57 protein-coding genes, 3 pseudogenes and 1 riboswitch (1 of these 61 only partly in view) are annotated in these 56340 nt (G+C 58.5%); of the genes and pseudogenes, 30 read left to right on the top strand and 30 right to left on the bottom strand.

Annotation, left to right across the window (positions count from 1 at the left end; all coding sequences use genetic code 11):
• Positions 1–151: 151 nt before the first annotated feature.
• The 5 genes and pseudogenes from AC1DLT_RS01635 (at position 152) to AC1DLT_RS01655 (ending at position 6125) form a co-directional block, all read left to right on the top strand.
• Entirely contained in the window at positions 152–2338 is a 2187-nt protein-coding gene (locus AC1DLT_RS01635; RefSeq protein WP_477485666.1) for a PAS domain-containing sensor histidine kinase, read from the top strand.
• A complete protein-coding gene (locus AC1DLT_RS01640) occupies positions 2335–2745 on the top strand; it encodes a response regulator (protein ID WP_477485667.1) in 411 nt (136 codons plus the stop codon). Before AC1DLT_RS01635 ends, AC1DLT_RS01640 begins: the two co-directional genes overlap by 4 nt.
• 264 nt (positions 2746–3009) lie before the next feature.
• Positions 3010–3229: pseudogene (locus AC1DLT_RS01645) on the top strand (hypothetical protein).
• Positions 3226–3423 carry a hypothetical protein gene (locus AC1DLT_RS01650; protein WP_477485668.1) on the top strand — a complete coding sequence of 66 codons (198 nt, stop codon included), beginning with the start codon at positions 3226–3228 and terminating at the stop codon, positions 3421–3423. The pseudogene AC1DLT_RS01645 and the gene AC1DLT_RS01650 overlap by 4 nt, the downstream one beginning before the upstream one ends.
• 818 nt (positions 3424–4241) lie before the next feature.
• Positions 4242–6125 carry a methyl-accepting chemotaxis protein gene (locus AC1DLT_RS01655; RefSeq protein WP_477485669.1) on the top strand — a complete coding sequence of 628 codons (1884 nt, stop codon included), beginning with the start codon at positions 4242–4244 and terminating at the stop codon, positions 6123–6125.
• A gap of 199 nt (positions 6126–6324) precedes the next feature.
• Here the strand turns inward: AC1DLT_RS01655 and AC1DLT_RS01660 are convergent, their stop codons facing one another.
• Entirely contained in the window at positions 6325–6561 is a 237-nt protein-coding gene (locus tag AC1DLT_RS01660; protein ID WP_477485670.1) for a DUF6894 family protein, read from the bottom strand.
• 895 nt (positions 6562–7456) lie between these two features.
• Between AC1DLT_RS01660 and AC1DLT_RS01665 the strand changes: the two genes are divergently transcribed.
• Positions 7457–7780: a YciI family protein gene (locus tag AC1DLT_RS01665; RefSeq protein ID WP_477485671.1), complete on the top strand. Its 324-nt coding sequence runs from the start codon at positions 7457–7459 to the stop codon at positions 7778–7780.
• A 169-nt stretch (positions 7781–7949) separates the two neighbouring features.
• Here the strand turns inward: AC1DLT_RS01665 and AC1DLT_RS01670 are convergent, their stop codons facing one another.
• Positions 7950–8075 carry a hypothetical protein gene (locus tag AC1DLT_RS01670; RefSeq protein WP_477485672.1) on the bottom strand — a complete coding sequence of 42 codons (126 nt, stop codon included), beginning with the start codon at positions 8073–8075 and terminating at the stop codon, positions 7950–7952.
• Positions 8076–8087: 12 nt separating this feature from the next.
• Here AC1DLT_RS01670 and AC1DLT_RS01675 point away from each other — a divergent pair, with 12 nt between their 5' ends.
• Positions 8088–8312 (top strand): DUF6894 family protein, encoded by a 225-nt coding sequence (locus AC1DLT_RS01675; RefSeq protein WP_477485988.1) that lies wholly within the window; start codon positions 8088–8090, stop codon positions 8310–8312.
• A 75-nt stretch (positions 8313–8387) separates the two neighbouring features.
• Here AC1DLT_RS01675 and AC1DLT_RS01680 read toward each other — a convergent pair whose 3' ends face one another.
• A complete protein-coding gene (locus AC1DLT_RS01680) occupies positions 8388–9947 on the bottom strand; it encodes a winged helix-turn-helix domain-containing tetratricopeptide repeat protein (RefSeq protein WP_477485673.1) in 1560 nt (519 codons plus the stop codon).
• 110 nt (positions 9948–10057) lie between these two features.
• Here AC1DLT_RS01680 and AC1DLT_RS01685 point away from each other — a divergent pair, with 110 nt between their 5' ends.
• Positions 10058–10519, top strand: a complete 462-nt coding sequence (locus AC1DLT_RS01685; protein WP_477485674.1) for a cupin domain-containing protein — start codon at positions 10058–10060, stop codon at positions 10517–10519.
• Positions 10520–11019: 500 nt separating this feature from the next.
• Here AC1DLT_RS01685 and AC1DLT_RS01690 read toward each other — a convergent pair whose 3' ends face one another.
• The 3 genes and pseudogenes from AC1DLT_RS01690 to AC1DLT_RS01700 form a co-directional block, all read right to left on the bottom strand.
• Positions 11020–11358, bottom strand: a complete 339-nt coding sequence (locus tag AC1DLT_RS01690; RefSeq protein ID WP_477485675.1) for a glycoside hydrolase family 15 protein — start codon at positions 11356–11358, stop codon at positions 11020–11022.
• Between the two features lie 23 nt (positions 11359–11381).
• Positions 11382–11699: a trehalase-like domain-containing protein gene (locus AC1DLT_RS01695; protein WP_477485676.1), complete on the bottom strand. Its 318-nt coding sequence runs from the start codon at positions 11697–11699 to the stop codon at positions 11382–11384.
• An 8-nt stretch (positions 11700–11707) separates the two neighbouring features.
• Positions 11708–12648, bottom strand: a pseudogene (locus tag AC1DLT_RS01700) (SDR family oxidoreductase).
• Between AC1DLT_RS01700 and AC1DLT_RS01705 the strand changes: the two are divergent.
• From AC1DLT_RS01705 to AC1DLT_RS01720, 4 genes and pseudogenes are all read left to right on the top strand, one after another.
• Positions 12620–13101: pseudogene (locus AC1DLT_RS01705) on the top strand (CobW C-terminal domain-containing protein); the annotation flags it as partial. The pseudogenes AC1DLT_RS01700 and AC1DLT_RS01705 sit on opposite strands and share 29 nt — an antisense overlap.
• A gap of 42 nt (positions 13102–13143) precedes the next feature.
• A riboswitch (cobalamin riboswitch) is annotated at positions 13144–13338 on the top strand.
• A 108-nt stretch (positions 13339–13446) separates the two neighbouring features.
• A complete protein-coding gene (locus tag AC1DLT_RS01710; RefSeq protein WP_477485677.1) occupies positions 13447–15741 on the top strand; it encodes an ABC transporter substrate-binding protein in 2295 nt (764 codons plus the stop codon).
• 6 nt (positions 15742–15747) lie between these two features.
• Positions 15748–16662 (top strand): ABC transporter permease, encoded by a 915-nt coding sequence (locus AC1DLT_RS01715; RefSeq protein ID WP_477485678.1) that lies wholly within the window; start codon positions 15748–15750, stop codon positions 16660–16662.
• Positions 16613–17440: an ABC transporter permease gene (locus AC1DLT_RS01720; protein ID WP_477485679.1), complete on the top strand. Its 828-nt coding sequence runs from the start codon at positions 16613–16615 to the stop codon at positions 17438–17440. Before AC1DLT_RS01715 ends, AC1DLT_RS01720 begins: the two co-directional genes overlap by 50 nt.
• Before the next feature lie 79 nt (positions 17441–17519).
• Here AC1DLT_RS01720 and AC1DLT_RS01725 read toward each other — a convergent pair whose 3' ends face one another.
• Together AC1DLT_RS01725 and nikR are read right to left on the bottom strand one after the other, a co-directional pair.
• Positions 17520–18122 carry a HupE/UreJ family protein gene (locus AC1DLT_RS01725; protein ID WP_477485680.1) on the bottom strand — a complete coding sequence of 201 codons (603 nt, stop codon included), beginning with the start codon at positions 18120–18122 and terminating at the stop codon, positions 17520–17522.
• Between the two features lie 135 nt (positions 18123–18257).
• Positions 18258–18662, bottom strand: coding sequence for a nickel-responsive transcriptional regulator NikR (gene nikR / locus AC1DLT_RS01730; protein WP_477485681.1), 405 nt, complete (start codon positions 18660–18662; stop codon positions 18258–18260).
• A 98-nt stretch (positions 18663–18760) separates the two neighbouring features.
• On the opposite strand from nikR, the gene AC1DLT_RS01735 reads away from it, so the two are divergent.
• A complete protein-coding gene (locus AC1DLT_RS01735; RefSeq protein ID WP_477485682.1) occupies positions 18761–19396 on the top strand; it encodes a hypothetical protein in 636 nt (211 codons plus the stop codon).
• On the opposite strand, the gene AC1DLT_RS01740 is transcribed toward AC1DLT_RS01735, so the two are convergent.
• The 3 genes from AC1DLT_RS01740 to AC1DLT_RS01750 all read right to left on the bottom strand — a co-directional run bounded on the left by AC1DLT_RS01740 (position 19393) and on the right by AC1DLT_RS01750 (position 22147).
• Entirely contained in the window at positions 19393–21012 is a 1620-nt protein-coding gene (locus AC1DLT_RS01740; protein WP_477485683.1) for a copper resistance CopC/CopD family protein, read from the bottom strand. The genes AC1DLT_RS01735 and AC1DLT_RS01740 overlap by 4 nt on opposite strands.
• 67 nt (positions 21013–21079) lie before the next feature.
• Positions 21080–21598: a YcnI family copper-binding membrane protein gene (locus tag AC1DLT_RS01745; RefSeq protein ID WP_477485684.1), complete on the bottom strand. Its 519-nt coding sequence runs from the start codon at positions 21596–21598 to the stop codon at positions 21080–21082.
• A 198-nt stretch (positions 21599–21796) separates the two neighbouring features.
• Positions 21797–22147 (bottom strand): hypothetical protein, encoded by a 351-nt coding sequence (locus AC1DLT_RS01750; protein WP_477485685.1) that lies wholly within the window; start codon positions 22145–22147, stop codon positions 21797–21799.
• 224 nt (positions 22148–22371) lie between these two features.
• Between AC1DLT_RS01750 and AC1DLT_RS01755 the strand changes: the two genes are divergently transcribed.
• From AC1DLT_RS01755 to AC1DLT_RS01815, 13 genes are all read left to right on the top strand, one after another.
• A complete protein-coding gene (locus tag AC1DLT_RS01755) occupies positions 22372–22773 on the top strand; it encodes a hypothetical protein (RefSeq protein WP_477485686.1) in 402 nt (133 codons plus the stop codon).
• Between the two features lie 95 nt (positions 22774–22868).
• Positions 22869–23546: a Crp/Fnr family transcriptional regulator gene (locus tag AC1DLT_RS01760; protein ID WP_477485687.1), complete on the top strand. Its 678-nt coding sequence runs from the start codon at positions 22869–22871 to the stop codon at positions 23544–23546.
• A 38-nt stretch (positions 23547–23584) separates the two neighbouring features.
• On the top strand, positions 23585–25006 hold the full coding sequence (locus tag AC1DLT_RS01765; protein WP_477485688.1) for a PepSY-associated TM helix domain-containing protein: 1422 nt from the start codon (positions 23585–23587) through the stop codon (positions 25004–25006).
• A 56-nt stretch (positions 25007–25062) separates the two neighbouring features.
• A complete protein-coding gene (locus tag AC1DLT_RS01770) occupies positions 25063–26166 on the top strand; it encodes an ABC transporter substrate-binding protein (protein WP_477485689.1) in 1104 nt (367 codons plus the stop codon).
• Positions 26163–27230, top strand: coding sequence for a FecCD family ABC transporter permease (locus tag AC1DLT_RS01775; protein ID WP_477485690.1), 1068 nt, complete (start codon positions 26163–26165; stop codon positions 27228–27230). The genes AC1DLT_RS01770 and AC1DLT_RS01775 overlap by 4 nt, the downstream gene beginning before the upstream one ends.
• A complete protein-coding gene (locus AC1DLT_RS01780; RefSeq protein ID WP_477485691.1) occupies positions 27227–28006 on the top strand; it encodes an ABC transporter ATP-binding protein in 780 nt (259 codons plus the stop codon). The genes AC1DLT_RS01775 and AC1DLT_RS01780 overlap by 4 nt, the downstream gene beginning before the upstream one ends.
• Complete coding sequence (locus tag AC1DLT_RS01785) at positions 28003–28383, top strand: DUF1636 family protein (protein ID WP_477485692.1); 381 nt, start codon at positions 28003–28005, stop codon at positions 28381–28383. Before AC1DLT_RS01780 ends, AC1DLT_RS01785 begins: the two co-directional genes overlap by 4 nt.
• Positions 28384–28395: 12 nt before the next feature.
• Positions 28396–29316: a copper uptake system-associated protein gene (locus tag AC1DLT_RS01790; protein ID WP_477485693.1), complete on the top strand. Its 921-nt coding sequence runs from the start codon at positions 28396–28398 to the stop codon at positions 29314–29316.
• A complete protein-coding gene (locus tag AC1DLT_RS01795; protein ID WP_477485694.1) occupies positions 29313–29909 on the top strand; it encodes an SCO family protein in 597 nt (198 codons plus the stop codon). Before AC1DLT_RS01790 ends, AC1DLT_RS01795 begins: the two co-directional genes overlap by 4 nt.
• Positions 29910–29963: 54 nt before the next feature.
• On the top strand, positions 29964–30683 hold the full coding sequence (locus AC1DLT_RS01800) for a DJ-1/PfpI family protein (RefSeq protein WP_477485695.1): 720 nt from the start codon (positions 29964–29966) through the stop codon (positions 30681–30683).
• 134 nt (positions 30684–30817) lie between these two features.
• Positions 30818–31318 (top strand): copper chaperone PCu(A)C, encoded by a 501-nt coding sequence (locus tag AC1DLT_RS01805; protein ID WP_477485696.1) that lies wholly within the window; start codon positions 30818–30820, stop codon positions 31316–31318.
• Between the two features lie 64 nt (positions 31319–31382).
• Positions 31383–32000, top strand: a complete 618-nt coding sequence (locus AC1DLT_RS01810; protein ID WP_477485697.1) for an SCO family protein — start codon at positions 31383–31385, stop codon at positions 31998–32000.
• A 109-nt stretch (positions 32001–32109) separates the two neighbouring features.
• Entirely contained in the window at positions 32110–32547 is a 438-nt protein-coding gene (locus AC1DLT_RS01815; protein ID WP_477485698.1) for a c-type cytochrome, read from the top strand.
• A gap of 271 nt (positions 32548–32818) precedes the next feature.
• Here AC1DLT_RS01815 and AC1DLT_RS01820 read toward each other — a convergent pair whose 3' ends face one another.
• From AC1DLT_RS01820 to AC1DLT_RS01830, 3 genes are all read right to left on the bottom strand, one after another.
• A complete protein-coding gene (locus AC1DLT_RS01820; protein WP_477485699.1) occupies positions 32819–33592 on the bottom strand; it encodes an amino acid ABC transporter ATP-binding protein in 774 nt (257 codons plus the stop codon).
• A 104-nt stretch (positions 33593–33696) separates the two neighbouring features.
• Positions 33697–34047 carry a RidA family protein gene (locus AC1DLT_RS01825; protein ID WP_477485700.1) on the bottom strand — a complete coding sequence of 117 codons (351 nt, stop codon included), beginning with the start codon at positions 34045–34047 and terminating at the stop codon, positions 33697–33699.
• Positions 34044–35174 (bottom strand): NAD(P)/FAD-dependent oxidoreductase, encoded by a 1131-nt coding sequence (locus tag AC1DLT_RS01830; RefSeq protein ID WP_477485701.1) that lies wholly within the window; start codon positions 35172–35174, stop codon positions 34044–34046. The genes AC1DLT_RS01825 and AC1DLT_RS01830 overlap by 4 nt, the downstream gene beginning before the upstream one ends.
• Before the next feature lie 283 nt (positions 35175–35457).
• On the opposite strand from AC1DLT_RS01830, the gene AC1DLT_RS01835 reads away from it, so the two are divergent.
• Entirely contained in the window at positions 35458–36474 is a 1017-nt protein-coding gene (locus AC1DLT_RS01835; RefSeq protein ID WP_477485702.1) for an ornithine cyclodeaminase family protein, read from the top strand.
• 8 nt (positions 36475–36482) lie between these two features.
• Entirely contained in the window at positions 36483–37631 is a 1149-nt protein-coding gene (locus AC1DLT_RS01840; protein ID WP_477485703.1) for an aminotransferase class V-fold PLP-dependent enzyme, read from the top strand.
• Positions 37632–37650: 19 nt separating this feature from the next.
• Here AC1DLT_RS01840 and AC1DLT_RS01845 read toward each other — a convergent pair whose 3' ends face one another.
• The 13 genes from AC1DLT_RS01845 to AC1DLT_RS01905 all read right to left on the bottom strand — a co-directional run bounded on the left by AC1DLT_RS01845 (position 37651) and on the right by AC1DLT_RS01905 (position 51874).
• Complete coding sequence (locus AC1DLT_RS01845; protein ID WP_477485704.1) at positions 37651–38601, bottom strand: LysR family transcriptional regulator; 951 nt, start codon at positions 38599–38601, stop codon at positions 37651–37653.
• A 39-nt stretch (positions 38602–38640) separates the two neighbouring features.
• Complete coding sequence (locus AC1DLT_RS01850) at positions 38641–39327, bottom strand: ABC transporter permease (protein WP_130759845.1); 687 nt, start codon at positions 39325–39327, stop codon at positions 38641–38643.
• Position 39328: 1 nt separating this feature from the next.
• Entirely contained in the window at positions 39329–40039 is a 711-nt protein-coding gene (locus tag AC1DLT_RS01855) for an ABC transporter permease (protein ID WP_477485705.1), read from the bottom strand.
• Between the two features lie 80 nt (positions 40040–40119).
• Entirely contained in the window at positions 40120–40905 is a 786-nt protein-coding gene (locus tag AC1DLT_RS01860; protein ID WP_477485706.1) for a transporter substrate-binding domain-containing protein, read from the bottom strand.
• A 33-nt stretch (positions 40906–40938) separates the two neighbouring features.
• Complete coding sequence (locus tag AC1DLT_RS01865) at positions 40939–42285, bottom strand: amidase (protein WP_477485707.1); 1347 nt, start codon at positions 42283–42285, stop codon at positions 40939–40941.
• 281 nt (positions 42286–42566) lie between these two features.
• Complete coding sequence (locus tag AC1DLT_RS01870; RefSeq protein WP_477485708.1) at positions 42567–43793, bottom strand: MFS transporter; 1227 nt, start codon at positions 43791–43793, stop codon at positions 42567–42569.
• 54 nt (positions 43794–43847) lie between these two features.
• On the bottom strand, positions 43848–45326 hold the full coding sequence (locus tag AC1DLT_RS01875; RefSeq protein ID WP_245494141.1) for a lyase family protein: 1479 nt from the start codon (positions 45324–45326) through the stop codon (positions 43848–43850).
• A gap of 2 nt (positions 45327–45328) precedes the next feature.
• Entirely contained in the window at positions 45329–46726 is a 1398-nt protein-coding gene (locus tag AC1DLT_RS01880) for a M20/M25/M40 family metallo-hydrolase (protein ID WP_477485709.1), read from the bottom strand.
• 40 nt (positions 46727–46766) lie between these two features.
• Positions 46767–47981, bottom strand: coding sequence for a trans-sulfuration enzyme family protein (locus AC1DLT_RS01885; protein WP_477485710.1), 1215 nt, complete (start codon positions 47979–47981; stop codon positions 46767–46769).
• A 162-nt stretch (positions 47982–48143) separates the two neighbouring features.
• Positions 48144–48920 carry an amino acid ABC transporter ATP-binding protein gene (locus AC1DLT_RS01890; RefSeq protein ID WP_477485711.1) on the bottom strand — a complete coding sequence of 259 codons (777 nt, stop codon included), beginning with the start codon at positions 48918–48920 and terminating at the stop codon, positions 48144–48146.
• Between the two features lie 3 nt (positions 48921–48923).
• Complete coding sequence (locus tag AC1DLT_RS01895) at positions 48924–49814, bottom strand: amino acid ABC transporter permease (RefSeq protein ID WP_477485712.1); 891 nt, start codon at positions 49812–49814, stop codon at positions 48924–48926.
• 25 nt (positions 49815–49839) lie between these two features.
• Positions 49840–50736 (bottom strand): ABC transporter substrate-binding protein, encoded by an 897-nt coding sequence (locus AC1DLT_RS01900; protein WP_477485713.1) that lies wholly within the window; start codon positions 50734–50736, stop codon positions 49840–49842.
• Positions 50737–50962: 226 nt separating this feature from the next.
• Entirely contained in the window at positions 50963–51874 is a 912-nt protein-coding gene (locus AC1DLT_RS01905; protein WP_477485714.1) for a LysR family transcriptional regulator, read from the bottom strand.
• A gap of 88 nt (positions 51875–51962) precedes the next feature.
• Between AC1DLT_RS01905 and AC1DLT_RS01910 the strand changes: the two genes are divergently transcribed.
• Complete coding sequence (locus AC1DLT_RS01910) at positions 51963–52766, top strand: phytanoyl-CoA dioxygenase family protein (protein ID WP_477485715.1); 804 nt, start codon at positions 51963–51965, stop codon at positions 52764–52766.
• A gap of 115 nt (positions 52767–52881) precedes the next feature.
• Here the strand turns inward: AC1DLT_RS01910 and AC1DLT_RS01915 are convergent, their stop codons facing one another.
• Positions 52882–53757, bottom strand: coding sequence for a LysR substrate-binding domain-containing protein (locus AC1DLT_RS01915; RefSeq protein ID WP_477485716.1), 876 nt, complete (start codon positions 53755–53757; stop codon positions 52882–52884).
• A gap of 265 nt (positions 53758–54022) precedes the next feature.
• Between AC1DLT_RS01915 and AC1DLT_RS01920 the strand changes: the two genes are divergently transcribed.
• Complete coding sequence (locus tag AC1DLT_RS01920) at positions 54023–55000, top strand: asparaginase (protein WP_477485717.1); 978 nt, start codon at positions 54023–54025, stop codon at positions 54998–55000.
• Positions 55001–55242: 242 nt separating this feature from the next.
• On the opposite strand, the gene AC1DLT_RS01925 is transcribed toward AC1DLT_RS01920, so the two are convergent.
• Both AC1DLT_RS01925 and AC1DLT_RS01930 read right to left on the bottom strand, forming a co-directional pair.
• A complete protein-coding gene (locus AC1DLT_RS01925) occupies positions 55243–55557 on the bottom strand; it encodes a hypothetical protein (RefSeq protein WP_477485718.1) in 315 nt (104 codons plus the stop codon).
• 188 nt (positions 55558–55745) lie between these two features.
• Positions 55746–56340, bottom strand: the 3' portion of a protein-coding gene (locus AC1DLT_RS01930) for a metallophosphoesterase (protein WP_477485719.1). It continues 1559 nt past the right edge of the window; 595 of the gene's 2154 nt are visible here — the last part of the coding sequence; its start codon lies beyond the right edge, outside the window — the gene reads right to left on this strand; the stop codon is at positions 55746–55748.

Here is a 56340-nt window from a genome sequence, read left to right on the forward strand (position 1 = left end):
CTACAGGCATTTGCCCATCGCTTCCAGAATGGTGCGGCTCTCATGGAACGAACCGCCGTTTCGGTCGTTTCATTGAGTTATCTGATCTGCGCCTTGCGCGAAAGATCGGGGGTGCGGGGTCGCCCGAAGAGTAGCAGGTGCAGGAACGCGGATGTCGAATGTCGAAGAATTTCCCATCACCGCTAGAAAGCTGAGCGAATATGACGCGTTGGTGGCGGCAGCGCCCAGCGTTCTTGATGCCATACCGGGGGCAGTTTATCTTTGTGACCATGAAGGCTGGCTCATCCGCTACAACGCGGAGGCGGCAGAGCTTTGGGGGCGGGCACCGTCGCTCGAGGAAACTCCAGAGCGTTTCTGCGGTTCACACCGCCTTTTCCTCCCCGATGGGACGCCACTCCCACACGAAGTCTGCCCGATGGCAACGGCCGTTTTCACCGGCGCGCCAGCTCGCAACGCTGAGGTAATTATCGAGAGGCCCGATGGTTCGCGCTTCCTCGCCCTCGTCAACATCCGCGCCCTGAAAGACCACGAGGGAAAGGTTCAGGGAGCAATAAACTGCTTCCAGGACATTTCCGCGCACAGGGCAGCAGAAGAGGAAGTCCGTCGGAAAGGCGCTGATCTGGATGACTTTTTCGAAAACAGCGCCATCGGCCTCCACATCGTCAGTGGCGACGGTATCATTCAGCGTGCGAACAAGGCGGAACTAGCCCTTCTGGGATACGGGTCCGAAGAATATATCGGCCGCCACATAGCGGAGTTTCACGCCGATGCGCCCGTTATTGGAGACATCCTCCATAGGCTATCCTGCGGCGACAAGCTCGATCGGTACCCTGCGCGGCTGCGCGCCAAGGACGGCTCCATCAAACATGTGCTGATTACGTCCAACAGCCGTTTCCAAGATGGGAAGTTCGTTAACACGCGTTGCTTCACGACCGATGTGACAGAGCTTTTCGAATCCGAGACCGCGCGTCGCGAAAGCGAGGAGCGACTGGCGGCCACCTATGAGGCGGCCACAATCGGCATTGCAGAGGCAGATGCGCAAGGGCGCCTGCTCCGCGTCAACGACGCGCTCTGCGGGATGCTGGGACGCTCCCGTGAAGAGCTGCTCACCATGACCTTCTTCGATTATACTCAGGAGGAGGATCGGGAGGAAGATGCGGCTCACTACACGCGTCAGCTACAGGGAGATCTGGACACCTATTTCATTCGGAAACGGGCGATCCGCCCCGATGGCACTATGGTTTACCTTGACGTCCATAGTTCGTCGGTGAGGGACGAGGCCGGCGGCTTTCGTTATGGCGTGCGCGTCCTGCAGGATGTGACCGCGGCCAAGCAGATGGAAGACCAGATACGCGCCAGCGAACAGCACATGCGTGATCTGCTGGAGGCGCTGCCGGCGGCCGTTTACACGAGTGACGCGGCAGGACATATCACCTTCTACAACAAGGCAGCCGTGGAGATGTCCGGCCGCACGCCTTCACCCGGCGACGTGTGGTGCGTCACCTGGCGCCTCTACAATGTGGACGGCAGCTTTTTGCCGCACGACCAGTGCCCTATGGCAGTGGCGCTGAGAGAAGATCGTCCAGTTCGAGGCGCGGAGGCGGTCGCCGAGCGGCCCGATGGTAGCCGCGTTCCCTTTATTCCCTACCCCACGCCCCTTCATGACGCCGATGGCAATCTGATCGGCGCGATAAACATGCTGGTCGATATCAGTGAGCGCAAGAAGGCCGAGAACGAGCAGAAGATCCTCATCGATGAGCTCAATCATCGGGTAAAGAACACACTCGCCACCGTTCAATCGCTGGCGGGGCAGACGGCACGACATGCTGACGGTCTGCAGGACTTCGTAGATAGATTCGAGGCAAGGCTGCTTGCCCTGTCCCGCGGTCACGATCTGCTGACCAGGCACTACTGGAAGGATGCGCCTCTGGATTTGCTTGCTCAGGAAGTATTGGGACCAATGGCCAGTGATGCCGCGGGCCGGATCAAGATGAACGGCCCTCCGGTCGTTCTCAATCCACGCACCGCCCTGAGCCTGACGATGACACTCAATGAACTTGCCACCAATGCCATCAAATATGGAGCGTTGTCATCGGAAGTGGGTACTTTATCAGTTAACTGGCACCTACTGGGAGAGGCGGAGAACCAACCGAGGCTGGTCCTTGATTGGCTGGAAGTCGGCGGGCCGCCGGTGAGCCCCCCGACGCGTCGCGGCATCGGCAGCCGCCTGATGGAACGTTGTATCGAGCGCGATTTAGCAGGTGAGTTTGACCTCGCCTTTGAGCCGGCTGGTGTCGCCTGCCGAATATCGGTCCCTGTCGAGGCGGTGAAGGCATGAGCAACTATTCCGGACTGAAGGTACTCGTTGTAGAGGACGAGGGTTTCGTGGCCCTTATGATCGAGGACATGCTTGAAGATCTTGGCTGCGAGATCGTGGCGTCCGCAGCACGACTAGCGGAAGCACGTGCACTGGCTGCCACAGCGACGATCGATCTGGCGATTTTGGACGTCAACCTGGCTGGTCATCCCAGCTTCCCCGTTGCAGAAATACTGCGCGAGCGCGGCATACCGTTCTTATTCAGCACCGGCTATGGGCAGAGCGGCTTATCTCACGACTTCGCTGACCAGCCGCTGATCGGAAAACCTTTTTCGATAAAAGAGCTACACGAAACGATCGCTCTGGTCCTGGGGTCGGCTAGCACTTGGCTAGAGAAACCTGGCGGCGCTCGTGAATTGAGGTCTTGAGGGATCCATCAGACATGGAAGTGAACGGATCTCCAGCAAATCTATTGACGTCCGCTGCGAATCCTCAACCGACCATCCATGCTGAAAGAAGAATACGCTCACGTGCGAAGAACGGCAGCCGTCTTGCTTACCCTTTAACGTGAGCCGGCATCCGGGCCCGATGGGCTCTCCACCACCGGCCGAGCCTCATGTAGGTAGGTGCTTTGCAACTCACGATCTGCCATTGCAACTTGACTTTCGCCCGGAGGGTGACAATGCTGCTTCATGACTCCCGACCGCTTCAACCAATGCCTGCGTCACATCCGCTGGACGCCAATCAACCTGGCGTCGGCGTTGCAATGCGGCCTGTCGTGGATCGAAGCCCTGGAAGTTGGCAACGAAGAGGTTCCCTCTGGTCTCGCTGCCTGGCTCGAAACGCTCGCCCAGGCGCATGAAGCTCTTCCACCACCAACCCACCTACCGGCGTCAGAGGGCAACCCTATGACGGCGAAAGGGGGACCTCGCTTCGACATCCGAAAGGACGGCCGGGCGACGTGGGAGATATTCGACACCACGACCGGAAGAACCGTGTTCATCGGCGGAAAACCGTATTTCGACCTCCCGCAAGACAGCGCCGATACCTTGGCCGACTTCATGAATTCGGTCGGTATGGTGCCCGATGGGGACACGCTGCATTGACCTCGACGAGCGACTTCATTTCAGAGCTTATCAGAGCCGCCAACCGGACAAGCTCAACGAGCTTCAGATCGTAGCGGCTGCCATTCCCTTTGGGAACGCTGCTGGTGCTCGGGTTCAACGTGCCTTGCTGGATGCAGCAGGCATGATCCGTGACCTGCATATCGTGCTGGATACAGGGACGGAAATTCAGATCGGCCGAGACCCGATATATTGAGAGATCTCGTCCGGCACCGCAAACCCAACTTATTCTGATTTGAGGAACAGGGCTCCCAACTATCTCGCTTACCGCCATTATGACCAGATGTGGGGGAACGGTTCCCGATCTGGCCGGTTAGGTCAGCATAAGGAGGCCGGGAAAGCTCACGTCGCTGAGGACCATTGGGCGGCCGAGAACTTTTCCGGGAGAACGGACGCAGCGCGACCGCGCTCTACTCCCGACATGGAGCCCTGCCAGTCAGTCCTGCTGGTGGGGCTTTTCTATGCTTGCTTCACCCTGGAAGCCCATTGCGATAACCCGCCGGAACAAAAAAAGCCCCGCAGCCGGTTAAGGCTCCGGGACTCTAGGTCCGCCATGAATTGCGCGGATGGAAGTAGCGAGACAGTCTTGAAATCGACTGGCTTGCGTCTCAAGAGGCCATTATCGCTCAGGTATTTCCCGGAGCCGGCAGCGCCTGCCTTTGATTGCGCAGGGTCCGGCGGGCGGAATTCCGAAGGGTTGGGAAACCAAGCATTACATATAAGCAAAGCATTAAATTGTTTTTGTTAGAAAACTCCTTGTCAGTCCGCCACGGGGTCGGGCTTCCAACGGGGGTCCTTGAATGCGTCGTCCAAGCATAAAGTCGAGCCTGCTCCTGATTTTCAGCGGAATAGCGCTCCTTTTCGCCATAGTCGCATATCTTGCGATCGATGGCCTTAGCAAGACAAACGGCTCCACCGAAGAAATCGCCACGAATTGGTTGCCGAGCGTACAGGCATCCCGGACGATCAATCTTAACATGGCGAATTTGCGCCTCGCTTACCGCGATCACATCATCACCCAGGTGGAAGCGGAAAAGAAAACGCGCGAAGAGGCTATTGCAGTCGCCGAGGATACGGTTCGCAAATCGATAGATGCCTATCTTCCGTTGGCATCCTCGGAGCGTGAGCGCCAGCTGATCGCCGGAATAAAAGAGAATGTCGAGAGCTACATCGCCAGCAAACCGCAGCTTCTCGCGCTTTCCCGCGCGAACAAGACCGAAGAGGCCGGACAATATCTCGGCGGGAAGATGCGTACCTATTCAGACAAGCTGAAAGAATTGACGACGGCTCTGGTGGAATTGAATGTTAGCGGCAGCAAAGGGGCCGCAGACGCGAGCCGAACGACCTACGCGTCTGTCAAATTCTATCTGTTTGCCGCAATTGGTTTTGCAGGCTTGCTCGTTGTCGGCGCTATTACATTCGTGCTGACAGGCATTGCCAATCCCATTACCCAGATTACAATCTCCATGAGGCGACTGGCCGAGGGCGAGACCGGTTCCACGATCCCGTTCGCCGGCCGTGCCGATGAAATCGGTTCAATGGCGGGAGCGGTAGAGATTTTCCGCCAGGCCGCCATCGCAAACAAGCGAATGGAGATGGAAGCGGAAGAAAGCCGGAAGCAGGCGGAGGCCGATCGCATCGCAGCCCAGCAACAGGCGGAATCGGATGCCCGTGAGCGGTTGCTGGTTGCCACATCGGGTCTCGCGGCCGGTTTGAGGCGGCTCGCTGCAGGCGATCTTGCCTTTCAGCTCGACGAGGCGTTCGCTCCCGACTTCGAGGCTCTGCGCCACGACTTCAACCAATCCGTCACCCAACTTGCCGGAGCGTTGACGTCGATTTCCAGCAGCATCACCACGATTGACGATGGCACCCAGGAAATCTCGTCGGGAGCCAGTGATCTTTCAAAGCGTACCGAACAGCAGGCGGCCTCGCTTGAAGAGACGGCTGCCGCACTTGAAGAGATCACCGCAAACGTATCGAATTCCAGCAAGCGGACTGAAGAGACCCGCGCGGTCGCCACGGAGGCAAACCGAAGCGCCGCGATGTCTGCGGAGGTCGTTTCTCATGCCGAAGAGGCGATGGGACGCATCGAGACTTCGTCGCAACAGATTTCTAACATCATCGGTGTGATCGATGAAATCGCATTCCAGACCAACCTTCTTGCCCTGAACGCAGGCGTGGAAGCGGCCAGGGCTGGTGAGGCCGGCAAGGGCTTCGCAGTCGTTGCCCAGGAGGTGCGAGAACTTGCACAGCGTTCGGCCAGCGCGGCTAAGGAGATCAAGGGCCTCATCCAGAACTCCTCCAAGGAGGTGGAGAGTGGAGTCAAGCTTGTGCGGGATACAGGCCAGGCTCTCAAGACCATCGTCAGCTTCATCACCCAGATCAACCAGCATATGGATGCGATCGCAACCTCTTCCAAAGAACAGTCGGTCGGCCTGAGCGAAGTCAACGTTGCAGTCAATCAAATGGACCAGACCACGCAGCAGAATGCGGCCATGGTGGAGCAATCGACCGCTGCCTCCGCCTCACTCGCTCAGGAAGCCCAGAAGCTGCGCGAGCTTGTCAGGCAGTTCAAGCTCGCCGATGCCGTTCCGAACCGGTCCGGAGCTCTTCGCTCGACACAGGGAGCAATGGCTCAACCTGCCGCCGGTGCAACCCTTCACCGCGCTTTGGCGCGACGGTAATATCCCTAGCTTGGCCGGCGTCTAATTTGGCCGTGGTGCCGCCTTGAAAGGATGAACGGGAGACCCGCGATTCAATCCACGCGCGACGTGGAATGTGGGCGGCTGCTCCCGTTCCGCATTCACTACGCTTGTGTGTGCTGCTTGCGGATCCGTACTAGATTGAAATCGGATGCTGGATTCCATCTGGAAATGCCCAACGTCATTTAAACTTAATAACAGAACTAAAAGGCACCGTTCCAATGACCTCACCACTTTCAGTGGTGATCTCGAAGGTTTGGCCGTCGACGATTTCGCCCCTGGCAACCTGGTCTGCGACAATCTCACGAGCGCCCCTGACCGCCTCTTCATAAGCCATCTCGTAGGAAGGGAACTCGGCGCCCTCGGGATCCTCCTCAAGGACATCGTGCTGGCGAACATGGAAATAGTATCTCGTCATGCGTTCTCCCCGCACCTGAGAAACCCGAACTCCGTCGCAAACAAGCTGTTCCCATCGCAGAAGCACGCTTAGCCGCCCAGAAGACGGGTCAAGTCAATCAAAGACCAAGATGCCGAGGCGACGGCGATCACTATCAGGGTTAGCACAGCTGCGTTTTTTTGCTTCATAATTGAGCAGCTAGGGCGGGTAAGATCAAAGGCGATGGGTCCGAAGTCCAAGCTGTCATTCAGCTAAGTGGAGCACAGGCAACCCGGCGCGCAGGCGAGTCAGCAGGTGCTGTTCAGTCATTCGTCCAATCCCAGCTTGGTATTTGGAGTAAGTCGATCGGATGCCAGCTTGTCCATTATCCAAGACAGGACCATCGTCGAGCAAATCTGGATTGTTGGTGATCGCAGCGATCGTCCGCTCGATCAGCAGTCGTCTTCCTTCGTCATCCGGAACGAGACCGGAGGCGCAGTCCAAGAGAGGTTGGAGCTCTGGACCTAACGCAGGCAAAGGTCGTCGGGAAGACAGCGCGGCGGCACCTCGTAGCATGCGGCACGCGGGAGCATTTGGTAACCCTCGGCCGTCCCCGGTTGGTGGCGATGAACGTAACATAGTAGTTTGCGCCAGGAATCTATCTAGCCATGGGATCGACCCGATAAGGCCCATACTCGAGCGGCCGGCGTCTTCTCGCCCACAACATCCATGCCGAGCTCTTGATCGCAATGACAACGATTCATCGGCTTGGCGCCTGGGCGGTCTTGCTGTCCGCTCCCCGGTTAGGCTGCGGATACTGATTGCAAAAGACAATCAGTTGGTATACATACTGATTGCATTTTGCAATTGGATGCGTGATTGCAGAGCCCGACGGACATCGCTCAAGCATCCGTCAAACCTTCGAAAGGAGCACTCGATGCCTAAGTTTATCACAATCGGCTACGGCGATCGCGATGACTACGATCGCACACCGCAGCATATCAGGGACGCTGCCCATGCGCAGGACGCGAAATTGCGCTTGGAGGGTGCACTGATAGGGGTCGCGGGGACACCGGTACAGGTGCGCAATCCAGAGGCGGTGCACATCGAGACCCTCGATGGGCCGTTCATGGCGTCAACCTTGCCAGTCGCCGGCTTCGCCGTAATCGAAGCGGCTGATCTGGCTGAAGCTATCGAAAAGGTCTCAGGCGTCCCTTGCGCTGTGGCGCATGGCGTCGTCGAGGTTTGGCCGCTCGATTAGAAGGAATCTTTTAAACGGGGACATAAAAATCCCGCCTCGTTAGTAGTCCGGCGGCTGGTCCCATGCGCCCTCCGGAGCACCTAGAGCGGGGGGCTGCTCGTGGCGCCACGACCGCAGCAACGCCTTCACATGGGCAGCCACCCTCGGACTAGCGCCCTTCTTTAGAACGTTATTGAAGCGGATAAAGATTGATCATCTGCTGACGGTCCCAGGCGCGGGTGGCTGAGAGATCACGTTTCGCTCTTGCCTGCACAGGAGCGACAGCCAGACGGCCCGGTACTTCTTCAACCTTCATGATGGCATCTCGATTCCCGACACCGTCGGGTCCGAGCATCCTGACCTTCAGAGCGTCCGCGGCGAAGCCGTCGCTGAGTGCCTCAAGGGGCTCATGCTGACCGAGACCGATGTTTCAGCATGGATCATGAAGGTGACGGACGAGGACGGTTTCACTGTTATCGTTCTCTCCTTTTCGGCCGCCGTTCAGGTCGTCGACCACGCAAGCCTCGCCGCAGCCAGGGCCGCCGCATCATAAGATTGTCAGAACCGGACAGAAGACCTTCAAGTACCTCCCAAATTTGTTTGGTCGCCGCCGCCCACCGGCCGGCGCCTATTCCGGCAACCCGGCGTCCCGCAAGGCGCCCCCAAGAGCCGATGCCAGTGCTGGCGCGCAGTTCACGCCGGCAAACTGACGGCTGTAGCGAAATGACGGCTGAAGCTGGAGCACGCGGGCGGCGGCCGCTCTCGCCTCATCCATGCGGCCAAGTTTTGCCAGCGCGGCGGCCAGTTGCGCGTGAGTGATGCTATGTGCAGGATTGGCCTGGACCGACTTGTAAGCGGCACGACAGCCGTCCTCGTAGCGGCCGCGCAATAGATAGCTCATCGCCTGGGCGTCAAACGCAGCCCAAGCCCAAGAATCAAAAGGGCTTAGCCTTAACCCTCGCTCGCTCCACTCTATCGCGCGCTCGGCCTCACCGCTCCAGCCAAGGATGACGCTGCCGAGGATGTAGCTCAGCGCTGATGATGGACTGATCGCCAGTGCTGCTTCCAAGGATGCAAAAGCCGCGGGTCGATCATGAGCATCCATGCCGATCGAAAATCCTGCCCAGGTCAGAGCGAGTGCATCGTCTTGCCCATAGGTAATAGCCAATCGGGCATGGTGGATGGAAGCGGTGCGGTCGACCTCCTGAAGGCCGGCGCGGAGAAACAAACAATGATAACACATCGCGGCATTTCCGTGCGCCAGCGCATAGGTGGGATCGAGTGCGATGGCGCGCTTAAGAAGACCAAGAGCTCTCGTCACTTGCGCCGGCATGCCTGAATCGACGTCAGGCTGGGCCTGGAGCACAAGATCATAGGCATCAAGGCTTTCGGGACGTTTCCGCCTGACGCGTTCAATCTCTGCTTTTCGCACGCTGGGTGCGATCGCACCCACTGTTGACAGCGCGATCTCGTCCTGAAGCGCAAAAATATCTTCGTAGCTACGGTCATAGCGCTCGGCCCACACATGTCCGCCGTTCGATGCATCGATCATTTGCACGATCACCCGCACACTGCCGCCTACCCGTCGCACGCTACCTTCTAGGACATAGCGCACGCCAAGTTCCCGGCCGACCTGCTTCACGTCCACCGCATATCCCTTGTAAATGAAGGTCGAGTTGCGCGCGATTACAAACAGCCACTTAATGCGTGCGAGGCCGGCGATAATGTCATCGACCATTCCGTCAGCAAAATACTCTTGCTCTGGATCGTCGCTCAGGTTTGAGAAAGGTAGAACAGCGACCGAAGGTTTTTCCGGGAGCGATAGAATCGATGCGGCGCGGCCGATACCCGGCGCATTGTGAACACTTCTGAGAACCCGAGGTCCGACATACCGATAGCCACGCCGTGGGATCGTCTCGATCCACCGCTCGGCGTTTGCTTCCGCAAGCACCCGTCGCAAGGCCGCAATTTGAACACTCAGGTTATTATCGGCGACCGCCAATCCGCCCCAACCCGCCGCGATCAGCGCGTCTTTTGACACGGGTGCTCTTGCGTTCTCGATCAGCCGGCGCAGCAGTGCGACGGCGCGACTCCCAAGCATTGTCGGCTCGTCTCCTCGATAAAGAATGCCGGCCGCTGGGTCGAGGCGGAACGGGCCAAACTGGTAGATGTCGCTCCCACTTATCATTCAATATTTTTAGCAGATTTTTAGGGGAAGGGTTCACGACTTTCTCAAATGAACCGGCGATCCTGAAGAGGATGTCTCTGGAAGCAGGCATCTAATCGATGGAGGTACAAATGAGCAACAACGCCGTCATCCGGATGCCCGGTGAGAAAAACGGAGTGCTATTGCGTGGTCACCCCATGCTGTTTCTCGTCACCGGCGAGGATACCAAGCACACGAGCATGTTTGAGTGGACGATTCCTCCAGGGTTCGCTACCGGCCTGCACGTTCACCGGGTTCAGGAGGAGACCTTCTACTTGCTTGAGGGCGAGTGTCAGTGGCATATCGGCGACAGAGTGGTTCGCGCGACACCCGGAACTTACATTTTTATTCCGCCACGCGTGCCACACAACATCACCAATGTCAGCCTGAAACCCGCTCGCGTGCTGATGACAGTCTCACCGCCCGGCCATGAGCATTATTTCCAAGAGCTTGCTCAACTTGCCGCAGATGGTGCCCCGGATCCAGAAGCGCTCGCCAGCCTGCGAAACCGTTTCGACACCGATCAGCTTTCAACCCTTACCACAGCCACGTAGGCTCGATCAGGCGGCGCCCCAGTGGCCATCGTTGAGAGCGGCCCTGGGTGCACTGGAAAAGCCACTGGCGACACCGCCGTAGCATTGCCGGCGCATAGTCAGGTGCGCACGCCGCCCCACTTGTGTCGTCACTCCGCTCGTGCCCCAACACCGTCCTCGCCGCGGGATGCGGTGGATGGGGACGCGCGGGTCCTTATCCATATTGTCGATCCTGAAAGAAAATACCACGTGCAAACCCGGCACTGCAGAACATCTTTGACCTTACCGAAGCCGAGACCGGGTCGCGGCGGCTCATGGGCACTGGAGTGAACCTTCCTGAAAACGGGAGGGCTCTCGGAATTTCTCCTAAATCGGTGAAGACGCTCGTCTGCGGTGCCTCGCTTATGCTTAGGCAGCTCGTCCCAGTCGGCAAGAGAGAGCCGACACGGCGCCCTCGTGATAAGGATCTCTTGACGAAGGCTGCCCCGGCGGGCCGAGCCAAATCGAGTTGCCAGAGCGACTCAGGAAGAGACCTTGTGTGGCTTGCTGGGCGCGGTCTTCTGGGCGCGTTGCTGCGCCGGGCCTCCAACACTGACAAGATCGTGCGCCGTGTTGATGAGACCGATGTGCGAGAGGGCCTGAGGGAAATTGCCGAGCAGCCGGCCAGCGACCGTGTCATATTCCTCCGCCAGCAAGCCCAGGTCGTTTCGAAGGTCGAGCATGTTGCGGCCCAGAAGCGGTAAATCGGTATGCAGTTCAACGGCGTGAGGGCCGGCGACAGCGCTGAGCCCGTAATCCTTACGGCGTACCCAGGGGATCGCCTGACCATTTTCGAACCTCAGGACCAGCTCCATTTCCATTTCGACGGTTCCGGAGACACCGGTCACAATGCGATCACGTCAAGCGAGCGATCCCGCTCCCCGACCGGCATGAAATCCGTAAGTGTAATAGTACCAGTAGGCGTCTCGAACCGCGTTTCAAGGATTGCAGTGTCAGGAAGGTAGCGCCGGCTCACTTTCGCTCCCTTCCCTACCGGCGTAATTTGCCAGCGGCCGTTTTCGGGGGTTCCGAGAAGCGCTGCAAAGCAAGCAGGTGAGTCAAACCTGGGCAAGCATAGCCAATCGATTGACCCATCCTTGCCCACAAGTGCTGCAGACAGCATGTTGCCGATCAGCCCATAATCCTCGATGCGCCTGACCATGGCCGCGATCACCCGCCATGCGCAAAGGAGGGGTAGTCAGTCATGCCGCCATCGACGAAGACGGTCGTCCCGGCGACGTAGCTGGCGGCGTCTGACGCGAGCAGAATGGCCATAACCGCGACGTTCTCTGGCTCACCTATTCGCTGCAGCGGGATCTTCGTCAGCAAATCTCGATATCCATCGGCATCCTCCCAGACTGGCCTGTTGATCGGCGTGCGAATTGCCCCAGGCGCTAAGCAAAGCACACGCACACCATGCGGCGCCGCTTCCTGCGCCAGGGATTTTGACATCATTGATATTCCCGCCTTGCTGGCCGTGTAAGCACTGTAGCCGGTCCAGCCGATGACCTCATGGACACTGGTCGTATTGAGCACGACGCCCGACCTCTGCGCGACCATGCGCTTGAGCGCTTATGCGCGCAAAAATAGGTCCCCTTCAGGTTGACATCGATGATTTTGCACCACGCCTCGACATCACTTTGCCACCCAAGCGAAAAGCGACCGTCAATGCCGGCGTTGTTCACAATCACATCAATCCCGCCCCACGCATCGTCCATGACGCGGAACATTGCATCGACTGCACTGGCGTCGCTTATGTCGGCCATCAGCCCGAGAGCTTGACCTCCGGCGGCGGTGAACTCATCAACGAGCATCTCGGTTTGTTCGGGGTTGACCAGATAGTTGACTGCAACTCGGGCGCCTTCCGCGGCGAAGGCCTTCGAGATTGCGGCTCCCAGACCGGAATTGCCTCCCGTCACGAGAACGCGTTTGTTTGTGAGGCCGAGGTTCACTGTGATTTCCACTGGAAATGAATGACCGCGCCAGCTGGCGCTGCGATCGGGTAACGTCGAAGCTGGACGCTTGTTCCTGGCATGCCTGCACGCGTTCCGGATTAACAGAAATCCCATCGCTCGACTGGGCAAGGAGTTGCATGGTTTCAAGGACCACATTCCGGAGACGGACGAGTACGGAATTCGCTCCTTTGTTTACCGTGCAAAGAAGCCCTTCGATCCCGCGCTACTTCAGGCGTTCATCGATAAGCCGTGGCCTGGCGTGGTCCGTGCGAAAGGTTTCTTTTGGCTTGCAACGCGACCTCACTATGTCGGCGAAATCAGTCAGGCAGGAGCCTTGTCCGCACCAGCAAGATGGGCCTTTGGTGGACATCCGTTCCCAAGGGTCAATGGCCACAGGAACCGGGCTTCCTCAAAATGATGGCCCCCTATCTGGATCCGGTCTGGGGCGATCGCCGCCAGGAAATTGTCTTTATCGGCGCCGACCCTGTGGATGAGGCGAAAATTCGAGCGGAATTGGACTTTTGCTTGATCGACAGCGAGGTCTTCACACCTCAACTCTGGCACAACCTGCTGGACCCATTCCCAAGTTGGGATCGCCAGGCAACATAAGCGAAAGCTTGAGACCAGTCGATTGACAGTCGACCATGACAGTGTAGGGTCATCGCGTCGTGGTTCTTCCGCCGAAGGGCGGAAGCTAAGAGGGAATCCGGTGTGATACCGGAGCTGTCCCGCAACTGTGAGCGGTGAGCCGTTCGTCCATCAAGTCACTGGCAGAAATGCCGGGAAGACGGGCGATAAAGGCTTTGACCCGCGAGCCAGGAGACCTGCCTGACAGAGAGAAATTCCGTGGTCGGGGTGTGCCACAGGAATGAAGGTGCATTGGGCCTCCGGTAATTTCCGGATCCTGGCGTGCCGTCATTTTTGCTGCCTCCTCGCGTTTTTGAGATCGAGGCAGTGGACCAGAACAACATTCCATCCGGCGCGCCGAGGCGGGCGATCCTGCTGATCGTGAAATCCGCCTTTGCTGCGTCTCCCCATCTGGAAATGCGGCGGCTGGCCGGTCTCGTGGCGCAATCCCGGCCCGGTACCGTGGTTCGCTTTGCCTTCACCGAGCAGGGCACGCCATCCCTGCGCGAGGCGCTTTCCGCCCTGCTCGACGTGGATGTCGACAGCCTCACCATCGTCCCTCTCGTCCTGCCGATGGAGCCGAGTTTCCATATCTGGCTGACCAAGTCGCTGAAACGCTGGAGGGCGTCGGACGAACAGCCCTGGCCGGCGCTTTCGATTTCCAGAGACGTCTCTTCCAGCGCTTTGATGACACCGCTCATCGGCGAATTGCTGGAAACCTCCGAAGGCCTTGATGTTCCCACCGCAAAACCTGTCGCCCAGGAAGGCTCGCTCGTACCCGCCCAGAAGCGGCGCGCCCTCGTTTGCGCCGGCGGAGCCTGCAATTCGGCCGGCACCGAGGTGATCTGGAATCATCTGCGTAACCAGCAGGAACGCCGGAAGCTGCGCGTCACCGGCGACGGCACGATGACGGCGAAATCCACCTGTCTCGGACCCTGCAATCTGGCGCCCGTGCTGCAAGTGTTTCCCGAGGGCACTTATTACGGCGGCGTCACCAAGACGCGGTCGACCGGATCATCACCGAACATCTGCTCCGCGACGCGATCGTCGAGGATTTCGCCTATCACCCGACCGGCCGCAAGCAGCGGCTGCGCACATCGTCCGAACAGAACTGAGGAGAGAGAATTGTCATCCAGACTCATGTCGCGCCTGGCCGCGGCCTGGCTTGCTACGGCGGCCGTCAGCACGGCCGCAACCGCGTTTGCGGCCGAACCGCTTCGCGTCGGCGCCACCTACATCACCAGCGGCACGGATCCGGCCAAGGGCTCGAACGGCTGGGCGCTGGTCAGCCATGGAGTGGGCGAGAACCTTTTCACCGTCGACAGGGACGGCAAGCTCGTACAGGAACTCGCCGACAAGGCGAAGCGTACCGACGACCTGACCTGGACGATCACGCTGAAGCCCGGCGGGATGTTCTCCGACGGCACGCCGGTGACTGCCAAGGCGCTCGCCGCCGGCTTCGACAACACGTTCGCCAACAACAAGGCGGCGCTTGCCACCGGCGGCAAGCTGACCTTCGAGCCCGCCGACGATCTCACTCTAAAGGTGAGGACGGAGAAGCCCGTTCCCTATATCCAGGCGCTTTTCGCCGAATGGCCGCTGATCGCCTATAAGCCGGCCGGCGACAGCAATGCCGTTTTTACCGGTCCCTACCGGATCGCAGCCTTCAAGACGGATGCGTCGATCACGCTTGAGCCGAACACGCATTTCGTCGGAGCCGACAAGCGCTCGCCGGTGAGTTTCCGCAAGTTCGGCGATGCGCAGTCGATGACGCTGGCGCTCGAAGCCGGCGAACTGGACCTCGCTTTCGGCCTGCCATCGGAGGTTGTTGCCCGCCTCAAGACCAATCCGGACCTGACGATCAAGTCTTTCCCGGTCGGATACCAGTATCTCGCCTTCTTCAACACGACCCGCCCGTTGCTCGGCGACGTCAAGGTCCGCCAGGCGCTGGATCTTGCCTTCGACCGCAAGGAACTGGCCGCGGCGATCAACGGTGGAGATCCTGCAACAGGCGCCTATGCCGCCTATTTCCCGTTCGCCGGCAAGGACCTGCGCCCGACCGATCTCGCCAGGGCCGGCGCGCTTCTCGATGAAGCCGGCTGGAAGAAGGGTGACAGCGGCGCCCGCGAAAAGGATGGCAAGCCGCTTCGCCTGCTCGCCATCACCTATCCGCAACGCCCCGATCTCGTGACCATGCTGCCAGTCGTCAAGGTCGAACTTGCGAAGATAGGCGTGGCGATCGACACGCAGGTAGTCGAGAATATTTCGCAGGTGGCCGCGGCCGGCGATTTTGACATCGCGCTCTGGGCCCAGCATACCGCGCCAAGCGGCGATGCCGCCTTCTTCCTGAACTCGATGCTGAGAAGCGGCGCTTCGCTCAACTATGCGAAATACGCTTCACCGGACTTCGACGCTATCCTCAACCGCTTCGCCACGGAAGGCGATCCGGTCAAGCGCGTGACGATCGCACTTGACGCGCAGGCAAAGCTGTTTTCCGAGGCGCCGGCCTCCTTCCTGGTCTCGCCGGTCTGGTATGTCGGCATGTCGAAGCGGCTGAAGAACTACGAGCCCTGGGGATCCGACTATCACGTGCTGCGCGCCGATATCGGCGAGGCGAAGTAAGGCGGCATGAGCCCGGTTCGGTTCGGCGTTCAATCCCTGACGGGCCTGCTGGGGGCTTCACTCGCCTCCTTCACCGCGATCACCCTGATGCCGGCCGATCCGGTCGCGATCGCCATCCGCATCTGGAACCTGCCGGCGACGGACGAAACCGTCGCGGCTCTCAGGACACAGTGGGGTCTCGATCAGCCCCTGCTGCTCCGCTACGTCCACTGGCTCCTGAATTTTCTGACGGGAGACTGGGGGCGATCCTTCCGCACGGGAGAACCGGTGCTTGGCGAATTCCTCGAGCGCCTGCCCGTTTCGCTGTCCCTGGGTCTTGCCGGCCTGGGGCTCGCCATTGTGCTCGCAATTCCGCTCGGGTTTTTTGCGGCGGCTCGGCCGAAAGGAGTGGTCGATCGCTTCAGTCGAATACTCTCGGTCTTCGTTCAGGCCGTGCCAGGCTTCTGGCTCGGGCTCGTGCTGCTCTGGGTGCTGGGCGTGCAGTTGCGATGGATGAGGCCCTTCGCCAACGACTGGACGGCCGTCGTCCTGCCGATCCTGCTGATCGCCCTGCATTCCGTTGCAGCCCTCGCCCGCGTCTATCGCCGCGACTTGACGGAAACCGCCGCGCAGCCGCATTTTCGAACGGCGCTTGCCAAGGGGTTGTCGGAACGGCAGGCGCTGTGGCGGCACGGCCATCGCAGCGCCCTTTACGGGCTGCTGGCGGCCGTGCGATCCGAAGCCGGCTGGGTGATCGGCTCGACGGCGACGATGGAAATTCTGTTCGGCCTGCCCGGCATCAGCCAGTTCCTGGTGCAGAGCATCGCCGCCCGTGACCAGATGGTGCTGCAGGCCTATGTCATGGTCGTCGCCCTCTGGATGCTCGTGATGAATGGCGGTGCATATCTCGCCATGCGCTTCCTCGATCCGCGTCTCGCCTGATGGCCCGATCCTGATGGTACGATATTGCCTGCTCGCGGCACTCGCCGCCTTTCTGATCCTCGGCGGTGTCTGGCAGCCGCATGATCCGGATGCCGTGGATATCCTTGCCCGCCATTCCGGCATGACGGCAAGCCATGTGTTTGGAACCGACCATCTCGGCCGCGATCTCCTGTCCCGCATCATGGCCGGCGGCTGGCGGACGGCCTGCGTCATCCTTTCCGTCGGTTTCATCGGCTTCACCGCCGGCACGCTCCTGGGCACCGCTGCCGCTGTTCTCGGGACCTGGCGCGAAACGCTCATCCTGCGCAGCTGTGAATTCTTCATCGTGGTGCCGACGCTCGTGGTAGCTTTGACGGCGGCGGCGATCTTTGGGCTCTCGCCACTCAGCGCCGGCCTGGCGCTCGGCCTCGCCGGCATCGGGCCGCATGCGCTGCTTGCCCATTCGCTGAGCAAGCGGGTGCTCGGCCAACCTTTCATTCTCGCGGCGCAAAGTCTCGGCGTCTCGTCATTCGGGATGATTTTCCGCCACCTTCTTCCGAATACGCTGCCGTTGATGCTCGCTTATGTGGGAAACCAGGCGGGTCTGGCCGTCGTGGCGTATGCCTCGCTGGCCTTCATCGGACTCGGCGCCGATCCCTCGAAACCGGATTGGGGATCGATGCTTTTCGAATACCGCATCTTTATCTTCGACCATCCGATGCTGATGATCTGGCCGGGCGCGGCAATTGCAATCACGGTCTCCGCGCTCAATTGGGCCTTCGATAATCAGGAGGCGTAGTCCCAATTTTCATAGTCGCGATCGAAGCCGAACGACATACCGACTTCGACCGAGCATGTTCAGGTCATGTGACGGGGTATCAAATCACGCCGGTCAGCAGACCGACACCCGCCAATGCAGCAATGCCGCCGACCGACTGCACCACAACGCGACCGCTGCGCTCGCCGGCCTTGCCGATCGCGAAGCCGAGGGCGATACCCAACGCATGAAGAAGAGCCGTCGCAATCATGAAGCCGGCCGCATAAGCGACACCGCCTGCATCCTCGGGCATCTCGGCTCCATGGGCATGACCATGGAAGATGGCGAAGAGACCGACAATTCCCATTGCGACCGCGATCGGTGCCTTGACGTTGAGTGCGACGATCGCGCCGAGCACAATGACCGAAAGCGCGATCCCGACTTCGACGAAGGGAACCGGCACGCCGAGGACGCCGAGCGCACCGCCGAACGCCATGACCAGCACGAACGTCGTCGGCACAAGCCACATGGCCCTGCCACCAAGCTGATAGGCAAAGACGCCGACCATCACCATAGCGAGGATATGGTCCAGTCCTGAGATCGGGTGGCCGAATCCATGCATGAAGCCGCTTGTGTCACCGACGCCGGTATGTGCGAAAGCGATAGAGGGCATTCCCGCGACAACGGCGAGCGAGAGAGCAAGTTTTGAAGCTTTGGAAAACATGTCGATCCCCTTTTTCTGTGACACGGTGCATGGCATGAGCCATGGTATGAGCCATGGTATGAGCCATGGTATGAGCCATGGTATGAGGAAAGATCGAAAAGCGACTACTGCGTCAATCGACGTAGCTTCGTCGCCTCAATCTTGCGGGATGAGATGGATGTTGGCGTAGCGAACACCGCGCTGGGTAGATACGCTATCGGCATAGGCGCGGAGGTCGCCGGCATTGCCCTTCAGAACGGCAACTTCGAGACAATCGGTCTCGTTTGCATGTATATGAAGGGTTGAAACCGAAAGGTCATGATGATCGTGTTGATGGCTCGTCAGTCTTTTCGCCAGGTCGCGCAAGTCGTGTTCGAACACGTATGAGAGAACCGCATAGGCCGGACGATCTGATTGGTGTTCTCCTTCATGCGATTTCGGAAGGCCGTCCCTGAGGCAATCCCGAACAGCCTCGGAACGGCTTGAATAGCCTTTTTCGTCGACCATTCGGTCGGTCGCATCAAGCAGATCGTCATCTAGGGTTATCGTGAGTCTCTGCATGCTATCTCCTCCGCGGCTGTGTGCCTGCGCGACCCATCATTAACACTGGACCATGTTTCGGTGTCTGAGTATTTAGCTAGCGAGGAATGGGGCTCCAGATGAGATCGCTCGGTATATGCGCATTGCTGATAATGGTGTTGCTCGGCACGGCCTGGGGTGCGGGTGCCCATAGCCTTCGAACCCCGAGAGATATCTCCGGCCTCGCGATCGCGCCGCTTTCGCATGGCCAGATGGCGGTCATTGCCGATCGCCGCGGAGATATCGAGGCGCTCGCATCCTGGGTCGCCGTCAAGGACGGCGACGTCCGCAAGCTGCTGGCCTTTAGTCGCGAGCAATATGGGCTTTGCCTCTGGGGGTTGATCCCACGCAGCATCGAGGACGAGGCGAGCCCGCTCAACGAATGCAGTCATGCCTACCTCGCCGCCGACCAGGCGATGCTCGTGCGCATGCGGACACTGCCCTTTTGGCAGCAGAAGGCCGGCGATCTGTTCGATAGCGTCGAAAAGGACATGATCGAACGCGGATCGTCGCTTGTCCTTTGCGCCTTCAGCGCGACCACGTTCAATACCGCCTCCCCCGTCGATCCCGACTGGCATGATTTCGCGACGCATATTCCAAGCCTGCTGACGGTCGTTCTTGCAGCAACCATGCTGCTTGCAGGGCTGTTTTTTGTCGTACTTGTGGTCCGGCGGCGAGCGCGGCCGACTCCCATAGTAGGTGCGGGACACGCTTAGGGTTTGATGTCGATCTCGCCGTCCAGCCTGGTGATATTGAAATCGTCGATGAGGATGTCCACTCGCACATTCCATGTCCCGGCAAGCGGCAGGGTCAGCCCCTCCGCCGTCCATGTGCTGTTCTCCCCTTTCGTCGCCTTGCGCTCGATCGGCTCGATCCCCGACTTCGGATTGGAAAAGGCCAGCGAGACTTCCTGCGCTTCCATCGGCGAGAAGTCTCCCGTCATCACCATCGTCGACACGGAAACAACGCCTGCCTTGCCGGGAGTGATCGTCACTTCGGCCATCGCCTTGTCCGTGTGGATATGCGTCGATGCCGGCTGCGCGGCGGCGATCTGCAAGGCCCTTGGCGGCGGCGTGAAGCGCCAGGTCGCGGCAACCCCGAAGATCAGCAGGACGATGACGGTCTCCGCGACGATCGACCGAACCAACACGCGCGTCATCACGAAGTCGCCAGCTTCCGCAGGAGCCGTCAGCTTCCAGCGGTTGAAGGCCGCAGCCAGGAAGAGAACGCACAACAGGCCGAGCTTGATCAGCAGGACATTGCCATAGGCCGTGTTGAGAAGCGCTGCTGGTTCCCTGACCTGGATCACGGCAAGGATGATGCCAGCGGCGGCAAGAACGATCACCGCATAGGGTATCGATCGGGAAAAACGTTGAAGCGCAGGGCGCGCCGCTGCGTCGGTGGCCCGGAAATTGGCGGCCAATGGTATCAACGCGCCCATCCAGATGGCGATCGTCAAGGCGTGCAGAAATACCGCCGGACGGGTCAGCCATTGGGGTTCCGCAGCACTCGCATGGCCACTGAGACAGAGCGCGAACGCGCCGGTCAAAAGTCCGCCAAGCGATATCCAGCGGCCGCTTTTGCCTGGCCCGCTTGCTAGCGCCAAGGCCGATAGGGCAAGCGCCGCGATCATGAAGACCACGGTCCGTCCGAAGCTGGTGGCAAAACCGGCGGCCCAGGGTGCGGGATCGAACAATCTCGCGGCAGAAACACCGACGGTGTCGAGGCCCTGGAAACCGGCCGAGATGATCGTGCCTGCGAGCCCCAGCGCCAGTGCCACGCCAATGGCCCGCAATCCCTGCCGCGAGCCACCGGCGAACCAATGCATGCCGAAGACGCCGCCGATGCCGAAGCTCAGGCCGAGATAGAGTCCCACCTTGCCGGTCAAGAGGCCGGCTCGGACTGTCCAGTCGACGGCTTCGATTTGGGTCGTCGGGGTCGCGCTCGGCTGCCCGATGGAAAACACGATCGAGCCGCCGACCGGATGGCCGTCTTCAGAGACCACCCGCCATGACAGCACATAGGTCCCGGACCCAAGACCATCCGGCGGGGTTATTTCGAGGGTGCGATCACGTAGCACGAACTTGTCGAGGGAGGCCGAACTGCCATCCGGCTTGGTGAGATGCAGTGTGGTGACGGCAACCGGTTCGCTGAAGGACAGGCTCATGATCGCCGGCGGCGTCGCAACCACGGTGCCATCCTGCGGCTCGGTTGCCGTCAGCGACGCATGCGCAAAGGCGGCCGACGTCATCGGCAGCCACAACAGGATCGCGAGCACGATCCAACGAAGCTTGCTCCCCAGCGCAGACGTCTTTCCCGGAAACTGCCCCATCGCCGTCATTCTCCATATGTGTGCATGGCCGGCATGGTCTCCCATGCCGGCTTGTCGCTTGATGCGCTTATTTGCCGAGGAGCTTGACAGCCGGAGCCGGCGTCTTCAGGTCGGAAGACTTCTGGCTGCCCGTCGGGATTTCGATCCAGCGATCCTTCATCCCTTCGGCACATTCTTGCACCACCGGGAAATACAGCATCTCGCCCGGCTTCAGATCAGCGGAGATCGTACCGCGCAGGACAAATTCGTCATATTCGTCATCGCCGAGATTGCCGCCGCTCCAGACGATTTCCTTGACGCCTTCCGTCATCGTCGTACCCTCGTTGGTGTAGGGCTTGGCATAGGTCCCCTTGATCTTTTCGAGCTTCCAGCCAGCCTTCGGCTGCGGTTTCACGCCATAAAAGCCTTCCGGCATCTGGATCCGGATCGAGACAGTCGGCTTGCCTTCGCAGCCATGCGGTACGCGGAAAATCGCCTTGTAGGTCGAACCCACCGGCGCTTCCCGGCCTTCGAGGGTTATATGCGCGAACGCGGCGGTGCTGCCGATCACAAGAACGGCGGCGGTGGTCATGAGCGTCTTCAACATGTGTCTCTCCATTGAAATGCCGACTACCCATCGGCTGGGTTTGATGTCCCGGCGGCCACGATGGCACCGGTGGTTGTGATGATGCGGATGAAGAAGCGATCGCACTGAACAGCGCCCGATCATCCCTACGGTCGGTCGTCAGGCGCCACATGCGGTGGCGTCTGACGAGGAGCGATGTCGATCAAGCAGTCAGATGGTTCAGGCGACGAGCGGCGGCGCTCGGGGACTTCCCGGTTCTGTCTCGGGCCGTTCGAGCGGGCGAATGGTCCGCTCAATTCGAACAGTCTCCCGGAGAGGTTGAAGCCGGTTGCTGAGGAAATGGCCTGCAGCGTCCGGCGGCAGTACCGGGGCGAACATGCTGCACGCCTGTGTGCAGCATTCCATCGGTTTGGAATTGTCCTTGTGACCGGTGTCGCCGGAATTTTCCGTATGCGTGATGCAAAGCGGATTGCCGAAGACGTCGAGCGGCGAGGCGTTTGACGCGGCTGTAGCAAGTGCCAGCGATCCGAGCACCAACTGGAAAACGAACAGATACGCCGCGACAAGCACGGGCACAGCTCTCCATCCAGGCAGCCTTCTGTTTTTCAACGGTCCCTCACTGAAGCGCAATCGACGCCACCGCCGCATCATTGCCCCAGCCGTGCCACCAAGTCATCAACTTTGTCGATGCGCCTTTGCGCCGCACTTGCCTTTACTGTGTAAATTGCTGCATTGAGCAATTCGCGTGATCCGATTAGGATATCGACAGTGTCAACCACGACACAGGGGATTCGATGAGCGAGCGGTTGAGCTTTGCCGAGCGGTGGGCGGTGCGCATGATTTGCGTGCTGGCTCTGCTGTTCGTCGGCTTCGCCCATAAGCCACCCGTCCTCGAATATCATGCGATCCCGGCCAGCGAGCTGGCCCAATACACCCTTCCGGACGGTACGATTCCCGTCCTCTGCCTGCCATCCGAAGACGGCAAGACAAAACACGAGGGTCACGATTTCGGCTCAGGTTGCGAAGCCTGCCGGTTGACGGCCTCGGTTTTGCTGCCAGCCCCGGCGAATATCGCGGGCGAGCCGGTCCTGCGTGAGATCGAGCATCTTCTGCCGATCCGTAGCGAAGCGTTTTATCGCCAGCTCTTTCCTCCCAACACCTTTCCCCGCGGTCCTCCATCCGGCCTGAACGCCTGAGCCGCTACCGCTTTATGCGGCAGCTCCTTCAGTCTGCGCCGGAAACCCGTCCGACCTGATCGGATGTGTGCCGGCGTGTTGCCGGACCACATTCCATGTTCAACAGGACCACCATGGGTGCAAGCGCGCCCGTTCCTCTCATCGGCAATCCAACCGATCGGCGGCTACCAAAGCAAACGCGGATTGCATCCCGGACACCAATCATCCTCGAGGGATCATCCTATCGGACGACCCTCCGCATACTCGAAGGATGTGTGGCACTCTATCAGGAATTGGCGGATGGCCGCCGGTTGATTCTCGACATTCTCGGGCCCGGGCGCATTCTCGGAGCCCGCCTCGTTGACATTCGCCGTTGCAAGGCAATGGCTCTGGCGCCGAGCAGCATTGAAACCTTTGCCGCCGACGGTGAAGACGGAATTATCGCCGACGCCTTGCGGCACATGCTCTTTCGTGCTCAAGCGCACGCCGTCTTACTTGGTCGCAAAAGTGCCGCCGAACGCGTGGCAACCGCGCTTCTCGATCTTGCCGACCAGTTCGCCCGAAAATCGCGGTCACCCTCCGGAAATAGCCGAACGACGTTCACGCTGCATTTACAGCGCATCGACCTGGCCGATTGGCTTGGTCTGACACTCGAAACAGTCTGCCGTTGCCTCAGCGCGTTCAAGCGGTCTCGCCTGATCGCCTTCGATCATCCGGAAATCATCACCATCAGCGACCGGGCAGCGCTTGAGGCGCTTGCTGCAGGAAGCCCACTCGCTGCCCGCGCAGCGTGAAACCCATACCGAAATTCAGTCGTCAAAAGGGGACAACAATGACACTGACCGCAGACACACCCTCGGAAAGATCGCAAAAGTCGATCTCCAGGGCCTTTTATACGACCGCGTGGCGCTGGCATTTCTATGCCGGGCTGTATGTTGCGCCGTTCCTGATCATGCTCGCCGTGACCGGCCTGATCATGCTCTGGTCGTCCGTCCTTGTCGGCCGTGATGGCGAAAAGGCATTTTCCGTCGCACCAGCAGGGCAGACTATCGCCGTTTCAGCGCAGGCTGAGGCTGCCCTTGCGGCGGTGCCGAGCGGATCGCTGGTTCAATACATCGTGCCCCGCACGCCGGAGCAGCCAGCCGTCTTCCGCGTCAACGTCGCCGAGCAATCGACGATGGTTGCCGTTGATCCCTATCGCGGCACGGTGCTCGGCACCTGGGAACGCCGCAACGCGCTCTACGATCTCGCCAACCTCATCCATGGCACGCTTCTGATCGGTACCGTCGGCGACCGTCTGATCGAAGTTGCCGCCGGTTTCGGCGTCGTGCTGATCGTCACCGGCGTCTATCTCTGGTGGCCCCGCGAGGGGCGCGGTTTCGCGCGCGCGCTCAAACCGCAATTGTCCGGTCGCGGCCGGCAGGTGTGGAAATCGCTGCACCAGACCGTCGGCGTCTATGTCGCGGTGCTGCTCCTCGCCTTCCTGCTGTCCGGCCTCACCTGGGCCGGCATCTGGGGCGAGAAGATGACCCAGGCCTGGAGCACGTTCCCGGCCGAGAAATGGGACAACGTTCCCTTGTCGGATGTAACGCACGCAAGCATGAACCATGGCGGGGTGAAGGACGTGCCGTGGACGCTGGAGCAGACGCCGATGCCCGCCTCCGATCCGCATGCGGCGCATAATGGCCATGCGATGATGCCGGACAGCCAGCCGGCCGATGTCGATGCCGTGGTCGCCCAGGCACGCCCGCTCGGCTTCGCCGGTCGTTTCCAGCTTTCGTATCCAAACGGCGAGACGGGCGTGTGGACCATCGCGCAAGACACGATGAGCAATGACGCCGCCGATCCGTTTTCGGATCGCACGGTGCATATCGATCGCTACAGCGGCAAAGTTCTGGTGGACGTCGGCTTCTCCGATTACGGCGCAGCCGGCAAGGCGATGGCGGTCGGTATCGCCCTGCATGAAGGCGATATCGGCGTCTGGAATATCGCGCTCAACACGATCTTCTGCCTCTCGGTTGTCTTCCTGTCGGTGAGCGGCATCGTCATGTGGTGGAAACGTCGGCCGGCCGGCGCCAACCGCCTTGTCGCACCTGTCGTGCCGGAAAACATGGCGCTCTGGAAGGGCGGAGCGATCGTCATGGTCGCTGTCTCGCTCCTCTTCCCGCTGACCGGCATCGTTCTGGTCACTGTGCTTGCCCTCGATATGCTCGTCGTCCGGCGCATGAAACCGCTCAAGCGAGCGCTTAGCTGATGAATGCGTTTCAAACGATCGGCCGCCTCACGCACCCTGACTATAAAGGACATTCTATGAAACGGCTTCTGCTTACCGCCGCGATCTCGCTGTTCGCGCTCACCCAATCGGCGTTTGCCGATATCACGATCACCGACGTGCTGGGCCGTCAGGTGACGCTTGAGAAACCTGCCCAGCACGTGATGCTCGGCTTCTATTTCGAGGATTATATCGCCATCACCGGCCCGACCGCGATCGATCGGCTGAAGGCGGTGTCGCTGAACTACTGGAAGGGGTATCGTCCCCTCCAATACGAAGCCTATTTGAAGATAGCTCCCAAGATCAAGGACCTCGTCGATGTCGGCGATGCCGATGCGGGCACGATGTCGGCTGAAAAGATCATCGCGTCGCGACCTGACGTCGTGATCCTCTCCGCCGGCCAATATCAGTATCTGGGAGCCGCTGCGCAGACCATAGAGCAGGTCGGCATTCCGCTCGTCGTCATTGATTACAACGCCCAAACCATCGAGAAACATGTCGCCAGCACTCTCGTCATCGGCAAGGTCATGGGCGAGGAAAAGCGGGCCGAACAGCTTGGCGCCGTATACAAACAAAAGGTCGAGGATACGCTTGCGCGGGTCGCCAAGGCCGCACAGGGGCAAAAGCCCAGCGTCTACGTCGAACTGGGACAAAAGGGGGCGGCCGAATACGGCAACAGCTATGGCAAGGGCATGTGGGCCGGCGTGCTCGGTGCGGCCGGCGGCCTCAATATCCCCGCTGGACAGATCGCCAGTTTCGGACCGCTCAATCCGGAATATGTGTTGTCGGCCAAACCGACCGCGATCTTCATCACCGGATCGGAGTGGATCAGTCTTCCGAATGCCGTGCTGATGGGCTTTGGCATCACGCCCGACATCACTCGCGCCCGTGTCGAGCCGTTCCTGAAACGCGCCGGCTGGCAGGACCTGCCGGCGGTGAAGAAAAGTGAGGTCTACGCCATCTATCACGGCGGAACACGGACGCTCTACGACTATGCGTTTCTGCGCTATATCGCCAAGGCGCTTTATCCGCAGGCCTTCCAGGATGTCGATCCGCAAGCAGAACTCGACGGCTATTATCGTGAATACCTGCCGGTCAAGAACGACGGCACGTTCATGATGCGCGTCGGGCAGCCTCAATGACACCTGGAAACATCCTGCCCAGCCGTGACCTGCATGCCCTTTACCGAAAGAGCATGCAGAAGCGTTTGGCGTTGATGGTCGCGACGCTGGCAGGGCTCCTCGTTCTGCTGGCGATCGATCTCGTCACGGGACCATCCCCACTGACGGCTGGCGAGGCTTTGCAGGCGGTGATCGACGGTCCCGGCGGGAGCGATCGGACGGCCGCCGCGATTATCTGGTCAATCAGGCTGCCGATGACCCTGATGGGCGCTTTGGTCGGCATGGGGCTTGGGATCGCCGGGTTGCAGATGCAAACCATCCTCGACAATCCGCTGGCCAGTCCGTTTACGCTTGGCTTTTCCGCAGCCGCCGGCTTCGGGGCAGCTCTTGCCATCATGTTCGGCGCCTTTGTCCCGATTGCCGGGTGGATCCTGGCGCCGATTTCCGCCTTCGCCATGACGATGATCGCCTGCCTGTTGCTCTACGCCATCGCCAGGCTGCGCGGTGCCAATGCCGAAATTCTCGTCCTCGCCGGCATCGCGGTGATGTTCATGTTCCAGGCCTGCCAATCGCTGCTCCAGTATCTGGCGGCACCTGAAGTCCTGCAGCAGATCGTCTTCTGGCTGTTCGGTAGCCTTTTGAAATCCACCTGGACCAGCATTGCGATCCTGTTCACGGTCCTGGTGCTCAGCCTGCCGCTACTGGCCCGCGACGCCTGGAAACTGACCGCAATGAAGCTTGGCGATGCGCATGCCTCAAGCCTGGGTATCAAGATCGAGGCACTGCGGCGGCGAACCTTTGTGATCATCGCGCTGCTGACAGCCGCATCCGTCGCTTTTGTCGGCACGATTGGTTTTATTGGTCTCATCGCGCCGCATGTCGCCCGCGCCATTGCCGGTGAAGATCAGCGAGTTCTGTTGCCGCTCTCCGCGCTAAGCGGTGCTTTGATGCTCGCATCGGCATCGATCGTCTCGAAGCTGATCGCTCAGGGCGCGGTCATACCCGTCGGGATCGTCACCGCCGTCGTCGGTGTTCCGGTGCTGTTTGCATTGATCATGCGCCGGAGTGCAGGAGGGCTGAGATGACCGGTCCGAATGTCTTCGTGCTCGACAATATCTGCGTGAAACGCGGCGGCGCAGAGGTGGTCGGGAACATCTCCGCCCGATTGCATGGCGGTGCGATCACCGCCATCTGCGGCCCGAATGGCGCCGGTAAATCCACCTTGATGGCGGCACTCGCCAATGCGCTTCCCTCCACAGGAATGATGACCTGGAAAGGATCGCCACCCGATACGAACGACCTGTCGTTCATGCCACAAGCGCTCGGTTTGCGCGTCCAGCTCTCGGTCCTTGAGGTCGTCCTGCTTGGAAGGCTGGAACGGCTGCGGTGGTCGCTGCTTGCGGCCGATATCGACGCGGCGGGAGAAGCGATGCAATCCGTTGGCATCATCGATCTCGCGCATCGGCGGGTGGACACCCTGTCAGGGGGCCAGCAACAACTGGTTCTGATCGCCCAAAGGCTGATCCGCAAGCCAGAAGTGCTGCTTCTCGACGAACCGACGAGCGCGCTCGATCTTCGCCGGCAGTTGCTCGTGCTTGACATCCTCAAGACCTATGCCGAACAGAGCGGCGCTCTGGTAGCGATCGTCATGCATGACCTGTCGCTGGCGGCGCGTTATGCGCAGCACCTGCTGCTGATGCATGACGGAGCGCTCGCCTGCAGCGGAAAGCCTGCCGCTATCCTGACATCTGATATGATCCGTCTCGTTTACGGCGTGGAGGCGGAAATCCTCTCGACTCGCAACGGCACGCCCGTCATCGCCCCCCTCTCTCCCAGTGTTTCAGAGGGAAGCGGACGATGATCCCCACTCTTCAGATCTGCAGTACCTGCAGAGCAACCAGCACCGAGCAGGGTTCGTCCTTGCCCGCCGAGATTATTGCCCGCACTGTGCGCCGGCAATTTGAACCCGATCAGCTCGATATTGGCTTCTATGCGTGTCTGGGCGGCTGCAGTCACCGACCACGTATTTCGCTTGCTGCCGCGGACAAATGGAGCTGGCTGTTCGGCGATATCAACCTGTCGGACGACCTCGATGCGCTCAACCAATTCATCACCTTCTGGCTCGAATGCGACGATGGGCTTGTCGAGAAGGCTAGCCGTCCAGCGCAACTGCGTCCCAAAACTCTTGGCCGATTGCCGCGCTTGGTGACCGCCTCGATTTCAAAACCAACAGAATGACAAGGAAAAATCATGCGTAGATTACTATTGTCGATCACGGCTCTCGCAATGACCGTGTTCGTGTCCACGCTCGCGGGCGCGCACGAGGTCAAGATCGGCGAGATCGAAATCGAAGCTCCCTATGCCCGCGCCATGCTTCCCGGCGCCAAGGTCGGTGGCGGATATCTCAAGATCACCAATCCCGGTCCGGCCGACCGGCTGGTCAGCGCGAAGGCAGAGCGTGCCGCCAGCGTCCAGCTTCATGAGATGAAGATGGACGGCGGCATCATGGTGATGCGCGAGCTGAAGGACGGCATTGCCGTTCCCGCCAAATCCACTGTCGAGCTGAAGCCCGGCAGTTATCACGTCATGTTCATGAATGTCGGCCAGCCCTTCAAGGAAGGCGAATTGGTCAAGACAACCCTGAGATTCGAGAAAGCAGGCTCGGTCGACGTGGAATTTACCGTCGGCCCGGCAGCCGGTGGTGCGCCGGCGATGAAGCATGACGATCCTGCCGCCGCGCATGCAGGTCATGGTTCCATGCCGGCAATGGCAGCGATGCCTGGCGACCCGCAGCAGGCGATCCCCGTCGCGATGAAGGCGATCTTCGAGACGGCGGACAAGCCGTTATCCGTCGAGCCGGTCGTCGTGCAGGGCGACTGGGCGATTGGCGGCTGGACCCAGGACGGTCGAGGCGGACGGGCGCTTCTCAAGAAGAAGGATACCGGCTGGAGCGTCCATTTGTGCAGCGGTGATGGGCTGAAGCAGGTGCAAGGCCTGAGGATGATGGGCCTCTCCGAAGGCGATGCGACGACAATTGCGGCCAGGCTCGCTGAGGCTGAAAAAACCATCGCTCCGGAAAAGCTTGCCCTGTTTGCAAGCTTCGAGGGAACGGTGATGGTCGAAGGCGATGATGCCGGCGCCCATGGCAAGTACATGGAGCATGGCAAATGACGGCGCGCAATCCTTTCGTTCTGGCAGGTGCGGGCCTGACCGCATTCTTCCTGGCGCTCCTTGTCGGCGTCATGGTCTGGGTCGGCACTGCAAATGCCCGGCCAGGCCCGTTCCATGCGCTATTTTCGCTGGTGGACGACCAAGGCAATCCGGTCGACCAGACCTTGTTCAAGGGCAGTCCTTCACTCGTCTATTTCGGATACACCCATTGCCCGGAAGTCTGCCCGACGACGCTCTATGAGGTCGCCGGATATCTGAACGCGCTCGGATCGGATGGAAAGCCGCTCAAGGCCTATTTCTTCTCGATCGATCCGGAGCGCGACACGCCGGAGGTGATGCACGGATACGTCACCGCTTTCACAGACCGCATTACCGGCATTACCGGCAAACCCGACGAAATGCAGAAGGTGGTCGACGGCTGGGTCATCCATGCCTCCAAGCTACCGAGCGAGGACGGCGACTATCACATGAGCCACACGACATCCCTGCTTCTGGTCGGCGGCGACGGCCGGTTGAAAGGTCTGCTTCCCTACGAAGCCGATCAGGCCGAGGCTATCGCAAAGATCCGTGAAGTGCTCCTGAAACACACCTGACATCCATGCACGCAACCGGCGGAAACGCCACGCGCAGTATAAGGAAAAATCAAAATGAACCGTCGAGACTTCAATCTGCTGTTGACGGCCGCAAGCGCCGGGCTTTTTCTCAATGCGGAAACCGCATCGGCCCAAAGCCCGCCGCCTTCCGCGTCGCCGGATGGTCAGGTCTTCGCCATGCTTGTCCACCCCAAGATGATCCTTCTCGATCTCGTCGGCCCGATGACCGTCTTCAACATGACGATGGGCAAAGTGCATCTCGTCTGGAAGAACAAGACGCCCGTTCCGACCGAGGTCGGCGTGCAGATCACCCCGACCACGACGTTTGCCGATTGCCCGAGAAACGTCGACGTCTTCTTCATCCCCGGGGGCTTGGCCGGATCGACCGAACTGATGGAAGATGCGGAAACGCTAGCCTTCGTCAAGGAAATGGCAGCCAGTGCGCGCTACGTCACCGCTGTCTGCACCGGCTCGCTCGTGCTTGGTGCCGCAGGTGTCCTCAGAGGCAAACGCGCGACCACGCTCTGGAATGTTCGCGATCTCCTGCCGACGTTCGGGGCGATCCCGGTCCATGAACGGGTTGTCGAGGATGGCAACATCATCACTGGCGGCGGCACGACCGCGGGCCTCGATTTCGGGCTCGACATCGTGGCGAGGTTGCGCGGCGAAGAGGTGGCAAAGCGCATCCAGCTCATCATCGAATATGATCCGCATCCGCCTTTTGACGCCGGCAGCCCGAAAAGGCCGGACCCGACATCACCAACGCGTTCCTGAAAGCACGCAAGTCGGTGATGGATGACGCCCAGGCGGCAGCTCGCCGAGCCGCCCAACGCCTCAAGGGCTGAGCAGCGGTCCTACCTGATCAAGTCGACAACTCCATCATCTGTCACCACCAAACGGAGAAATCCATGCGCCCCACCCAATTTATCCCGCTATCAATCGTTGCGTCGTTGCTCGCTTTTGGAACGTCACAGGCTGAGGATTTCGTCCTCGGCAATCTGAAAATATCCAACCCCTACACGCGGGCGATGGCTTCGAACGCCCCAGTGGGGGCAAGCTACCTGACGATCACCAATACCGGGAACATCGACGATCAGCTTGTCTCTGCAAAATCCGATCGCGCCGGTGAAGTCCAGATTCACGAGATGAAGATGCAGAACGACGTCATGGTCATGCGTGAAATGCCAATGGGACTGGAGATCCCAGCGGGCAAGACTATCGAATTGAAGCCTGGCGGCTACCATGTCATGTATCTCAAGGTACCCTCGCCGTTCAAACAGGGCGAAACCATCAAGACCACACTGACCTTTAAACAGGCGGGAAACATCACACTTGATATCCCCGTCGGCGGACTTGCAGGAGAAAAGCCGACCTCGATGAAGATGCCAAGTACCTTGCAGGCACAGTGATTTCCACGCTTCGCCCTTCCGACGGAAAAACGGGGCGATCACCATCTCCAATTTTGAGGTCATCATGTCGAAAATCAGAGCGTTCGTTCTCGTTGCCTGTGCGGTTACGATCGTGGCACTTGCCGCCCAGACACTTTATTCGAACTTCTTCAGTCGCCCATCGGTACCGCTGACGGCTGTTGCCACGTCCATACCTGATGAGCGGATTGCCTACTCGTTGGTCGACGACAACGGCAAGGCCTGGACGCCGGGCCTGCTGAAGGGACACCCTTCTCTGGTCTACTTCGGCTACACCCATTGCCCCGATGTCTGCCCTACGACGCTTTACGAGATGGCGACGTGGTTCAAAACGCTGGGACCACAAGCCGAGGGCCTGAAAGCTTACTTCTTCTCAGTTGATCCAGAGCGCGATACCGCACCGATGATGCACACCTACATCTCGAATTTTACCGACAGGATAACCGGGGTTACCGGTGATCCCGCTGAAATGCAGAAGGCGGTCAAGGCCTGGCGGGTTTATGCCCAGAAGGTTCCGGCTCCTGACGGCGGCGAAGATTACACCATGGATCACACCGCCTCAGTCATCATGGTCGATGCAGATGGAAAGCTGAAAAGTACGATTTCCTATGGCGAAAATGCCGAGACGGCCGTGAAGAAAATTCAGAACCTCCTGAAACCCTGAGGAAAGAGGGCACAAGTCAGCAAACAATTATTGCTGGCGACCTCGCCTTTTTTCGTTGTCAGCGGTCCATCCATGGCAGACACCCTCGGTGGATCGGGAAGGATATTCCTTGAAGAAAATCGTCATTTTAGCGGGCGCGTTGATCGGCTTGGCGGCCATTGCCAGCATGCCATACTTATTCCGGAGTGAGACGGGAAACGAACCGGAAATCGCGTCGTCGAAGCAGCTCGCGGCGCCGCCGCCGAGAGAGACGTTCGCCCCTGTCTTTGCTCCATGTGCCCACTGCCATCAGATCGGACCTGGGGCGAGGAATTCGACTGGGCCTGTCCTTACAGGCGTTTTCAACCGTCCCGCCGCGTCCACAACCTACCCCTATTCATCGGCTATGCGCGATAGCGGGCTGATATGGGATGAAACGACGCTACATGCTTTTCTAAAAAATCCGCATAGGGTCGTCCCCGGCACCAGGATGTCATTTGCCGGCCTCAGCGACGCTGAAATCGAAAAGGTGCTAGGTTACATACGCTTCGTCGGCGACGCTAAATGAAGTCGCCGATTCAGCGAAACCCCTCCGAAGCCGCGATAGCGTTGCAATTCGGCGTGCGCAAGATGATTGCCGCTCGCGCGAGGCAGTATTTTCCATGCTCGGGATGATATATGCCGTCTCTGGCATACGATCTTTCGTCGCGGGAAAGGCTAGGCCGCTGGTTTGAATCCACGGCGTGGAGGCAAAAGAGTAGCGGTGGGGAAGGTTTCAGTCTGAAAACGTGCCATTTCGTGCGAGCCTCTGCGGGATCTAAGGCAGGGGTAAATCTTATCTACTGCAGGATCTGGCTAAGGAACAGCTTGGTGCGCTCGTGCTGCGGATTGTCGAAGAATTCGGCGGGCGAATTCTGCTCGACGATCTGGCCCTGGTCCATGAAGATCACCCGATTGGCGACCTGGCGAGCAAAGCCCATTTCGTGGGTGACGCAGATCATCGTCATGCCGTCTTCGGCAAGACCCACCATCGTATCCAGAACTTCCTTGATCATCTCAGGATCGAGCGCCGATGTGGGCTCGTCGAACAGCATGATCTTCGGGTTCATGCAGAGCGACCGGGCGATCGCCGCGCGCTGCTGCTGACCACCGGAGAGCTGGCCCGGATACTTGTGGGCCTGTTCGGGGATCTTGACCCGCGCCAGATAGTGCATGGCGACCTCTTCGGCCTGTTTCTTCGGCATCTTGCGGACCCAGATCGGCGCCAGGGTGCAGTTTTCCAGGATCGTCAGGTGCGGGAAGAGGTTGAAATGCTGGAAGACCATGCCGACTTCGCGGCGTACCTCGTCGATCTTCTTCAGATCGTTGGTAAGCTCGATGTTGTCGACGATGATCGAGCCGGACTGGTGTTCCTCCAGCCGGTTGATGCAGCGGATCATCGTCGATTTGCCGGAGCCCGAAGGGCCGGCGATGACGATGCGCTCGCCTTTCAGCACCCTAAGATTGATATCGCGCAACGCGTGAAAGTCGCCGTACCACTTGTTCATATCGAGAAGGTCGACAGCCACTTGGGTGTCGAACAGGTCCACCTTCTTCTTTTGACCTTCCGCCATGATCGGTTTCCTTTCGACGAAAGGCGGAGCTGAGCACGCGCACTCCGCCTTGATTGGTTCTTTGACTGATGGTGAAAGAAGAGGGGAATTCCAAAATCGCCTGTCTACAGCAAAGCGACCGTAAACTGGATTTCGACTTTGATATCCGGCAGGCCCAGGATCGCCTGAACGGTAGCACGTGCCGGCGGTTCGTCCTTGTCGATCCATGCAGTCCACGCGCTGTTCATGGCATCGAAATCCTCGATATCTCGCAGCCAGATGGTCGCGCTGAGCAGAAGCGACCGGCTTGATCCGATCTCCTTGAGGAAGGCGTCGGCCTTTGCAAGAATCTGCTCGGTCTGACCGACGGTGTCCAGGCTCTTGTCATCGGCAGTCAACCCCGAGAAGTATGCGACCTTCTCATGGATGACGACACGGCTTAGTTTTTCAGTTTTCGCGATGCGGGTAATCGTCATGCTCTTTGTCCCATTCCGTTCTTTGCCGCCAGAAAGCGATCAGGGCGGAAATCAGTGAGGCTCTCGTGGAGACGCCCGCGAACCACTTCCTGAGCCACGGCTTTGCCCAGATGCGGCGCGATAGATACGCCGCTATGCGTGACGGCAACATAATAGCCGTCGACGCCGGGAACCCAGCCGCTGCAGGTCAGGTTATCGCCGGGAATTGGCCGCACGATGGTGCGGATGGATTCCATGTCGGTAGGCTGTATCGCAGGCAGAACCTTTCTGACGGCGTCCAGCAGGAGGGCAGCCTCCGGGCCAGCTGTATCGAGGGGCTGCATTTCAGTCACCAGAGAATCGACCGAGACTTTGTGGATCATCAGACGACCGGCGCCATCAGGACGCACATCGAGATCATCCATGTGGAACTGCCGGCGAAGCGTAGTCGCGATCGGCAGTGTAAAGCCTACGATGCCCATATTCGAGGCCATCGGGATGGCCGGCACGCCGTCCAGGACATCGGCAGCCCAACTCCCCGTGCAATTGATGATGGCATCGGCTTCAAAGGTCGAGCCGTCGACGGTCTTGACCGATTTTGCCACGCCCTCTCGGACATCGATCGACTTGACCCCGGTAAACGGCCGAATGTCGGCGTTCCACTTCTCTTTCGCCGCGCGCAGAAGCCATGCAGAATAAAGAGCTGGATGGACCCAACCCTCTTCCGGGTAATAGACAAGTGGCGAATCCTTGATCGCGGAATGATCGATTTCCGGTTCCAGTTCCGCCAACCGGCTTTTGCTGATCCATTCCACGCCGTAGCCCCAGTCGCGCATCTGATCGGCATTATCGAGCTGGGCCGGCCAGTCGCTCGCGTCCGAATACCATTCGATGCTGCCGGTCTGGTGGAACCATGGCGCATGACCGAATTCGCGGGCAAGGTCGAGATGCGCTCGCATGCCCAAGACGTTCAAAGCGAAATAAGGCTGTGGCCTTTTGCCGGTCGCATTGGTCCACGCGAAACTGGAGGTTGATGCTCCGCCGGCGATCCTGCCCGCCTCGAGCACTGTCACCTGAGCCCCGGCTTTAGCCGCCTCGTAGGCCACGGAACTTCCGACGATCCCGGCCCCTATCACTACGACGCGCATATTCTTCTCCTATTTGCATCAATTCGATCCGCTTTGCGCCATCCCGATAGAAGGCAACAAATTCGGCGATGTCAGCATGTATGGGCGACGGAGGACTGGAGGGTCAAACAACCGCAAGGGGGCGGTTTATAAGCAATAGTTATGAAGGCCGCACGATCCGTGCTCGGCACTACGACTATGAGAAACAGGAGGAAACTTACCCTCTCAGGTTATCAAGTTTGATCACCCTGGCGTTTTCATTGCTGATATCTTTTGTCTCCTGTGCCACCAGTGCGAGATTAAAATGTCTTCAACGACATCCCAACCAGGACACGCGCACGGTTTTCTGGTCATTGATGGTCCAACCGCAGAATCTCTCGTCTCCATCGACGAGGCCATCGCGCTTGCCGACACCGCGCTTCGACAAACGTCAGATGGTACGGCACAACAAGACATTCGCCGAACCCTGCCCCTCCCCGGCACCGCCGGCACCTGTCTTTCGGTCATGTATGGATCGGCAAGTGAAGCCGAACCGTTCGGCGCGAAGGTCCAGTCGGTCTATCCGCACAATTTTGAGCATCAGCGACCCTCTCACCAGGGTGGAGTTCTGCTTTTCGATCGGGAAACAGGACGGCCCGTCGCTCTTATTAATGCCAGCGCCATTACAGGCATGCGGACGCCGGCGGCAAGCGCGGTGGCGACGCGGGCGCTCTCGCGCCCCGACGCCTGCGAACTCGCGCTTATCGGATATGGCGAGCAGGCTGAACGGCACATCGCAACGATCGGTGCGGTCCGCCCGATATCGCGCGTGCGCGTATGGGGTCGAAACCCTGAGAAGGCGAGGGCTTTCGCTGGCCAACAGACCAGCAAGGGCATGCCGACGGTGCCTTATGATACGGCGCGGGCGGCCGTGGACGGAGCAGATATCGTCTGCACCGTGACCTCGGCAAAATTGCCCGTTCTGATGGGAGAATGGCTGACGCCCGGAACCCATATCAATGCCGTCGGCGCCAGTGTCGCGACTCTCCAGGAAGTCGACCTCCAATGTGTGAAGCGCTCCCGCATCTGGGTCGATTACATGCCGATGGCAATGGCCGCCGCTTCGGACATTTTCGAACCGCTGGCAAAGGGCATCATCGGCCCTTCAAACCTCGTCGGCGAAATCGGCGCCGCGTTGAACGGCACCATTGCCGGGCGAACCGCGCCGTCCGAAATCACGCTCTATCGCTCACTCGGCGTCCCCGCCCAGGACATCGTTTTTGCCAACTTCATTTTCCAGAAGGCGAGAGACCTTGGTCTCGGCGTCGAAGTAACATTGTGAGGACCGACATGCTTCCCAGCCAAAAACACCATTTTTCGATCCCCGCCGATGTGACTTACCTCGATGCGGCTTACATGTCGCCGATCCCGAACATATCAGCGGAAGCCGGTCGCGATGGCGTTCTGGTCAAGGCTGCCCCCTGGGACATGACCATCAACTCCTATTACGACGAGGTGGAGCGGGCCCGAGAGCTTGCCGCATCCTTCATCGGCGCATCGATCGACGACGTCGGTGTCATTCCGGCGACCAGCTACGGAATTGCGGTCGCGGCGGCAAATGTCCATGTCGCACCCGGCTCGGTCATCATGATGATGGACAACGAGCACACCTCGCATCGCTACGCGTGGTACGAACTGGCGGAAAGAAAGGACGCCACGGTTGTGACGGTGCCGAGAGATCCTGACCAGGACTGGGGCTCTGCGCTTGTGGCAGCCATCAACAACTCGACGGTTCCTGTGTCTGTCGTGGCCGGTACCATCGTCCATTGGTTCGAGGGCATGAGCGTCGATATTCAGGCGGTCGCCGACGCTGCGCATGCCGTTGGTGCCGCCCTCGTGATGGATGGTACGCAATGGGTTGGCGCTGTGCCTTTCGATGTCTCAAAGGTGCGCCCAGACTTCCTGTCCTTTGCGACCTACAAGTTCCTTCTCGGTCCCTATCGCCTCGCTTTCCTCTACGCCGACAAGAAGTGGCAGGCAGTCGGCAAACCGATCGAGTTCCACTCCTGGAACCGTCGGGGTGGAGAACGGCCTGATTTCTACCTTGAGACAATGCCTGACTATCTGCCAGGCGCTCGCCGGTTCGACATGGGCGAGCGCTCCGACTTCGCGGTACTACCGATCGCCATTCGCTCGCTCGAACTTCTTCAAAGCTGGGGATCGGAAGCGGTTTTCGAACGCCTGGTGCATCTGAACCAATTGATCTGGCAGAAGGCAGAGGCGCGAGGCTTCGAGGGCCCCCGCAAAGATCTTCGCGCACCACACATCGCGGTTGTGGAATTGGGTGCGCGCTTCCGGGCGGATCTGGTTAAGAGCCTGAAGGATAACAAGGCCTTTGTCACAATACGCGGGACAAAGATGCGCATCACGCCTCACGTCTATAACGAAGAGCGAGACATCCACAGACTGTTTCAGCTTATCGACACGCTGACTGCCTAAGTCTACGCTGATCAAGGCGCTAGCGTTCGCCGAGCGCCTTGATCTCACGATCGACGATATTCATGTATTCCCGGGTCGTCTGGATAAGATGCTCGATGAAAGTGTCTGCGGCAGACGAGGCGATCGTGCCCCACGGCCTGTAGACACCAAGATTGATGTCCAGATGGGGTTGGAAATCGCGGATCTCGATTGGCAGGTCTTTCGCCATCCATGCCGAGAGCCGATCTACCACGGTTACACCGACTCCGCTTGCAACCAGATTGATGCAGGTATTGGAAAGCGCTGCTTCAACCTTCAATGAACGGGTGACGCCTCTGCTTTCGCAGAGGTCATCCAGCTGCTTGCGCATCGGATCGCCAACGCCGAGCGATACGAAGTCAAGGCCATCCAGGTCGTCTGGCTGGACAACGGAGAGTTTGCTGAGGGGATGGCCCTTCGGCATGACGCAAACCGGCGGGGTAGCGACGAGGGACCGGCGAACCACCGATGGCGTGTCGTCGTTGACCTCGGCCGCTACTCCGATATCAAGCTGGTTGCGCCCGGCGCGCTGAATGATGGTGGATGAACTTCGGATATCCAGAGTGACCGAAACATCTGGATATTGCTTGGTAAAGCTGGCGACGATGGACGGCAGGAGAGTGAGGCCAAACGCGGGCAGTGCCGAGATGTTGAGCCGACCGCTTCTGAGCTCCCGGATTTCCTTTGCGATTTGTGATATTCCGCGAACCGTCTCGAACAGGCGCCGCACCTCGGCATAGAGCATGTGCGCTTCCGGCGTCGGGATCAAACGCTGGCGATGGTTGCGAAATAGAGGAAAGCCGGCCTTGTTCGTCAGCTGCAACAGAATCTTGCTGACCGCTGGCTGGGTGATATCCAGAGCATCGGCCGCCTTTGTCGTCGTCCCATGCGACATGACGGCCGCGAAAACCTCGACCTCACGGGGTGTAAAATCCACATCGCCTGGGATCACCCTAGCCTCCGTTGACGAGAAACAGCAAAGAAGCCTCGATTAGTATCGGGAAGCCAGCCGGGTTTCCATAACTTTGAAGCCGGAGGTAATGACGGATGCAAGGACAAAGTAAACCAGTGCGGCTGCGAGCAAGGGTTCGTAGGTCCGAAACGTCTGCGCGCGCACCAGGTTAGCAGCTGCCATCGTCTCGAAAACCGTGATCGCAGCGGTCAGCGCGGTCCCCTTCAAAAGCAGGATGTTCTGGCCGCCAATCGCCGGCAGCGCCAACCGGAATGCCTGCGGGAGCAGGATTGATCGGGTTATCCGGTACTTGGAAAGCCCAAGCGAGCGACCCGCCTCGGTTTGCCCCGTCGGTAGGCCGAGAATGGCGCCTCGCCAAATTTCCGCGCAATAGGCGGCGGTATTCAAGGAAAGGACGACGTAGGCATAGCCGTTTGCACTCCGAAACAGCGGCCAGAAGGGGCTGTAGCGGATGGTCGGAACGGTCGCGAGGACCTGACCGACACCAAAGTAAAATATATAGAGCTGAACCAACAACGGCGTGCCGCGGAATGCAAGCATGAAACCCATCACGGGATATCTGATCCAAGCACGCTGGGATATCCGACCCAGTGCCACCGGTAGCGCCAACAGGTTTCCGGTGATCGCACAGGCGATGAACAGCACGATGGTCGTTTGCAGGCCCGTAAGAAGTTCGCCTGACAGATAAGATCCGAAATCAGACATTCTATTTCCGCCTCCAGGCGTGAGAAGCCTTCACTTCGAAATAATGGAATACAAGCGACGACACGCCGGACATGACGAGAAACACCACGCCGATCGCGGCATAGAACAGCAGGTAGTGCCGCGTCGCACCGGCAGCCATCTTGCCGACCAGGACAAGTTCGGTAAAACCGATGAGGCTCACCAGAGAGCTTTCCTTCAAAACGATCAGCCACAAATTGCCCAGCCCTGGCAAAGCCAGCGGCAACATCTGTGGGATGATAACCAGGAAGAACGTCTGCTTGCGAGTCAGTCCCACCGCGAGGGCTGCTTCAGTCTGGCCGCGCGCCACCGCGACGATTGCGCCGCGAAGCACTTCCGTGCTGTAGCCACCTTGGACAACGCCGAGCGAAATTGCAGCTGCGACAAAACCATTGAGCTGGAACTGGACTGACAGACCCGTCATACTGATCAGATAGCTCAGCGCGTCGGTCGCCGAGTAGTAGATCAGAAAGATAACAAGAATGTCGGGAACGGACCGAATGACAGTCGTGTAGCCACTGGCAACAGATCTGGCCACGACACTCTTCGAGAGTTTGGCAATGGCGCCGAACAGCCCAAGTACCAAGCCAATGAGATAGGCACTGAGGGAAATCTCGATGCTGAGCCACGCGCCCTGCAGCAACTCGTCGCTCCAGCCTTGATCGCCAAAGCTGAGTAGGTTTAACCAGGCCATATGTGGATCCATGCCGCGCAATTCGTCGAGATTGGGAAAGAGCCGACCCGAGGGACCGGCTCCAAGCCTTCAATCCGGCATCATTCGCCATAGATGTCGATTTTGAAATAACGCTTCGTGATGGCGTCATATTCGCCGCTGGCACGCACAGCCTTGAGAGCCGCATTCAGCTTGTCCTTGAGTGCGGTGTCTTCCTTGCGCAGGCCACCGCCGTCCCCGTAGCCGAACATCGTCTCATGCGGCAAGGTCACCTTGATCTCGTAGGCCTGGCCCTCGGGCTTATTCAGGAAGTCCTGGATCTGGATGCCGGCCGCAGCCATCAGGTCCACACGGCCCGCCTGCATATCGGCGATCTCGTCATCGAGCGTCGGGTAGAGCTTCAAGTCCGAGATGCCGTTGAATTTCTGTTGCATGTAAGTCGCCTGCAAGCTCGAGCTTTGCGCTGCAACGGTAATGCCCTTGAAGGTCTCAGGCTTGGTGACATCGAAGCTACGGGTGTCTGCCTTTGCGCCGACCAGGACGTTGGGCGAGTAATAATACTTGTCCGTGAAGTCGATGACCTTCTTGCGCTCGTCGGTGATCGACATGGAGCTCCAGATAACGTCGAACTTCTTGGCAAGCAGAGCCGGGATAATGCCGTCCCACGCGACGTCGACGACTTCGCACCTCGCCTTCATTTGCTTGCAGACGGCATCCATCAGGTCGATTTCCCAACCCTGCCATTTGCCGCTGGAATCTTTTACAGAGAACGGTGCGTAGGGTTCGGCTGCGACACCAAAGCGAATGACGTCGTCGGCTGCGGAGGACGATTTGGCAAAGCCGAACGTCGCGGCGATAACGGATAGTACAATTGCGATCTTTTTCATATTATTATTCCCCTTTTTTGGTGGATGTTAAGTTCAATCGGCCGAGCCGGTCTCCAATCGGCTCAGGGCCTCGCACGCAGAAAACAGATAGTCTTCCGTGTTTCTCGGCGACGTGATCTGCACGGATGCAGGAAGCACGCCCGGCATGGGTATCGGCATCGCAAGCGTTGGGACGCCGAAAAAATTGGCCCAGCGGCGAAAGTAACCACCGGCCAGGCCGTAGGGCACGAAATCGCCGCCCACGGCCGTCTGTTCGTCGGACATTCGCGGTGCAAACCCGGGAACGACCGGCGTCACCAGGACATCGATTTCTGACAACAGTCTCTGAAATTCACTCTGAATCTGCGCTCGGTAGGCGAGCGCAGATTGATAGGCAGCGTTTGAGATCGAGGCGCCGTTCGACAGGAAGTCGCGAACTGCTGCCCCGACCCGCTCGGGATGGGCTTCTACAAGCTGGCCATAGTTAGCCGTGAACTCATACGCAAGAATTGTCAGGCCTGCTTCGCGAACCTCGTGAGCAAACCGGAATGTGAGGACCTGAATGTGAGCGCCCGCCCGTTGTGCGGAGGCCAGGAATGCGTCGTGCGCGGTTCCAATCGCGGGATCGACAGCGGCCGCGTAGAGTTCGGGGCACAGACCAATGCGCATCCCCACGACCGATACGCTTTTCGCTTCCGGCGGATCGATGCCTGCCATGGCATAATGGAGCAGACGGGCGTCTGCCACATTTCTGGCGATTGGACCGATCGTGTCGAAGGTTGGTGCTGTGGGCATCGTTCCGGTCGGGTCAATGACGCCGTTGGTCGGCTTGAAGCCCACGAGTCCGGTCGCAGCAGCCGTCGATCGGTTCGAGCCACCGGTATCGGTTCCTATGGCGGCAAAACAAAACCCCGCCGCGACCGCCGCGGCCGAGCCGCTGCTGGTTCCGCCGGTGCCTCTTTCTGCATCCAGCGGATTGACGACCTTTCCATACCAGGGGTTATCGTGGTTGCCTGCGGTGAGTTCATGCAGATTGCTTTTGCCGATGATGATCGCGCCTGCCGATCTGAGGTTTGCCACGCATCGGGCGTCGCTCAGTGCATCGTCCCTATCGAACAGGCGTGACCCACCGGTCGTTTGCCAGTCACGAACATCGATCATGTCTTTGACCGCGACGGGAATACCGTGGAGCGGGCCAATACGTTTTCCGGCTCGGATTGCTGCTTCCGCCTGTTGCGCTTCTTCAAGTGCCTCTGCACCCGCTATAAAGATCAACGCCCTAAATCGATCGTTCTGCTCCTGGATGCGATCGAGGCATGCCTTCACGACGGTGAGGGGTGATAATCCTTCCAGGAACGAGCCTTGAGCTTCGGCAATCGTCTGAGGAAAGGGTTTCGCCATCAGGTTCAGTCACTCTCGGGATTGGCTTTGGTCAAATCACGCTAACAGGTCGATTCCCGAGTTCCTAATTCCCGCAGGCACTCGGTTGATTACCAATAGTTATAACTCTAGCCGCAGCACGAATGGATGGGGAGACTGAGCTCTCGCCTCAGCGTCGGCGGTTTGCTGTGGGTGGCTAGCCAATGCCAGCTGCGTGATCATCACACCGGCGGCTTATCGGAATGCGGACGCCTTAACGCCGTACAATGCCACGCAAGTGGATTTTGCTTGAGCGCGGCGTTTTATTTCAGAGGGCCTCGAGAAAAGTGTCTTACAGTCGGTAGACCCGCCGCAATCGCCGGGCCTGCCAGGCATAGGAGACCCGTTCCAATAAGAACAACCTCCCTACCAAACTCTTCTGTCAACGGTGACATAAGTACCAAGCCCAATGGGGCCAGGCCATACGAAAAGAGGAAATCAAGCGATGATACGCGTGATAGGCGGTTCTGAGGGATTTCGTTCTGGATCGAAGTGAACCATGGCACGTTGAAAATCTCGATTCCGATCCCTGCAACAAAGTATGCCGCGAGAGGTACCACGATGGTCTCAGCCATAAGAAGGCTAAGCGGCGCAAGCCAGTAAAGGCAAAGGCCGGAAAGAGCCACCCAGCCTCTGTTAGCCGGCCGCCACCGCGCCATGAGTAACGCTCCGCACAGCGCTCCCACCATGTATGATGTGGCTGTCGTCGTCATCAGGGTTGCCCCGCCAGAGACTTCCTGGCTGATGCCCGGCAGTAGAACTGCTGTGACCGAGTAACCAGCTGCGATCGTGACAGTCAGGCAGACGAGCCCGGTAACAAACCAAGGATGTCGGCGAGCCTCGTGCGAGCCTTCGACAAAGTCGCGAAAAAGATCTCTGCGAGTAAGCCTGCCGACCGAAGGAAGACCAGCTTCTGCCCTTCTCGTCGTTCCCGCCGGCGGCGCAAGTGCGCTGGTGAGCCAAAGGGCGGCGATTGCCAGAAACGCTATTTCGATCCCCAAACCCGCGACGACGAGACCCACGACGGCGGGACCAACGATACTTGTCACACGCACTGAGATACTCAGCGCAGCATTGGCGGCCTGCAGTCCTTCAACAGGTACTATTTCCGGGACGATGGCTTGGTATGCTGGTCGACAAGCGCCCTGCCCGATCCCGACGATGATCGCTCCCACTACCAGCAATAGCGATGCCCACTGTTCCCATGCAAAAATTCCGACGAAAATAATCGGCAATCCTGCCGCCCCTGCTACCCCTGACGCAAAAATGATGCGCCTCGGGCCTGAACGGTCGGACAAGATACCCGATATCGGCACAGCGACGAGGAAACCCAATGTCCGAACCGCCAGGGCAACCCCAAGCGATGCGGACGTCAGTTGGCCTCCAAGCACTGCAAAGCCAAGCACAAACGGCAAGGCCCACGTGGCGAGACCCGAAGCCGTATTTCCAACCCAAAGCCGCACAAAAGGCGCCGATGTGATGCCGTTCATTCTTTCGTCCGCCGGAGAAAATCAGACATCGTTCCACCGTCAAACGTCCGGAAATTACACATGAGGGATTGATTGCATTAATGCCGGGGGTAGCTGCGCTCTGAACTCGGCAATCAAGCGCTCCGAGCGTTCAGCATCCGTGAAGGCGGAAGGGTCGGCAAAAAGGCGGCGTGAGTCCTGCTCGCTCATGAGCCCACAATCGACGGCAGCTTGCCCTATCGGCAGATCGTGATGCGCGGCATGCTTGGCAACTGCGGATGCCGCTGGATAACCGAAGATAGCTGCGAGAATAGTAGAAAGGGCGAGGGAACCGGCGGCATCTGCCAAGCCGCGTTTGCTATTCACCTCGATCCCTGACACACAGCCGGAGACGAATAACGGGATAGCTTTCCGCATGAGCCGTATGGATTCGCTCAGGGCATCCAGGATAACGGACTCCCAGACGTTGAGATCGAGCTCCCCTTCGGCAGCGCGCGTTACCGTGGCATCATTTCCGATCACGCGGAATGCGACCTGCATCATCATTTCGGGCATCACGGGATTGGCCTTGCCCGGCATGATCGACGACCCCGGCTGAACAGCCGGCAGGGTGATTTCGGCAAGGCCGGCGCGGGGGCCGGAAGACATGAGCCTGAGATCCGAGGATAGCTTCGAAAGCGTGACGGCGATTGCCTTCAACGAACCCGAAACCCGAATCCAGTGATCGGCATTCTGCAACCCGTCGAACAAATTGTCTTCTAGATGATAGCCTTTGCCGGTCAGCATCCGCAATTCTTCGTAAACGAACCGGCGATAGGCAGCCGAGGAACCGAAGCCTGTTCCAACCGCTGTGGCGCCGAGCGGCAGGCTGAGACACGTTGTTTCCAGAACTTCAAGGTCAAGCGCTTGACGCTCAAAGGCGGAACGATAGCCCGAAAATTGCTGAGCAAAGGTGACCGGAAGCGCGTCCTGAAGGCAGGTGCGAGCCAGCTTGAGGACGTCCCCAAACGCTCGTTCTTTTTCAAGCAGGGCTTCGACGAGAACGGCCAGACTACCCTGAAGCGATCCGAGTTCGTTACCGATCGCGATCTTCATCGCCGACGGGATAACGTCGTTTGTGGACTGCGCCATATTCACGTGAGTATTGGGATGCACAGGATCAGACCCTTTGCGCCCGACCAGTATTTCGCTTGCGCGGTTTGCCAGAACTTCGTTGACATTCATGTTGGCGGCAGTACCGCCGCCGCCGTGATAAATGTCCACGGGAAAGTCCCCACGTTTTATTCCACGCAGCTGCTCCAGTGCTGCTGTCTCTATTGCCTCTGCAATAGACGGCACGAGTTCGCCGGCCTGACGGTTTGCTCTGGCTGCTGCTTGCTTGATCAGTATGATCGCCGGCACAAATCCCTCGATGTCAGCGATGGTTCTGCTAGAAATCGAAAAATTCTCGACTGCCCGGGCGGTTTGTATGCCGTACGCGGTCTCGTAGGGCATCAGACGGGTGCCAAGTGCATCTTCTTCAACGCGGGAGGGATTAACGAGAGCAGTGGTCACGGTCAGATCGCCATATCGAGCTGGATCTGTTCCAAAATGCGCACCCAGCTGCGGGCACCTTTTTTCAGTCGCTCAGTGTCATACCGTTCGTCGGGCGCGTGGATTGCATCGCCAGGCAGGATGAAACCGACAACAACGCACTCGGCGCCAAGCCCATTGCTGAATTGCTCGACGAGCGGAATCGCACCGCCGGTACCGCGAAGAACGGTCGGCGTGCCCCACTCCTCCTCGAGACCACGGGCGGTCGCTGTCAGAAACGGGCTCTCCTGTCGCAACACCACCGCTGAGCTACCGTGAATACCGTCGAACACGACGCTACAGCCCTCAGGGAGGTGAGCGTCAACATGGCGGCGGAAACGGCGTCTGATCTCTTCTGGGTCCTGCCCCTCCACCAGCCGGAAGGAAAGACGTGCAGTCGCTGACCCCGGCAAAACCGAACGCTCACCGGGGCCCTGATTTCCGCCAGTGATGCCGTTGATATCGACCGTCGGCCTCCCCCACATCGCTTCGAGTGGAGAATATCCCTCCTCCGTTACCCCACCTGTCAGGTCCACCTCTCCCAACAAGCCAGGTTCCTTTGCAAGTTCATGCCATTGCTCACGCATTTTGTTGGGAAGATCCTTCACTCCATCATAAAACCCCTCGATCGTTACCCGCCCCTTGTCATCGTGAAGGCCTGCGAGAATCGAACTCAAGATGCGGATGGGATTTGCAGCGACGGCACCGTAGTGGCCGGAATGAAGGTCCTGGTTGGGCGCGGAAACGGTGACCCTCTCGTGAACCAGTCCCTTGAGTTGGGTCGTAATCGCTGGCTGGGTCTGTGACCACATCTCTGCGTCGCAGATGAACGCGACGTCGCATTCAAGCTCCTGCCTATGCGCCTTGATGAAGTCGGGCAGGCTTGGTGAGCCGCATTCTTCCTCTCCTTCCAGCAGGACGATAATGTCGGTCGGGAAGTCACCGTAGACCTTCTTCCACGCACGCAGCGCTTCGATAAAGGTCCATAGCTGGCTCTTGCTGTCGGACGCGCCCCGGCCGTAGAAGCGGTGGACACCATCCTCTTCCACTATCCGAGGATCGAATGGCGCGTGTTTCCATTGCGTCTGCTCGCCGACAGGTTGGACATCGTAATGACCGTAAAACAGAAGGCATGGACGCTTCTGACCCGAAGCTCGCGGGGACTGCGCCAGGACGACAGGATGGCCCTTCGTCGGCACGACTTTCGCCGCAAACCCCATAGTATCCAGTTCCGCCTTGAGCCAAACCGCCGCCTTGGCAATGGCGGCTTCACCTGTCGGCTCACTGGAGACCGATGGTATGGAAATCAGCTCTAGCAGCTTGCCGACCGCGACATCAAAATTCCGGTCGATATCGTGCAGCACGTCTTCTCTATTGGGCACGTCATATCCTTTATGTTGTCGAGCGCAACCGCAGCCGATATCAGCCATTGCTCGCGGACTTTGTCTTCCGTCCGCTTGAAGCGGCTGTGGTTAGCGCCGCAAGCGTATCGAGAAACCGCTCTAGGTCCGCCCAAAGTTCGTTCTCATCTTCAAGGCCAATGCTCAGGCGCAAAATGACGTCTGGCCCATCCCAAGATGTTGCGGTCCGAAAACCATCGATGGACATGGGAGCGGCCAGGCTTCGGGTCCCGCCCCAAGAGGCCCCAATCGCAAAAACCTCCAACGTGTCGAGCGCAGCGGCAATATGGGCGGCTGCATCCTGTTTGAAGACAATGCTGAAGACACCGCTTGACCCGAGAAAATCTCTTTTCCAGAGCGTATGACCGGGGAAAGTCCGAAGTGCCGGGTGCAGCACCTGATCGACAAGAGGATGCCCCTCGATCTTTGCCGCGAAATCCAGGGCCACTTTCTCCGAATGGCGTAGACGGACGCCCAACGTCTCGAATCCACGCAGCACCAGCGATGCGTCGTCGGCGGAAACGCCGATCCCCATCCGGCCGATCAGCGATCGGATCGGTTTGAGGAGGGCCGTGTCCTTTATGGTGATTGACCCCATAAGAACATCCGAATGACCCGACACGAATTTGGTCAGCGCCTCGGTGACGATGTCTGCACCATGTTCAAGCGGCTTGAAGTTAAGCGGCGTTGCCCAGGTGTTGTCGACGCCGACAAGCGCGCCACGTTGATGCGCGATCGCAGCGATCATCGGCAGGTCCACGATTTCCATCGTCGTGGAACCGGGGCTCTCGCACCAGACAATTCTGGTGTTCTCGTTGATCTTGGCGGCGACGTCACCTGGTGACTGCGGATCGAAGAACTCGACCTCTACGCCCAGTCGTTTCAAATCCGTGTCGGCGAAATCGCGCATTGGCGGGTAAGCCGTGTCGGCAATCAGAATATGATCGCCGGCTGCCAGAAACGGTAGAACCGCAAGCGCGTTCGCGGCCTGGCCGGAGGGCGTCAGGAAGGTCCAGGCTCCGCCTTCCAGTTTCGTGAGCTTCGCTTCAAGCGTCCGTGTCGTCGGCGTCCCATAAAGGCCATACGAATAACCCTCATGGCCGCGATCACCGCGAGAGGCATAGGCCGCGGCATCCTTGAACACGATTGTCGACGCACGATGGACGCCGACACCAAGGGGATCGAAACCTTCCGTCGGGATTTCAGGTGTGAGGACACATTGGGTGAGATCGTTCATGAACGAACCTTTCTGAAGCTATTTCGATCGCCCCGAAAGCGATCGGAGGCGCGATCCTGCACAAGTGCTCTCAGCGGGACCTGAATGACGACATTTTGAAACGATGATGACGCACGATAGCCGAATTTCGTCAGCGCTTTTTCTGGGGAACACTGAACCTTTTCACAGCACCTTGGACAAAAAGGCCGCGGTGCGTGGGTTTTTTGGGCTGGCAAGCATGGTACGGGGGTGCCCCTCTTCGATGACCTGACCTTGATCCATGAACACAAGGTGATTGCCCACTTCACGCGCGAACCCGATCTCATGGGTGACGACGACCATGGTGATCCCGCTTCGTGCGAGATCCTTGATCACGTCCAGGACTTCACCGACCAGTTCGGGATCAAGCGCTGAAGTCGGCTCGTCAAAAAGCATGACTTCGGGTTCCATCGCGAGCGCGCGCGCTATAGCGACACGTTGCTGCTGGCCCCCGGAGAGCTGGCCTGGATAGCGATTACCGAACCCATCCAATCCGACACGTTTCATCAGCTCGGTCGCCTTGGCGCGCGCCCGTTCCTTTGGCCACCCTTTGACGTGCAGTGGTCCCTCCATAACGTTGTCCAAAGCCGTCATATGCGGAAACAATTGAAACCGCTGGAAGACCATGCCGGTCAAACGCCTCTGGGCGGAGATCTGGCTTAATGACAGTTGATGGAACCGGCCATTGCGTTCCGTGTAGCCCTGCAATTCGCCCTTCAGGAAAACGCGGCCCGCCGAGATGCTCTCCAACTGGTTGATGCACCGCAGAAGTGTCGATTTCCCTGAGCCGGACGGACCGATCGCAACACAGACTTCCCCTCGCTTGACGCGGAGGTCGACGCCCTTGAGGGCGTGCACAGGGCCATAGAACTTGTGGATATCCTGCATTTCGACGCAGAATTCGGAGACAATCGCATTCATGGCCTACTCCGCCCTGACTGGATGAACGGAAACGCCCTTACCGAAATGGCGCTCGAGGAAATGCTGGCCAATCATCAGCAGGCTGGTTATCGCGAGATACCAGGTGCCTGCGACGAGCAAGAGCGGGATCGGAAGATAGAGGCGGTTTGAAATCGCGTTGGTCGCGAAGGTCAGATCCAAGGTGAATGGGATCGCCAGCACGAGAGAGGTCATCTTCAGCATGCCGATGGCTTCATTCCCGGTTGGGGGGATGATCACGCGCATCGCCTGCGGCATCAGGATCCGCCACCAGATTTTTGGCGGTTTCATTCCAAGCGCCTGAGCCGCCTCGGCCTGACCGCGATCGATCGAGTTGAAGCCTGCTCTGAAAATCTCCGTCAGATAGGCCGACTCGTTGAACCCAAGGCCGAGGATTGCGGCCATCGCCGGCGTCACGATATATTTCGTTTCTACGCTGATGACCTCGGGGCCGAAGGGGATCGCGATGCTCAGGTTCGGGAACAGCACGGCGAAGAGGCCCCAGAATAGCAGTTGCGTGTAGATTGGCGTGCCGCGGAAGAACCAAACCCACGAATAGGCAAGGCCGTGCAGGACCGGATTGTCACTGTCACGCATAATGACCAGCAGGCCCGCGACCACAATCGCTACCGCCATGGCTATGACGGTCAGAAGGAGCGTCCAGCCGACACCGCGCACGACCTGAGGCGCGAACAGATATTTCAGATACACATCCCAATGGAAGTTTGGATTGGTCGAGATCGCTTGACCGATCTGAAGGACGAGAACCACCAGGACTGCAATGGCCAGCCAGCGGCCGGGATGGCGACGTGGCGCGACAACATTGTGCGTGACGTTTCGTGTTCTTGGGGAGACCGGCGGTGAGCCGGCCTCCATGCTTTCGATATTTGAAGCCATGGTCTCAGATCTTGACTTCTGGATTGACCAGCGCTTTTTCGACGATAACGGAACCGATACCCCACGTGTCGAGGAGTGATTTATAGGTTCCATCCGCGATCAGGGCGTTGATCGTGTCGGCAATAAGCTCGGTCAGAGCCATATCGGATTTGGCCACTGCAATGCCATTTGGGCCGTGTTTGCTCAATGGACCAGACTTCGGCTTTATCGTTTCGAGAACACCATTTGATTGTTTCGCTGCGTAGCCAATGCCAGCCTCACCGGAAACCGTTGCATCAGCACCACCTGCGGCCACACGTGTCAGTGTCTCAGGCTGCTTCGAGAAAGGCAGAATTTCGATTTCGGCCTTGCCTTCCGATTTGCATTTATCGTTTTCCTGGTTGATGGATCGTTCGAAGTAAGTACCGGACTGGATAGCAATCTTTCGACCGCAGAGATTATCCGGATCGAATTTGGCGGGGTTACCAGCTTTAACTGCCCACAGGCTTCCAGTGTCGGCGTAACTTACGAAGTTGACCGCGTTCATGCGTTCGTTTGTGATGGAAAATGCCGAGACCCCGATATCGAATTTCGAACCCAGGGCGGGGAGAATTGCTTCAAATGCCGAGGTCTGGAAATCGATCTTGACGCCGAGCTTCTTTCCGATCGCGTTTGCGATATCGACGTCGATCCCCTCCGGTGTCTGTCCGTCCTTTTCGCTCAGGAATTCCCAAGGTGCGTATGACGTGTCGGAACCGATCGTCAGCACTCCTGCCGACTTGATTTTTGCCGGCAGGCGGGCCGCAAGAGCTTCATCGACCTTGATCGCCGAGGTGTCGAAACTCTGCGCATATCCTGTGGTGGTTACAGCGGACAAAGCCAGCGCTGCAATGAATGGCAGGCGAGTGATATTCTTGAACATTGATGTTCCCCATCTTGTTATTGCAACGGATCATCAGATCTCTGGGAGCCAGACGATGTATCCGCTGAAGGCAATATGGTCTCCAAACACACTTGCCGTCCAACAATAAAATTCGGGCAATCAATTCCTGCAGGTTATAGCTTGTCGCCAAATGGATGCGCTTTCACCACGCTGCGTGTAAGGGAGCAAGGCTCAGCCGGCACAGGTGGGATGGTCGAAAGAAGATTTAGGCGTCCGAGACGGGAAGGCGATAAGCGACGAATTCAGCGATAGACGCGCGGACCTGGCCTATGGGCTCGGGCTGCGAACCAATCGAGACGAGAACAATAGGCTCGATAGCATGCGCATCGCTGATCCGTACCCGGGCAACCCGTAGACCGTCGTATGTCATTGTGCCTGGAGGATTTGTATAGCTTATGCCGTAGCCCTCTCCATTTGCAGACAAACTGCGAAGCAATTCGATCGATGCCGCGCGGTGTTTTACAACCGGGTTAAAGCCAATGGTTTGAAACAGGCCCAGGATGTGACGAATGGACAGGCCTTGGTCTGATAGTATGAGTGGGAGATCAGCAATTTCCGCGAGCGTGATTTCGCTGCGAGCTGCTATTTCGGTGTCCGGAGCGGTCCATATCCGAGGAGCTATGCGATAGAGAATGTCCCGATTGAAGCTGCCATCGAGCCCAAGATCATAGGTCAGTCCGAGATCGATCTGTCCTGACAACATCGCGCCGGTGAGCGCCTCGAACGACAGGGCTACGGCGGAGAACTCCGTGTCAGGGTATCCTGCCTTCAGCCTCACTAGAACAGGTGACAGCCATGTCGGTGCCAGTTCCTCAAGAATACCTAACGTTATCCGGGGTTGGCGTCGCTGGGACAGGCCGCCAGGTTTCTCCAACTGTTCAGCGTCCGTAAGAAGCGTTTCCGCGTCTTTGAGGAAAATTCTTCCAAAGGCAGTCGGCGTGATGGGAACGCCCTTGCGCCGGATGAACAGAAGCGTCTCGAGGCGGGCCTCCACCTGCGTTATAGCCACTGATATGGCTGGCTGCGACACGCTCATTTGTCTGGCCGCCGCCGACAAGCTGCCTGCTTTGCCAACTGCAACGATGTATTCCAACTGGCGAAGCGAGACATGCAACATGGGCTTATAACTCTCTTCCAAAGATATTATTAGAAATTAACTTATCAATCCTCCACCGTGCAAGCCGGAGCAAGGAGGCAAAACTCAAATGACACATCCACTTATTACCCAGGACCACATTACGACGTTCCAAAATGACGGCGTCGTACTGATCAAGGGGTTATTCAAGGATTATGTTGAGACCCTTCGACGAGGGATTGAGGTCAACATGGCTCAGCCTGGTTCCTACGCCTCGGAAAACCTGAAGGCGGGAGACAGCGGTCGGTTCTTCGACGACTACTGTAATTGGCAGCGGATCGACGAATTCGGTGAGGTCATCCACCACTCACCAGCGGCGGAGGTGGCGGCTGACCTTATGTCTTCGGACACGGTACAGCTCTTTCACGACCACGTACTCGTAAAGGAACCCGGCACCTCAAAGCCTACACCCTGGCACCAGGACGGCCCTTACTACTTCGTCGAAGGAAAACAAACGATCAGTTTCTGGTCACCGCTCGACCATGTCCGTGAGGCTTCATTGCGCTGCGTCGCTGGTTCTCACCTCTGGGATAAACCGGTCCTCCCGACACGATGGTTGTCGGAGGAGAATTTTTATGCCGATGATGATCTCTACATGCCGGTGCCAGACCCGGATGCGGAAGGAATGCCCGTACGGGAGTGGGAAATGGAGCCAGGCGACGCAGTCGCGTTCAACTTCTACGTCCTGCATGGTGCGCGCGGCAATCAAAGCTCGACGAGACGTCGCGCATTTTCGCTCAGGCTAACAGGTGACGACGTCCGCTATGTTGAACGCCCGGGTCGCACCTCGCCACCATTTCCAGGACACGACATGAAAACGGGCGACCGGCTCAGGGAAGATTGGTTCCCGGTCCTCTGGCGCCGCCCTGGCTAGGAAAAAGAGGCGAGCGAACCTTTACCGATAGTCGAGGTTCGCTTGACGACCTGGAAAAAAGTGTCGGCGCAACCTTTGTGCCGCCGCTGACCCGATTGCTTGTCGGCCCGTATGGCTAAATCGCCTGCTTCAGATCATTGATGAACTCTTCAAGGTGTCGCGAGGCAATCCGGTTCGGCGGGGTGATCAGAAGCGTGCGGAAATACAACCCCGTCTCAAACGGAATAAGGGTTAGACCTCGACCGATGTAGGGTTCGGCCGTCAGTGGATCGACAAGTCCGACGCCGATGCCTGCCGCAACCATGGCGCAGATCGTTGTCGAGTACGGTGTCTCCATCACCACTCTTACCTTTACGCCGAGCCTTTCGAAAACGGCTTCAGCTTCTTCTCGGGTGGTATCCTCAGGCGCGAGAGCGATAAACGGGACGCCATTGAGATCCTGTGGGCGTATCATTTTCAGTTTCGCGAGCGGATGGCCGTCTGGCACCCCAACGGCAACTCGAAACTGTGAAAACTCAGCAACCGTAACCCCCGTCTGGTCGATTTCATCGGCAACGATACCAAGATCGAATTGACCGGATGCGACAAGATCACGAACCGTCGAGGACATACGAGCCTGAAATGTGATGGCGACATTCGGGTTGCGAGACATGAACGCACTCAAAGCCTTGGGTAGAACATTTGTGGACAGAGCCGAAAGACAAGCGATCCTTAACTCACCGGATCCAAAATCGCGAATACGCGCTGCAGCTCCTCGAAGGTGGGTCAAGCCTAGATAGGCATGTTCCACCTCCCGGTAAAAAAGTTGACCTTCTGGTGTGGGATGAAGCCTTCCCTTTATTCGGCTGAACAGGTCGAAGCCGAGAGATCGTTCAAGATCCTTGATCATCTTGCTGACCGCCGGCTGAGACACATGCAAGACTTCGGCCGCACGGGCCGTAGTCCCGTTCGTCATCACAACTCGAAAGATCTCCACCTGCCGCAAGTTCATCGCATTCTTCCAAAAGTTCGTAATTGAGTTCGGGTCCGAAACGCCACCAAAGTCATCTGCGCCGGAGGTCGAAGCAACAGGTCTGTGCGGATTGGACTACTATCTTTCCACTCGTTGCAAGATCTATGCAACCGGCTTGCCGCAGCTTATAGGCTGAGCTATCCCGTCCACCGCGCTCAAGCAATCCTACCTCTACTATCCTTTCAAATCTTTGTCGGAAAACGATTAGCCAGACAAAGACCGCATCCGCCAGATTGGAACACTCATGCTCTCAAAGGTCGCTTTCATTGGAACCGGCGGAACGATCGCATCGCTGGGCAAAGATCAATTCGATCTCCTGGATTATAACGCCGGCAACGAAAGGGTCGATGCAGCTTCCTTGATTGAAGATGCCGGCATTCAAGGCAAGATAGCCGAGATCATTCCGATCAACTTTCGGGAAGTTGATAGCACAGCTTTGACCAATGAGGATTGGGCCGAACTCGCGGAAATCTGTTGTGAACTCATGGACGACCCTGATCTGGCGGGTATCGTGATCGGCCATGGGACTGCGAGCCTTGAAGAAACAGCCTGGGCTCTTTCCCTGGTACTTGAACCGAAAAAGCCGGTGATCTTGACGGGATCCATGCGGCCACTAACTGGCATATCGACCGACGCTCACGCCAATCTAGCGGCGGCAGTTCGCGTTGCGTCAACCCCTGGTGTCACCGGCGTTTTGGTCGTTATAAATGATGAAATTCACTCCCCTCGAGCAGTAACGAAAACCCATACTTTGCGACTTGGCGCGTTTCAGTCTCCTTGGGCAGGACCGGTTGGGTATGTGGATGGTCCGATTGTGCGGATGTCGCGGATCGATAATGGCTCGCAACCTGTCTTCCCCCATTCGCTTCTTCGATTGCTCCCAAGAGTGGATATTACTTACAGTCACATCGGGGCTGACGGAACCGCAGCTCGCGCGTTCGCGGCGGCCGGCTCAAAGGGCATTGTTTCTGCGGGATTCGGCCCGGGAATGGGCACGCCCGCTGAAACGGCTGCCCTCCGGGATTTGATACAAGCCGGGTTGATCGTAGTTCAATCGTCGAGAACTGGTTCCGGATTAGTGGTGGATAGTGCCCAGCACAGACAGCTTGAAATCATCGCTGGCGGCGATATCGGCCCTCAAAAGGCGCGGATCTTGCTCGCGCTGTGCCTCGCGCGTGGTGACAGCCGCGATAACATTGAACGTTTGTTCCTACGCTTTTAGCGCTTTGTTTGCGGATCTGGTGAAGGCAGCAACGCAGTGGAGTAGTTGAGACCGCTAATCTTCTCCCTTGATGATGTGACTTAGCAAAAAGCCCGGCTGCGAAGACGCAGCCGGGCCAAAAACGCGCGGTCTCAGAGGCAACCGCGCGGACCTATGCCCTTTACTGGCTGGCGCAATATGAAGGACGGGATACAGGCTGTCCAATAGCGAGATCTGGGCATGCTATTCATACAGGTTATTGGTCAAAGCCGACGAATTGCCGTAAAGAGTGTTGCGCGCCTTGAACCAATTCGAACCTTCGACCGGTAGTTCGCCAGGCATAAATCAAGGAAAATCCGTGCCTTGACCTTCAACGTATCGATAAGGAAGTTGAACACGAACATCTCACGCGGGGCGACAACCAGATTTGGCGGATCCCGCGTCCCGCAATTAGCAAATTCATCGCGCCGGCCGGTCGGCAACCTGAACTCTTCGTGTCGGTCGGTAAGACCGACAAAATTACCTGACAGCTCGAAGGGCCTTTGCACCGCATGGCCTCGCCAGCAGAGCAAGCTCATAGCCGTATCCGAACCAGGCCTGCTCGCCGAGTTTGCTCAGCAAATCGCCTCCGGGAAGCCATCCAAATTCAGCCACTTCAGTGAGATCAGGAATGATCATGGATCTCCTGTTCCCGGAACCTAAGCCGAAGTCAGGCATAAATTCCACTTATCCCCGCTGTGCAGATTTCCCGAGTCTGCTCTGGTCTTCATCCATTTCTGTTGACGGGAGTCAATGCTATGATCGAAGGCACAATCGTTGCAATGCTACCCGACCGTGCCTCACGATGGGCTGCCAGTTTGCGCGATTGCTGGTATGTCTGATTGGCCGTTACCAGACTACGAAGTTGCTGAACCAACGGGGATTTTTCACCTTGTCTATCGATCATCGAAAGATAGGTGACGAGAGTTTTCAACCCTTCGGCCGGGATCAGCAGACCATCAATGTCCGCGGCGGAAGACGCCTCTTTGATATCGTTGAGCGACCTTACCCATTCTCTCAGTAATACCTCTTGGAACGGCTCGCCTCTGGTATCGCCAGACAGGGTGAGAGCTAGCATAAAAAGCTTTTCTGGACTCTGATCCACCCAACGATCGAATACGGGGACTGCTACCTGACCCGGACCCTGCGGCTTGAATCTGGCGTCCGTGGTTACCGTGGTGATGGTGCCAAGGTTAGCCTTAAGGTGATCTGCTAACTCGCTTTGCAGTAATCGAAGCTCTGCCATGTTGACCGGCCACCACTGCGAAAACTCTTGCGCACGGTAAAATCCAATCACATCGATTGAAAATGTATGGCGTAAA

Source organism: Neorhizobium sp. 05N33 (genome assembly GCF_056397445.1).

Coding starts and splice junctions, on each gene's coding strand:
- AC1DLT_RS01665 (WP_477485671.1), top strand. CDS start 7,457: ATGCCTAAGTTTATCACAATCGGCTACGGCGATCGCGATGACTACGAT.
- AC1DLT_RS01905 (WP_477485714.1), bottom strand. CDS start 51,874: ATGTTGCATGTCTCGCTTCGCCAGTTGGAATACATCGTTGCAGTTGGC.
- AC1DLT_RS01900 (WP_477485713.1), bottom strand. CDS start 50,736: ATGTTCAAGAATATCACTCGCCTGCCATTCATTGCAGCGCTGGCTTTG.
- AC1DLT_RS01775 (WP_477485690.1), top strand. CDS start 26,163: ATGACACCTGGAAACATCCTGCCCAGCCGTGACCTGCATGCCCTTTAC.
- AC1DLT_RS01740 (WP_477485683.1), bottom strand. CDS start 21,012: ATGGGGCAGTTTCCGGGAAAGACGTCTGCGCTGGGGAGCAAGCTTCGT.
- AC1DLT_RS01650 (WP_477485668.1), top strand. CDS start 3,226: ATGACGGCGAAAGGGGGACCTCGCTTCGACATCCGAAAGGACGGCCGG.
- AC1DLT_RS01635 (WP_477485666.1), top strand. CDS start 152: ATGTCGAATGTCGAAGAATTTCCCATCACCGCTAGAAAGCTGAGCGAA.
- AC1DLT_RS01840 (WP_477485703.1), top strand. CDS start 36,483: ATGCTTCCCAGCCAAAAACACCATTTTTCGATCCCCGCCGATGTGACT.
- AC1DLT_RS01910 (WP_477485715.1), top strand. CDS start 51,963: ATGACACATCCACTTATTACCCAGGACCACATTACGACGTTCCAAAAT.
- AC1DLT_RS01810 (WP_477485697.1), top strand. CDS start 31,383: ATGTCGAAAATCAGAGCGTTCGTTCTCGTTGCCTGTGCGGTTACGATC.
- AC1DLT_RS01805 (WP_477485696.1), top strand. CDS start 30,818: ATGCGCCCCACCCAATTTATCCCGCTATCAATCGTTGCGTCGTTGCTC.
- AC1DLT_RS01735 (WP_477485682.1), top strand. CDS start 18,761: ATGAGATCGCTCGGTATATGCGCATTGCTGATAATGGTGTTGCTCGGC.
- AC1DLT_RS01925 (WP_477485718.1), bottom strand. CDS start 55,557: ATGAGCTTGCTCTGCTGGCGAGGCCATGCGGTGCAAAGGCCCTTCGAG.
- AC1DLT_RS01915 (WP_477485716.1), bottom strand. CDS start 53,757: ATGAACTTGCGGCAGGTGGAGATCTTTCGAGTTGTGATGACGAACGGG.
- AC1DLT_RS01755 (WP_477485686.1), top strand. CDS start 22,372: ATGAGCGAGCGGTTGAGCTTTGCCGAGCGGTGGGCGGTGCGCATGATT.
- AC1DLT_RS01640 (WP_477485667.1), top strand. CDS start 2,335: ATGAGCAACTATTCCGGACTGAAGGTACTCGTTGTAGAGGACGAGGGT.
- AC1DLT_RS01850 (WP_130759845.1), bottom strand. CDS start 39,327: ATGTCTGATTTCGGATCTTATCTGTCAGGCGAACTTCTTACGGGCCTG.
- AC1DLT_RS01655 (WP_477485669.1), top strand. CDS start 4,242: ATGCGTCGTCCAAGCATAAAGTCGAGCCTGCTCCTGATTTTCAGCGGA.
- AC1DLT_RS01890 (WP_477485711.1), bottom strand. CDS start 48,920: ATGAATGCGATTGTCTCCGAATTCTGCGTCGAAATGCAGGATATCCAC.
- AC1DLT_RS01795 (WP_477485694.1), top strand. CDS start 29,313: ATGACGGCGCGCAATCCTTTCGTTCTGGCAGGTGCGGGCCTGACCGCA.
- AC1DLT_RS01715 (WP_477485678.1), top strand. CDS start 15,748: ATGAGCCCGGTTCGGTTCGGCGTTCAATCCCTGACGGGCCTGCTGGGG.
- AC1DLT_RS01765 (WP_477485688.1), top strand. CDS start 23,585: ATGACACTGACCGCAGACACACCCTCGGAAAGATCGCAAAAGTCGATC.
- nikR (WP_477485681.1), bottom strand. CDS start 18,662: ATGCAGAGACTCACGATAACCCTAGATGACGATCTGCTTGATGCGACC.
- AC1DLT_RS01870 (WP_477485708.1), bottom strand. CDS start 43,793: ATGAACGGCATCACATCGGCGCCTTTTGTGCGGCTTTGGGTTGGAAAT.
- AC1DLT_RS01800 (WP_477485695.1), top strand. CDS start 29,964: ATGAACCGTCGAGACTTCAATCTGCTGTTGACGGCCGCAAGCGCCGGG.
- AC1DLT_RS01780 (WP_477485691.1), top strand. CDS start 27,227: ATGACCGGTCCGAATGTCTTCGTGCTCGACAATATCTGCGTGAAACGC.
- AC1DLT_RS01660 (WP_477485670.1), bottom strand. CDS start 6,561: ATGACGAGATACTATTTCCATGTTCGCCAGCACGATGTCCTTGAGGAG.
- AC1DLT_RS01670 (WP_477485672.1), bottom strand. CDS start 8,075: ATGAAGGTTGAAGAAGTACCGGGCCGTCTGGCTGTCGCTCCTGTGCAG.
- AC1DLT_RS01855 (WP_477485705.1), bottom strand. CDS start 40,039: ATGGCCTGGTTAAACCTACTCAGCTTTGGCGATCAAGGCTGGAGCGAC.
- AC1DLT_RS01680 (WP_477485673.1), bottom strand. CDS start 9,947: ATGATAAGTGGGAGCGACATCTACCAGTTTGGCCCGTTCCGCCTCGAC.
- AC1DLT_RS01790 (WP_477485693.1), top strand. CDS start 28,396: ATGCGTAGATTACTATTGTCGATCACGGCTCTCGCAATGACCGTGTTC.
- AC1DLT_RS01895 (WP_477485712.1), bottom strand. CDS start 49,814: ATGGAGGCCGGCTCACCGCCGGTCTCCCCAAGAACACGAAACGTCACG.
- AC1DLT_RS01865 (WP_477485707.1), bottom strand. CDS start 42,285: ATGGCGAAACCCTTTCCTCAGACGATTGCCGAAGCTCAAGGCTCGTTC.
- AC1DLT_RS01745 (WP_477485684.1), bottom strand. CDS start 21,598: ATGTTGAAGACGCTCATGACCACCGCCGCCGTTCTTGTGATCGGCAGC.
- AC1DLT_RS01720 (WP_477485679.1), top strand. CDS start 16,613: ATGGCGGTGCATATCTCGCCATGCGCTTCCTCGATCCGCGTCTCGCCT.
- AC1DLT_RS01860 (WP_477485706.1), bottom strand. CDS start 40,905: ATGAAAAAGATCGCAATTGTACTATCCGTTATCGCCGCGACGTTCGGC.
- AC1DLT_RS01770 (WP_477485689.1), top strand. CDS start 25,063: ATGAAACGGCTTCTGCTTACCGCCGCGATCTCGCTGTTCGCGCTCACC.
- AC1DLT_RS01825 (WP_477485700.1), bottom strand. CDS start 34,047: ATGACGATTACCCGCATCGCGAAAACTGAAAAACTAAGCCGTGTCGTC.
- AC1DLT_RS01760 (WP_477485687.1), top strand. CDS start 22,869: ATGTTCAACAGGACCACCATGGGTGCAAGCGCGCCCGTTCCTCTCATC.
- AC1DLT_RS01830 (WP_477485701.1), bottom strand. CDS start 35,174: ATGCGCGTCGTAGTGATAGGGGCCGGGATCGTCGGAAGTTCCGTGGCC.
- AC1DLT_RS01835 (WP_477485702.1), top strand. CDS start 35,458: ATGTCTTCAACGACATCCCAACCAGGACACGCGCACGGTTTTCTGGTC.
- AC1DLT_RS01725 (WP_477485680.1), bottom strand. CDS start 18,122: ATGTTTTCCAAAGCTTCAAAACTTGCTCTCTCGCTCGCCGTTGTCGCG.
- AC1DLT_RS01885 (WP_477485710.1), bottom strand. CDS start 47,981: ATGAACGATCTCACCCAATGTGTCCTCACACCTGAAATCCCGACGGAA.
- AC1DLT_RS01920 (WP_477485717.1), top strand. CDS start 54,023: ATGCTCTCAAAGGTCGCTTTCATTGGAACCGGCGGAACGATCGCATCG.
- AC1DLT_RS01690 (WP_477485675.1), bottom strand. CDS start 11,358: ATGGAAATGGAGCTGGTCCTGAGGTTCGAAAATGGTCAGGCGATCCCC.
- AC1DLT_RS01685 (WP_477485674.1), top strand. CDS start 10,058: ATGAGCAACAACGCCGTCATCCGGATGCCCGGTGAGAAAAACGGAGTG.
- AC1DLT_RS01785 (WP_477485692.1), top strand. CDS start 28,003: ATGATCCCCACTCTTCAGATCTGCAGTACCTGCAGAGCAACCAGCACC.
- AC1DLT_RS01820 (WP_477485699.1), bottom strand. CDS start 33,592: ATGGCGGAAGGTCAAAAGAAGAAGGTGGACCTGTTCGACACCCAAGTG.
- AC1DLT_RS01695 (WP_477485676.1), bottom strand. CDS start 11,699: ATGGTCAGGCGCATCGAGGATTATGGGCTGATCGGCAACATGCTGTCT.